Source organism: Micromonospora sp. CV4, from assembly GCF_003667455.1.
Taxonomy (GTDB): domain Bacteria; phylum Actinomycetota; class Actinomycetes; order Mycobacteriales; family Micromonosporaceae; genus Micromonospora.
In genome coordinates, this window is sequence record NZ_RCVI01000225.1 from 1 (window position 1) to 55,970 (window position 55,970).

53 protein-coding genes (1 of these 53 running past the window's edge) are annotated in these 55,970 nt (G+C 73.5%); 18 read left to right on the forward strand and 35 right to left on the reverse strand.

Features of this window, described 5'->3' with window-relative positions:
* The first annotated feature begins 243 nt into the window (after positions 1-243).
* Positions 244-1,506, forward strand: a complete 1,263-nt coding sequence (locus EAD98_RS09605) for a nucleotide sugar dehydrogenase (protein ID WP_121653703.1) — start codon at positions 244-246, stop codon at positions 1,504-1,506.
* Between the two features lie 79 nt (positions 1,507-1,585).
* Here EAD98_RS09605 and EAD98_RS09610 read toward each other — a convergent pair whose 3' ends face one another.
* The 5 genes from EAD98_RS09610 to EAD98_RS09630 all read right to left on the reverse strand — a co-directional run bounded on the left by EAD98_RS09610 (position 1,586) and on the right by EAD98_RS09630 (position 7,628).
* Positions 1,586-4,060: an ABC transporter permease gene (locus tag EAD98_RS09610; RefSeq protein WP_121653760.1), complete on the reverse strand. Its 2,475-nt coding sequence runs from the start codon at positions 4,058-4,060 to the stop codon at positions 1,586-1,588.
* 5 nt (positions 4,061-4,065) lie between these two features.
* Complete coding sequence (locus EAD98_RS09615; RefSeq protein WP_121653704.1) at positions 4,066-4,848, reverse strand: ABC transporter ATP-binding protein; 783 nt, start codon at positions 4,846-4,848, stop codon at positions 4,066-4,068.
* A gap of 146 nt (positions 4,849-4,994) precedes the next feature.
* Positions 4,995-5,660 (reverse strand): response regulator transcription factor, encoded by a 666-nt coding sequence (locus EAD98_RS09620; RefSeq protein ID WP_121653705.1) that lies wholly within the window; start codon positions 5,658-5,660, stop codon positions 4,995-4,997.
* A complete protein-coding gene (locus EAD98_RS09625; RefSeq protein WP_121653706.1) occupies positions 5,657-6,868 on the reverse strand; it encodes a sensor histidine kinase in 1,212 nt (403 codons plus the stop codon). Before EAD98_RS09625 ends, EAD98_RS09620 begins: the two co-directional genes overlap by 4 nt.
* A gap of 58 nt (positions 6,869-6,926) precedes the next feature.
* Positions 6,927-7,628 (reverse strand): DUF305 domain-containing protein, encoded by a 702-nt coding sequence (locus EAD98_RS09630; RefSeq protein ID WP_121653707.1) that lies wholly within the window; start codon positions 7,626-7,628, stop codon positions 6,927-6,929.
* A gap of 138 nt (positions 7,629-7,766) precedes the next feature.
* Here EAD98_RS09630 and EAD98_RS09635 point away from each other — a divergent pair, with 138 nt between their 5' ends.
* Positions 7,767-9,212, forward strand: a complete 1,446-nt coding sequence (locus EAD98_RS09635; RefSeq protein ID WP_121653708.1) for an LVIVD repeat-containing protein — start codon at positions 7,767-7,769, stop codon at positions 9,210-9,212.
* Positions 9,213-9,316: 104 nt separating this feature from the next.
* On the opposite strand, the gene EAD98_RS09640 is transcribed toward EAD98_RS09635, so the two are convergent.
* Positions 9,317-10,327, reverse strand: coding sequence for a linear amide C-N hydrolase (locus EAD98_RS09640; RefSeq protein ID WP_121653709.1), 1,011 nt, complete (start codon positions 10,325-10,327; stop codon positions 9,317-9,319).
* Positions 10,328-10,506: 179 nt separating this feature from the next.
* Here EAD98_RS09640 and EAD98_RS09645 point away from each other — a divergent pair, with 179 nt between their 5' ends.
* Positions 10,507-11,739, forward strand: a complete 1,233-nt coding sequence (locus EAD98_RS09645) for an SLC13 family permease (RefSeq protein ID WP_121653710.1) — start codon at positions 10,507-10,509, stop codon at positions 11,737-11,739.
* A 23-nt stretch (positions 11,740-11,762) separates the two neighbouring features.
* Here the strand turns inward: EAD98_RS09645 and EAD98_RS09650 are convergent, their stop codons facing one another.
* The 9 genes from EAD98_RS09650 to EAD98_RS09685 all read right to left on the reverse strand — a co-directional run bounded on the left by EAD98_RS09650 (position 11,763) and on the right by EAD98_RS09685 (position 19,073).
* Positions 11,763-12,239: a DUF1203 domain-containing protein gene (locus EAD98_RS09650; RefSeq protein WP_121653761.1), complete on the reverse strand. Its 477-nt coding sequence runs from the start codon at positions 12,237-12,239 to the stop codon at positions 11,763-11,765.
* 107 nt (positions 12,240-12,346) lie between these two features.
* On the reverse strand, positions 12,347-13,948 hold the full coding sequence (locus EAD98_RS09655; RefSeq protein ID WP_121653711.1) for an asparagine synthetase B: 1,602 nt from the start codon (positions 13,946-13,948) through the stop codon (positions 12,347-12,349).
* A gap of 4 nt (positions 13,949-13,952) precedes the next feature.
* On the reverse strand, positions 13,953-14,921 hold the full coding sequence (locus EAD98_RS09660) for a DUF5715 family protein (RefSeq protein ID WP_121653712.1): 969 nt from the start codon (positions 14,919-14,921) through the stop codon (positions 13,953-13,955).
* A 178-nt stretch (positions 14,922-15,099) separates the two neighbouring features.
* Positions 15,100-15,897 carry an isocitrate lyase/phosphoenolpyruvate mutase family protein gene (locus EAD98_RS09665; protein ID WP_121653713.1) on the reverse strand — a complete coding sequence of 266 codons (798 nt, stop codon included), beginning with the start codon at positions 15,895-15,897 and terminating at the stop codon, positions 15,100-15,102.
* Entirely contained in the window at positions 15,894-16,943 is a 1,050-nt protein-coding gene (locus tag EAD98_RS09670; protein WP_233583772.1) for a cytochrome P450, read from the reverse strand. The genes EAD98_RS09665 and EAD98_RS09670 overlap by 4 nt, the downstream gene beginning before the upstream one ends.
* 199 nt (positions 16,944-17,142) lie before the next feature.
* Positions 17,143-17,886, reverse strand: a complete 744-nt coding sequence (locus EAD98_RS09675; protein WP_121653714.1) for a helix-turn-helix transcriptional regulator — start codon at positions 17,884-17,886, stop codon at positions 17,143-17,145.
* Positions 17,887-18,012: 126 nt separating this feature from the next.
* Positions 18,013-18,315: a hypothetical protein gene (locus EAD98_RS09680; RefSeq protein WP_121653715.1), complete on the reverse strand. Its 303-nt coding sequence runs from the start codon at positions 18,313-18,315 to the stop codon at positions 18,013-18,015.
* A gap of 24 nt (positions 18,316-18,339) precedes the next feature.
* Entirely contained in the window at positions 18,340-18,543 is a 204-nt protein-coding gene (locus EAD98_RS31515) for a hypothetical protein (RefSeq protein ID WP_233583773.1), read from the reverse strand.
* Complete coding sequence (locus EAD98_RS09685; RefSeq protein WP_233583774.1) at positions 18,540-19,073, reverse strand: SDR family oxidoreductase; 534 nt, start codon at positions 19,071-19,073, stop codon at positions 18,540-18,542. Before EAD98_RS09685 ends, EAD98_RS31515 begins: the two co-directional genes overlap by 4 nt.
* A 222-nt stretch (positions 19,074-19,295) precedes the next feature.
* On the opposite strand from EAD98_RS09685, the gene EAD98_RS09690 reads away from it, so the two are divergent.
* Both EAD98_RS09690 and EAD98_RS09695 read left to right on the forward strand, forming a co-directional pair.
* Positions 19,296-20,120 (forward strand): helix-turn-helix domain-containing protein, encoded by an 825-nt coding sequence (locus EAD98_RS09690; RefSeq protein ID WP_121653716.1) that lies wholly within the window; start codon positions 19,296-19,298, stop codon positions 20,118-20,120.
* Between the two features lie 111 nt (positions 20,121-20,231).
* Positions 20,232-22,457: a family 43 glycosylhydrolase gene (locus EAD98_RS09695; RefSeq protein WP_121653717.1), complete on the forward strand. Its 2,226-nt coding sequence runs from the start codon at positions 20,232-20,234 to the stop codon at positions 22,455-22,457.
* 102 nt (positions 22,458-22,559) lie between these two features.
* On the opposite strand, the gene EAD98_RS09700 is transcribed toward EAD98_RS09695, so the two are convergent.
* The 4 genes from EAD98_RS09700 to EAD98_RS09715 form a co-directional block, all read right to left on the reverse strand.
* A complete protein-coding gene (locus EAD98_RS09700; RefSeq protein ID WP_121653718.1) occupies positions 22,560-22,907 on the reverse strand; it encodes a cupin domain-containing protein in 348 nt (115 codons plus the stop codon).
* A 19-nt stretch (positions 22,908-22,926) separates the two neighbouring features.
* Positions 22,927-23,463: a 2'-5' RNA ligase family protein gene (locus tag EAD98_RS09705; RefSeq protein ID WP_121653719.1), complete on the reverse strand. Its 537-nt coding sequence runs from the start codon at positions 23,461-23,463 to the stop codon at positions 22,927-22,929.
* 69 nt (positions 23,464-23,532) lie between these two features.
* A complete protein-coding gene (locus tag EAD98_RS09710) occupies positions 23,533-24,138 on the reverse strand; it encodes a DNA-binding response regulator (protein WP_121653720.1) in 606 nt (201 codons plus the stop codon).
* Entirely contained in the window at positions 24,135-25,289 is a 1,155-nt protein-coding gene (locus tag EAD98_RS09715; protein ID WP_121653721.1) for a sensor histidine kinase, read from the reverse strand. The genes EAD98_RS09710 and EAD98_RS09715 overlap by 4 nt, the downstream gene beginning before the upstream one ends.
* A gap of 132 nt (positions 25,290-25,421) precedes the next feature.
* Here EAD98_RS09715 and EAD98_RS09720 point away from each other — a divergent pair, with 132 nt between their 5' ends.
* Complete coding sequence (locus EAD98_RS09720) at positions 25,422-26,366, forward strand: hypothetical protein (protein WP_199723355.1); 945 nt, start codon at positions 25,422-25,424, stop codon at positions 26,364-26,366.
* 63 nt (positions 26,367-26,429) lie between these two features.
* Entirely contained in the window at positions 26,430-28,160 is a 1,731-nt protein-coding gene (locus EAD98_RS09725) for a DEAD/DEAH box helicase (protein ID WP_121653722.1), read from the forward strand.
* 48 nt (positions 28,161-28,208) lie between these two features.
* Here the strand turns inward: EAD98_RS09725 and EAD98_RS09730 are convergent, their stop codons facing one another.
* The 5 genes from EAD98_RS09730 to EAD98_RS30905 all read right to left on the reverse strand — a co-directional run bounded on the left by EAD98_RS09730 (position 28,209) and on the right by EAD98_RS30905 (position 33,107).
* A complete protein-coding gene (locus EAD98_RS09730; protein WP_121653723.1) occupies positions 28,209-28,613 on the reverse strand; it encodes a DoxX family protein in 405 nt (134 codons plus the stop codon).
* A 129-nt stretch (positions 28,614-28,742) separates the two neighbouring features.
* Entirely contained in the window at positions 28,743-31,073 is a 2,331-nt protein-coding gene (gene lon, locus EAD98_RS09735; protein WP_121653724.1) for an endopeptidase La, read from the reverse strand.
* A 38-nt stretch (positions 31,074-31,111) separates the two neighbouring features.
* On the reverse strand, positions 31,112-31,396 hold the full coding sequence (locus EAD98_RS09740) for a hypothetical protein (RefSeq protein WP_121653725.1): 285 nt from the start codon (positions 31,394-31,396) through the stop codon (positions 31,112-31,114).
* A 35-nt stretch (positions 31,397-31,431) separates the two neighbouring features.
* Positions 31,432-32,292, reverse strand: coding sequence for a manganese catalase family protein (locus tag EAD98_RS09745; protein ID WP_121653764.1), 861 nt, complete (start codon positions 32,290-32,292; stop codon positions 31,432-31,434).
* A gap of 83 nt (positions 32,293-32,375) precedes the next feature.
* A complete protein-coding gene (locus tag EAD98_RS30905; protein ID WP_121653726.1) occupies positions 32,376-33,107 on the reverse strand; it encodes a sensor histidine kinase KdpD in 732 nt (243 codons plus the stop codon).
* 98 nt (positions 33,108-33,205) lie between these two features.
* Between EAD98_RS30905 and EAD98_RS09755 the strand changes: the two genes are divergently transcribed.
* Both EAD98_RS09755 and EAD98_RS09760 read left to right on the forward strand, forming a co-directional pair.
* Positions 33,206-33,814, forward strand: coding sequence for a response regulator transcription factor (locus tag EAD98_RS09755; protein WP_233579043.1), 609 nt, complete (start codon positions 33,206-33,208; stop codon positions 33,812-33,814).
* A gap of 153 nt (positions 33,815-33,967) precedes the next feature.
* A complete protein-coding gene (locus tag EAD98_RS09760) occupies positions 33,968-34,315 on the forward strand; it encodes an Lsr2 family protein (RefSeq protein WP_074310340.1) in 348 nt (115 codons plus the stop codon).
* A 175-nt stretch (positions 34,316-34,490) separates the two neighbouring features.
* Here EAD98_RS09760 and EAD98_RS30670 read toward each other — a convergent pair whose 3' ends face one another.
* The 3 genes from EAD98_RS30670 to EAD98_RS09785 all read right to left on the reverse strand — a co-directional run bounded on the left by EAD98_RS30670 (position 34,491) and on the right by EAD98_RS09785 (position 37,929).
* Positions 34,491-35,783, reverse strand: coding sequence for a hypothetical protein (locus EAD98_RS30670; protein WP_147457359.1), 1,293 nt, complete (start codon positions 35,781-35,783; stop codon positions 34,491-34,493).
* A gap of 292 nt (positions 35,784-36,075) precedes the next feature.
* The gene (locus EAD98_RS09780; protein WP_121653729.1) at positions 36,076-36,948 is read right to left on the reverse strand and encodes a DUF2726 domain-containing protein; all 873 of its coding nucleotides are present in this window, start codon (positions 36,946-36,948) and stop codon (positions 36,076-36,078) included.
* Positions 36,949-37,056: 108 nt separating this feature from the next.
* Positions 37,057-37,929, reverse strand: a complete 873-nt coding sequence (locus tag EAD98_RS09785; protein WP_121653730.1) for a phytanoyl-CoA dioxygenase family protein — start codon at positions 37,927-37,929, stop codon at positions 37,057-37,059.
* Between the two features lie 178 nt (positions 37,930-38,107).
* Between EAD98_RS09785 and EAD98_RS09790 the strand changes: the two genes are divergently transcribed.
* The 4 genes from EAD98_RS09790 (at position 38,108) to EAD98_RS09805 (ending at position 40,595) form a co-directional block, all read left to right on the forward strand.
* On the forward strand, positions 38,108-38,719 hold the full coding sequence (locus EAD98_RS09790; protein WP_121653731.1) for an Asp23/Gls24 family envelope stress response protein: 612 nt from the start codon (positions 38,108-38,110) through the stop codon (positions 38,717-38,719).
* A gap of 1 nt (position 38,720) precedes the next feature.
* Positions 38,721-39,245, forward strand: a complete 525-nt coding sequence (locus tag EAD98_RS09795) for a DUF6286 domain-containing protein (protein ID WP_121653732.1) — start codon at positions 38,721-38,723, stop codon at positions 39,243-39,245.
* Positions 39,242-39,802: a hypothetical protein gene (locus tag EAD98_RS09800; RefSeq protein WP_121653733.1), complete on the forward strand. Its 561-nt coding sequence runs from the start codon at positions 39,242-39,244 to the stop codon at positions 39,800-39,802. Before EAD98_RS09795 ends, EAD98_RS09800 begins: the two co-directional genes overlap by 4 nt.
* Positions 39,803-39,869: 67 nt before the next feature.
* Positions 39,870-40,595, forward strand: coding sequence for a helical backbone metal receptor (locus EAD98_RS09805; RefSeq protein WP_121653765.1), 726 nt, complete (start codon positions 39,870-39,872; stop codon positions 40,593-40,595).
* 36 nt (positions 40,596-40,631) lie between these two features.
* Here EAD98_RS09805 and EAD98_RS09810 read toward each other — a convergent pair whose 3' ends face one another.
* Positions 40,632-41,564, reverse strand: coding sequence for a TerC/Alx family metal homeostasis membrane protein (locus EAD98_RS09810; RefSeq protein WP_121653734.1), 933 nt, complete (start codon positions 41,562-41,564; stop codon positions 40,632-40,634).
* A gap of 201 nt (positions 41,565-41,765) precedes the next feature.
* Positions 41,766-42,455 carry a CBS domain-containing protein gene (locus tag EAD98_RS09815; RefSeq protein ID WP_121653766.1) on the reverse strand — a complete coding sequence of 230 codons (690 nt, stop codon included), beginning with the start codon at positions 42,453-42,455 and terminating at the stop codon, positions 41,766-41,768.
* Between the two features lie 190 nt (positions 42,456-42,645).
* Here EAD98_RS09815 and EAD98_RS09820 point away from each other — a divergent pair, with 190 nt between their 5' ends.
* Positions 42,646-43,203, forward strand: a complete 558-nt coding sequence (locus tag EAD98_RS09820) for a hypothetical protein (protein WP_121653735.1) — start codon at positions 42,646-42,648, stop codon at positions 43,201-43,203.
* 211 nt (positions 43,204-43,414) lie between these two features.
* Positions 43,415-43,807 (forward strand): FKBP-type peptidyl-prolyl cis-trans isomerase, encoded by a 393-nt coding sequence (locus tag EAD98_RS09825; protein ID WP_074310352.1) that lies wholly within the window; start codon positions 43,415-43,417, stop codon positions 43,805-43,807.
* Positions 43,808-43,928: 121 nt separating this feature from the next.
* Here the strand turns inward: EAD98_RS09825 and EAD98_RS09830 are convergent, their stop codons facing one another.
* A complete protein-coding gene (locus EAD98_RS09830; protein ID WP_121653736.1) occupies positions 43,929-44,315 on the reverse strand; it encodes an STAS domain-containing protein in 387 nt (128 codons plus the stop codon).
* 257 nt (positions 44,316-44,572) lie between these two features.
* Between EAD98_RS09830 and EAD98_RS09835 the strand changes: the two genes are divergently transcribed.
* Positions 44,573-45,589, forward strand: a complete 1,017-nt coding sequence (locus EAD98_RS09835; RefSeq protein WP_121653737.1) for an SMP-30/gluconolactonase/LRE family protein — start codon at positions 44,573-44,575, stop codon at positions 45,587-45,589.
* A gap of 109 nt (positions 45,590-45,698) precedes the next feature.
* On the opposite strand, the gene EAD98_RS09840 is transcribed toward EAD98_RS09835, so the two are convergent.
* Positions 45,699-46,958, reverse strand: coding sequence for an Ig-like domain-containing protein (locus EAD98_RS09840; protein ID WP_121653738.1), 1,260 nt, complete (start codon positions 46,956-46,958; stop codon positions 45,699-45,701).
* A 663-nt stretch (positions 46,959-47,621) separates the two neighbouring features.
* On the opposite strand from EAD98_RS09840, the gene EAD98_RS09845 reads away from it, so the two are divergent.
* Both EAD98_RS09845 and EAD98_RS09850 read left to right on the forward strand, forming a co-directional pair.
* Positions 47,622-48,578, forward strand: coding sequence for a sugar phosphate isomerase/epimerase (locus EAD98_RS09845; RefSeq protein WP_121653739.1), 957 nt, complete (start codon positions 47,622-47,624; stop codon positions 48,576-48,578).
* A gap of 22 nt (positions 48,579-48,600) precedes the next feature.
* Positions 48,601-50,700, forward strand: coding sequence for a PQQ-dependent sugar dehydrogenase (locus EAD98_RS09850; RefSeq protein WP_121653740.1), 2,100 nt, complete (start codon positions 48,601-48,603; stop codon positions 50,698-50,700).
* 58 nt (positions 50,701-50,758) lie between these two features.
* Here the strand turns inward: EAD98_RS09850 and EAD98_RS09855 are convergent, their stop codons facing one another.
* From EAD98_RS09855 to pdhA, 4 genes are all read right to left on the reverse strand, one after another.
* Positions 50,759-52,438: a right-handed parallel beta-helix repeat-containing protein gene (locus tag EAD98_RS09855; RefSeq protein ID WP_121653741.1), complete on the reverse strand. Its 1,680-nt coding sequence runs from the start codon at positions 52,436-52,438 to the stop codon at positions 50,759-50,761.
* A 125-nt stretch (positions 52,439-52,563) separates the two neighbouring features.
* On the reverse strand, positions 52,564-53,925 hold the full coding sequence (locus tag EAD98_RS09860) for a dihydrolipoamide acetyltransferase family protein (RefSeq protein ID WP_121653742.1): 1,362 nt from the start codon (positions 53,923-53,925) through the stop codon (positions 52,564-52,566).
* The gene (locus EAD98_RS09865) at positions 53,910-54,914 is read right to left on the reverse strand and encodes an alpha-ketoacid dehydrogenase subunit beta (RefSeq protein ID WP_199723357.1); all 1,005 of its coding nucleotides are present in this window, start codon (positions 54,912-54,914) and stop codon (positions 53,910-53,912) included. Before EAD98_RS09865 ends, EAD98_RS09860 begins: the two co-directional genes overlap by 16 nt.
* A protein-coding gene (gene pdhA / locus EAD98_RS09870; RefSeq protein ID WP_121653744.1) for a pyruvate dehydrogenase (acetyl-transferring) E1 component subunit alpha crosses the window boundary here: on the reverse strand, positions 54,911-55,970 show its 3' portion. It continues 107 nt past the right edge of the window; 1,060 of the gene's 1,167 nt are visible here — the last part of the coding sequence; its start codon lies off the right edge, out of view — the gene reads right to left on this strand; it ends in the stop codon at positions 54,911-54,913. The genes EAD98_RS09865 and pdhA overlap by 4 nt, the downstream gene beginning before the upstream one ends.

Below are 55,970 nucleotides of genomic sequence, written 5' to 3' on the forward strand. Positions count from 1 at the left end.
CCCCCGAGCGACCCGCCGCCCACCACCACGAGCCCGCCGGCCGACCCCGAGGCGCTGCCGGCCGGCTGAGCCGGCCGGCGCCGCCCGCTGTTCACCACCGGCTTCGCCCCGGCCGAGGCGGCGAGCGGATCCACCTGGTGCGCTAGCCCCACCAGCACCGATTTCCCCAAAACGGACTTACGTCGCCGAAGACCTCTCTAGGCTCTCAGCAGGTCATTTCCACCATCTGCCGCGGGAGCCCGGGTGAGCGCTGAGAAGCTGGTCGTGATCGGCCAGGGGTACGTCGGACTGCCGTTGGCCATGCGCGCCGTCGAGGCGGGGTTGGACGTGGTCGGCCTCGACGTCGACGCAGACCGGGTGAAGCGGCTCGCCTCCGGCGAGTCGTTCGTCGAGGACATCCCGACCGACCGGCTGGGCCGGGCGCTGGGCAGCGGCCGGTACCACCCGAGCACCGAGTACACCGACGCCGAGGGCTTCGACATCTGCGTCATCACGGTGCCCACCCCGCTGCGCGACGGCACGCCCGACCTGAGCTTCGTCGAGCAGGCCGGCATCGGCATCGGCCCGTACGTGCGGCCGGGCAGCACCGTGATCCTGGAGTCCACCACCTACCCGGGCACCACCGAGGAGCTGCTGCGGCCCCTGCTGGAGTCGGCCAGCGGGTTGCACAGCCCCGGCGACTTCCACCTCGGCTACAGCCCCGAGCGGATCGACCCGGGCAACCCGACCTGGCGGCTGGAGAACACCCCGAAGGTGGTGTCCGGCGTGGACCCGGCGTCGCTGGCCCGGGTGGACGGGTTCTACCGGCGTCTCGTGGAGCGCACCGTACCGGTGGACTCCACCCGGGTCGCCGAGCTGACCAAGCTGATCGAGAACACGTTCCGGCAGGTCAACATCGCGCTGATCAACGAGCTGACGATGCTCTCGCACCACCTGGACATCGACGTCTGGCAGGCGATCGACGCGGCGGAGACCAAGCCCTTCGGCTTCCTGCCGTTCCGCCCCGGGCCGGGCGTCGGCGGGCACTGCCTGCCGATCGACCCGTGCTACCTGTCGTGGCAGGTCAAGCGACGCCTCGGCCGACAGTTCCGGTTCATCGAGCTGGCCAACGACGTCAACCACGAGATGCCCGAACACGTCGCGCAGCGGATCATGGCGGGGCTGAACCGGGGCGGCCGGTCGGTCAGCGGCGCCCGGCTGCTCCTGCTCGGGTTGGCGTACAAGAAGAACACCGGCGACATGCGGGACTCCCCCGCGGTCGACGTGGCCCGGCGGTTGCAGGCCCTCGGCGCCGAGGTCCACGCGGTCGAGCCGTACGCCGAGGCGCACCACATCCCCGCCGGGGTGACCGTGGTCGGGCTGACCGAGCGTGAGGTCCAGGCGGCGGACGCGGTGGTGGTGGTCACCGACCACGACAGCTTCGACTACGACCTGGTGGTCCGGCACGCCCGCTACGTCTTCGACACCCGCAACCGGTGCGCCGGCCCCGTGGTCGAGCGCCTGTAGACCCGGCACCGCTGGCCGGTCCCGCCGCCGGGGAAGACGGCGGGGCCGGCCGGCGGATGTCCGTCCGCGCCGGCGCCGGTCACTGGTCGTCGAGCGCCTCGACGACCGGTCGGGACAGTGCCCTGCGGGCCGGCAGCACCGAGGCGAGCAGGGCGGCCAGCACCGCGACGCCGAGGATCAGCCCGAGCTGACCGATCGGCAGCACCACGTGGAACTCGCCGCCGAGGCGGGCCAACAGGGCCATCGCGGACGCGCTGACCCCGGTGCCCAACCCGATCCCGAGCATGGCGCCGACCAACGTCATCAGCACCGCCTCCACGGCGAGCATGACCCACATCCGACCCCTGGTGAGCCCGACCGCCCGCAGCACCGCGTTCTCCCGGGTGCGCTCCACCACCGAGAGACTCAGCGTGTTCGCGACACCGACCAGGGCGATCACCACGGCCAGGCCGAGCAGCGCGGTGACGAAGGCCAGCAGCATGTCCACCGTGCTGGTGAGCATCTTCTTGTACGCGCCCTGGTCCAACAGGTTCACCGTCGGGTAGCGGCCCAGCACGTCCTCGATGGCGTCCCGGGCCCGCTCGGCGCCCACCCCGGCGGCGGGGTCGATCTCGGCCAGGAAGCCTCGCTGACCGGGAAAGAGCACGGCGAAGTCCGCGTCGGCCATGTCGATGACGTGTCCGGCGGGCACTCCCCTGGCGGGCGTGTCGTCGGTGACCACCGCGGCCACCCGGAACGGTCGCCCCCGGACGGTGACCGGGGAGCCGACCTGCCAGCCGCGCGCCTGGGCCAGCTCGCGCCGCACCAGCACCTGCCCCGGTCCGAGTCGGCCGACGTCGCCGGTGAGCACGCCGGTCAACGTCCGACCGACCAGCGCCGGGTGGGCGGCGCGGACCTCGACGCCGGCGGTCACCGTGCTGCGTTGCTCGTGCACGACGCCCAGCTCGGGGCGCGCCGCCAGCTCACCGGCGAGCGCGGCGGGCAGGTCCTGGCCGATGCCACTGACCACGAAGTCGGTCCCGATCTGGGCGTCCACGCTGCGCTCGATGCCGTCCTTGGTGCTGCGCGCGCCGACGACGAACGCCGACACGAGTCCGATCCCGATCACCAGAGCGGTGGCGGTGGCCGCGACCCTGCGCGGATTGCGGACCGCGTTGGCCACCGCCAGTCCCGCGGTCGCCCCGGCCAGGCGGCGTGCCGGCCAGCCGAGGATTCGCACCAGCGCCGGCACGAGCACCGGCCCGAACAGCACGATCCCGAAGAAGGCCAGTACCCCGCCGACGGCCACCAGCAGCAATTGACCGGCGCTGGCGGCGCCGGCGAGCGCGGCGACGCCGGCGGCCAGCACCACCGCGCCGAGGGCCAGCCGGAGCCGACCGGCGCCCCGGCTGGGCTGCACCGCGGCGTCGGTGAGCGCGGCCACCGGGGCGACCCGGGTGCCCCGCCAGGCCGGTAGCAGCGCGGCGCCGACGGTGAGCACGGTGCCCAGCAGCAGGCTGGTCAGCACGGTCGACCCGGCCACGGTCAACCCGCCGGAGACGGGCACGTCCAGCCGGGACAGCAGCAGCCGCATCCCGCCGGCGAGGGCCAACCCGAGCAGCACCCCCAGCGCGGAGGCCACCACCCCGACCACCGCCGACTCCAGCAGGGTGGACCGGAAGACCTGCCCCCGGGTGGCGCCGACCAGCCGGAGCAGCGCCGTTCGCCGGGTGCGTTGCGCCAGCACGATCGCGAAGGTGTTGGCGATCACGAAGCCGGCCACCACCACGGCGACACCCACGAAGATCATCAGCAACATGGTGAACTGGTCCAGGCCACGAACCGCGTCGTCGACGGCCTCGTCGAGGATCTGCGACCGGCTCTTCACGGTGGTGTCGCCTCCCGCGACGCTGCGCACCCGGTCGGCCACCGCCGTGGCGGAGGTCCCGGGCCAGGCCGCCACCATGATCCGGCCGTACCCGCGCTCGCCGGTGACCGCGAGCGCGTCCGGCCCGACCAGGCCGATGAACGGACCACCGATGTCGCGTGCGGTGTCGGCCACGTCGACGGTGCCGACCAGGGTGTACGGGCGGGCCGCGCCGCCGGTGCCGCCGATCCGGACCGGAGCGCCGAGGGTGAAGCCCTCCTCGGCGACCGTCGGCGCGTCGAGCACCACCTCACCGGCGCGGTCGGGCAGCCGGCCGGCGACCACGTCGTACGAGCGCAGGGCGTCCTCGGTGGGGATGGCGGCGAGCACCGCGAAGCCGAGGACCGGCCGGCCGTCGGTGCCGACGATCCCGCCGGTGCCCGTCAGTTCGCCGGCGGCGGCGGCCACCCCGTCGACGGCCCGGACCCGGTCGACCAGGCCGGCGGGCAGCGGACGGTCGCCGGTCGGGTAGACGCCCAGGTCGGTGTGCCGGTCGAAGGTGCCCGCCCGGTCGTACGCGCCGGAACGCATGCCGTCGACGAGGATCAGGGTGCCGGCGATGAACGCGACACCGAGCACGACGGCCAGCGCGGACAGCAGCATGCGCAGGGCTTCGGCGCGGAGTGAGCGCAGGGTCAGGCGGATCATCGCGGTCACCGCCCCCGCGCCGGCACGGGGCGGGCCGGGTCGAGAGCGGCCAGGGTGTCCAGCACCTGCTCGGCCGTGGGCGCGGCGAGGTCACCGACCAGCCGCCCGTCGGCCAGGAAGACCGCCCGATCGGCGTGCCCGGCGGCCAACGGGTCGTGGGTCACCATGATCACCGTCTGGTTCAGGGTGTCGACGGCCTCCCGCAGCAGCCGCAGCACCTCGGCCCCGGAGCGCGAGTCCAGGTTGCCGGTCGGCTCGTCGGCGAAGATTACCCACGGCTTGGTGATCAGGGCGCGGGCCACCGCGACCCGCTGCTGCTGACCGCCGGAGAGCTCGGCGGGCCGGTGCCGGAGCCGGTCGGCCAGCCCCACCGCCGCCACCACCTGACGCAGCCAGGCCGGGTCGGGCCGCCGGCCGGCGATGGCCAGCGGCAGCACGATGTTCTCCTCGGCGGTCAGGGCCGGCAGCAGGTTGAACTTCTGAAAGACGAAGCCGACCCGGTCGCGGCGCAGCAGGGTGAGCCGCCGGTCGTCGAGCTGGCCGAGGTCGGCCGCGCCGATCCCGACCGAGCCGGCGCTCGGCCGGTCCAGTCCGGCCAGGCAGTGCATCAGCGTCGACTTGCCGGAGCCGGACGGACCCATGATGGCGGTGAACCGGCCGGCGGCGACGTCCAGGTCGACCCCGTCGAGCGCGACGACCGCGGCGGGGCCACTGCCGTACCGTTTTTCCAGGCCACGGGCGGTGACCGCGACGCCGTTGCCGGCGTGGTCGGGAGGTGCGAGGGACATGTGGGCTCCCCGGTCAGGGTGCGGATCGGACCCTTTTGACGCTATGGCCGGCGCGGGTCAGTCGATCTCCACCTGCGCGCTCGACCTGGGTGCGTCCCGGGTCGCGGTGCGCCCGCCCGCCGGTACGACTCAGGTCGTACGCGGGGTCAGCCGCCGGGCGTTACCAGCCCGCTCTCGTACGCCAGCACCACCGCCTGGACCCGGTCGCGCAGCTGGAGCTTGGCCAGGATCCGCCCGACGTGGGTCTTGACCGTGGCTTCGGCCACGTGCACCCTGGCGGCGATCTCCGCGTTGGACAGCCCCTGCGCCACCAGCAGCAGCACCTCCCGCTCCCGCTCGGTGAGCTGCGCCAGCCGGGGGTCGGCGGTGGGGCCGGCGCCGAACTGGCCGGCGAACCGGTCCAGCAGCCGCCGGGTGATCGACGGGGCGACCACCGAGTCGCCCTCGGCGACCACCCGGATCGCGGCCAGCAACTCCTCCGGCGGGACGTTCTTGAGCAGGAAGCCGCTCGCCCCGGCCTGCAACGCGGCGAACGCGTCCGCCTCGGTGTCGAAGGTGGTCAGGACCAGCACCCGGGGAGGGCCGGCGGGCCGGTCGGCGCAGAGCCGCCGGGTCGCCTCCACCCCGTCCATGGTCGGCATCCGGATGTCCATCACCACCACGTCGGCCTCGGTGCGGGCGAGCACCCGCAGCGCGTCCGCGCCGTCGATGGCCTCCCCGACCACCTCCAGGTCGGGCTGGGAGTCCAGCACCATCCGGAACCCGGCGCGCACCAGCGCCTGGTCGTCCACGATCACCACCCGGACCGTCATGCCGCGATCACCTCCGTTGCGGGCTCCGACGGTAGCGGCAGCCGGACTTCGAGCTGCCAGCCCCCGGCCAGGCGGGCGCCGGCGGTGAGGCTGCCGTCGTACACCGTGACCCGCTCGCGCATGCCGAGCAGACCGTGACCGCCGGTCGGAGCCGGGCTGACCACCGGCCGGCCCTGGCCGTCGTCGACCACCCGGACCACGACGGCGTCCGTGGTGTACGCGACGGTCAGCTCGACCTCGGCGCCGACGCCGGCGTGCTTGAGGGCGTTGGTCAGCGCCTCCTGCACCACGCGGTAGATGGTCAACTCCAAACCGGGTGGGAGCGCCGGCGGCTCGCCGTCGACGGTGTGCCGGATGCGCAGCCCGGCGTCGCGGAACCGGGCCAGGAGGTCGGGCAGCTCGGCCAGGGCCAGCCGGCGGTGTTCCGGGTCGGCGCCCACCGCGGGCCCGCCCGCGCCGGTCGGGCCGGCGTCGCGCAGGACGCCGACCAGCCGGCGCATCTCCTCCAGCGCCTGCCGGCCGGTGTCGGCGACGACCTTGACGGCGGTACGCGCCTGCTCGGGGTCGCGGTCCAGCATGAACCGCGCGCCGTCGGCCTGGACGATCATCACCGCCATGCTGTGCGCCACCACGTCGTGCAGCTCGCGGGCGATCCGGGTGCGCTCCTCGGCGACGGCCGCCCGGGACTCGGCCTCCCGCTCGCGTTCCAGGGTGCTGGCCCGCTCCTCCAGGGTGAGCACGTAGAGGCGGCGGGTCCGCACGTTCAGCGCGACCAGCCAGACCGCGCCGGTGACCAGCGCGTACCACAGCGCCATCGCCCACCAGTTGACGACGTTCCGGGTCTGGACGGCGGCGAGCACCACGCCCACGGCCGCGACCGCACCGGCGAGTACGCCGTCGCGCAGCCGCTCGCCGTACTTCACCACGCTGTAGAGCGCGATCAGAACGGCGACGTCGTACGGGAGCGGCCCCCACTGGGCGGCCACCTGGACCAGGGCGAGCACCGCGACCACCACGGTCACCGCGCCCGGACGGGAGCGGCGGAACAGCACAGCCACCGCCATCCCCACGCCGACCAGGGTGGCGGCCCAGCCGCCCGGCTGGTTCGCCGCTCCGGCCACGCCGACGAGGAGTACCAGACCGGAGACGGCCACGTCGAAGGCGACGGCGCGCAGCGGGCGACCGAACATCGTGCGTCTCACGGTCACCCAGCGTACGTGTCGAGCGGCCTCATCTGTCGGGGCCGGAGCTGCCGGGCGGGCCGGCTCAGTTGCCGAGGACCTCGCGCATGCGGTCGATCTCGACGGTCTGCTCGGTGGCGACCGAGTTCGCGAACTCGCTGAGCGTCAGGTCGGAGCCGACCGTGAGCAGGTCGGTGGCCAACGCGATGGCGCCCTGGTGGTGCTCGGTCATCATCTGGACGAAGAGCTGGTCGAAGTCGGCGCCGCGCGCGGCGGCCAACTGCCGCATCTTCTCCGGTGACTGCATGCCCCGCATGGCGCTGTGGTCGTGCCCCTGGAGCTCGGCCGTGAGGCCGCGGGTCTGCAGCCAGCCGCGCATGAACCCCATCTCCGGGCCCTGGCTGGCCCGGATGCGGTCGGCGAGAGCGCGGATGTCCGCGTCGGTGGCCCGGTCGGGGGCGAGCTCCGCCATCTCCAGCGCCTGCGCGTGGTGCGGGATCATCATCCGCACGAACATGACGTCCAGCGAGTTGTGCGGGGCCGGGCCGGCGTCGCGGACCTCGTGGGCCGGGCGGGTGGCCGCCGACTCGCCCGGTCGGCCGGGCACGATGACGGTCAGGTCGGTGGGAACGGGGCTGGCCGCCGGTGTCGAGGTGGCGGGCGCGGAGACCGGCTGCGCGGCGCCCGTTTCGGGGTCCCCGCCCGCACGGGCCAGGATGAAGGCCATCAGCGGCAGCACGAGCGCCAGTGTGACGAGTGCCAGGGTCCGCGTGCGCCGACTGGTCATGGGCCACTCCCTGGGGTCGAGGTCATCGCGATGTTATCCATTGAGGAGAACGATTCGATGTGACCCAGATCACATCGATGCTCCTCATCGGGCGGTAAGGTGTCGACCATCGTCTCCCCCTTGCGAAGGGCCTCGCCGATGATCAGACTCCACATGCCACGGTTACGACAACTCCGGATCGTGGGCCTCGCCGCGACCGGGCTGCTCGTCGCCAGCGTCCTCGTCGCGCCGGCAAGCAACGCTCAGACCGTGCCGCAGTCGGCCCCGGTCACCGCCGCCGCGAACACCATCCCCGGCGTCGACGAGATCGTGAGCAGCCCCAACCTGCGCCAGATCGCCAACCTGCCCAAGGTGGCTCCCCTGGACTCGACCAACAGCGACATCGCCTTCCAGGGCAAGTACGCGTTCGCCGGCAACTACAACGGCTTCGTCATCTACGACATCTCGCGGCCCAGCGCGCCGAAGGTCGTGTCCCGGGTGCTCTGCCCGGGGTCGCAGAACGACATCTCCGTCCACGGTGACCTGCTCTTCCTCTCCACCGACTCGTCCCGCAGCGACGACTCCTGCAACAGCACGGCGCAGGGCGCGGATGTGAAGGGGTCCTGGGAGGGCATCAAGGTCTTCGACATCAAGAACAAGGCCAACCCGCGGTACGTCAAGTCCGTGGAGACGGCCTGCGGCTCGCACACCCACACCCTGGTGCCGGGCAAGAGCAGCAAGACGGTCTACCTGTACGTCTCGTCGTACAGCCCGCGGGCCGAGTTCCCGGACTGCCAGCCGCCGCACGACTCGATCTCGATCATCAAGGTGCCGGTGCAGAAGCCGACCGACGCCTCGGTGATCGCCGCCCCGAACCTGTTCCCGGACGGTGGTTTCCCGGGTAGCGGCACCGGTTCGGCGACCACCGGCTGCCACGACATCACCGTCTACCCGGCCAAGGACCTGGCCGCCGGCGCGTGCATGGGTGACGGCATCCTGCTCGACATCAAGAACCGGGAGGCGCCCCGGGTGATCAACCGAGTACGGGACACGGTCAACTTCGCGTTCTGGCACTCGGCCACGTTCAACAACAAGGGCACGAAGGTGATCTTCACCGACGAGCTGGGTGGTGGCGGCGCGGCGACCTGCAACGAGGCCATCGGCCCGAACCGGGGCGCGGACGCCATCTACGACATCGCCGGTCGCGGCGACGCTCGGACGATGCACTTCCGCAGCTACTACAAGATCCCCCGCAACAACGCGGACACCGAGAACTGCGTGGCGCACAACGGCTCGCTGATCCCGGTGCTCGGGCGGGACATCATGGTCCAGGCGTGGTACCAGGGCGGCATCTCGGTCTGGGACTTCACCGACTCGTCCAACCCGAAGGAGATCGCCTTCTGGGAGCGCGGTCCGCTCTCGGCCGACCAGATGGTCGGTGGCGGCACCTGGTCCGCGTACTACTACAACGGACACATCTACTCGAACGACATGGTGAAGGGCCTGGACGTCCTGGAGCTGAACGACTGGCGCACCTGGTCGGCCAAGCTGGTCAAGTACAAGGAGCTCAACGTGCAGACCCAGCCCAGCTACCTGAGCTGGTAGGCACCGAGCACTGAACTGACAGGCACCGAGCACGACGCCGGGCCCGGTCCCCGATCTCCGGGGGCCGGGCCCGGCCACGTCGCAGGGCGCGTACGCCGGGGACGTCAGCTCATCGGCAGCTGGTAGCGCCGCTCGCCGCCGCCGGTCGCGGTGACCAGCCGGACCTCGCCGCTGCGCAGGCCGTACGTCACCGACCAGCGGGTGTGCCCCTGGCGGACGGCAGCGAGCACCCGGTGGGCCGCCGGGGCGTCCAGCACTCCGCCGGCCTCGGTCAGCGCGCCGGCGATCTGCCCGTACCGGCGGTCCTCGCGCCGGCGCTGTTCGGGAACCCCGGCCACCGGCACGTTGGTCAGCGCCTGCCAACCGCCCGTGCCCCGCTCCACCCGCAGCTCACCGTCGACGAACTCGATCACGGCCGACGCGCCGGTCGCGTCGGCCAGCAGGTAGTGCAGTGCCGGCCCGCCGTCGAAGTCGAGGTTGTGCCGGGTGAACACGGCGATCGCCTCGTCGAGGGTGGCGGCCCGGTCCAGCACCAGCCGCAGGATCCGTACCGAGCCGACGGTGGGCTTGCCGGGGTCGGGGCGGGCCGTCGCGGCGTCGTCGGCGGCTAGCCCCACCGCGAGACCCCGCTCGTTCATCCCGTCGAAGGGCAGCAGCGGCGCGTTGAGCAGCCGCCGGTCGCCGGCCGGGTCCGCGCCGACCCCGAGGTAGGAGATGTCGACCAGCGAGATGGCCGCGTAGCCGTCCGGCGGATCGGTCCGCAGCACCAGCGCGGGGTTGGCGTCCCAGTCGAAGTTGCGGGCGAACAGGGGCCGGGCGGGATCGCCCGCGGCGACGAACAGCGAGCAGCCGAACGGGCTGGGCGGGGTCGCGTCGGTGCCCACCGTCGGGTCGTACGCCCCGACGTAGGTCATCTCGTACAGCGGCAGGTCGTCGACCCGGCGCAGGCTGGCCATGGTCTGCTCGGCCTGGGCGGCGTCCTGCCGGGACGCGGTCGGCGTGGCCCCAGCAACCGGCGGCGGCCCGGTGCGCGGTGGCCCTCCGGACCCCGGTGTGGTGCAGGAGGTGAGGGCGAGCAGCAGGGCCGTCGTGACGGCCGGCAGGGTCCTGCGCATACCCGTTGGACGCTATGGGACCGATCGACAGTTGTCCACCGCGCCGGTGCGGTCTGTCGGATTCCGTCCGCCTCTGATCTCAGCTGGCCCGCGTGGACGGCGTCGGTGCTGGTGGGACCGGTCACCATGGCGGCCGCAGCGGAGGCGGCCGGCCGGACCTTGTGTCAGCGTGATTCGACGTGACACTTGCCGTCGGCGCGCCGCCCGCCCCGCCCGCCCCGCCCGAGCCGACCACGCGCTGGCGTCCCCATCCGCTCGACCTGGTGGCGGTGTTCCTCGCCGTGGCCGGCGCGGTCTGCGCGCTGAGCGGGCTGCTGCCCCGCGCCGACACCACCGCCACCCTGCACCGGGTCCTGCCGCTGCTGCTCTTCCTCGGGACCGTGATCGTGCTGGCCGAGCTGACCGCCGTCGCCGGCGTCTTCGACGTGCTGGCGAGCCGGCTGGCCAGGGCCGCCCGGGGCAGTTGGGCGGCGCTGTTCCTGCTCTGCGGCGGCCTCGCCACGCTGACCACCCTCGTGCTCAACCTGGACACCACCGCCGTGCTGCTCACCCCGGTGCTGATCGCGCTGGCCCGCAGCCTGCGGGTCCCGGCCGGCCCGCTCGCGGTGACCACGGTCTGGTTGGCCAACACCGCGAGCCTGCTGCTGCCGGTGTCCAACCTGACCAACCTGCTGGCCGCCGACCGGGTCGGGCTGGCGCCGTTGGCCTACGCGGAGCGGATGGCGCTGCCGCAACTCGCTGCGGTGGCCCTCACCATGGCGCTGCTCTGGTTCGCGTGGTGGCGGCGGGACCGGCCGGCCGGCGGGCGCTTCCTTCCACCTGCCCCCCACGTGCCGCCCGATCCGGTGCTGCACCGGACCGCGCTCGCCGGTTGCCTGCTCTTCGTCGCCGGCATCCTCGCCGGCGTGGAGATCGCCCTCGCGTCCACGGTCGCGCTCGCGCTGGTGCTGCTCGGGTTCGTCGTCCGCTCCCGCTCGACGCTGCGCCCGGGGCTGGTGCCGCTGCGGCTGCTGCTCTTCGTCACCGGCCTGTTCCTGGTGGTGCAGACCCTCGGCCGGCACGGGCTGGACGACCTGGTCGCCGGTCTGCTCGGCGCCGACGGCGGGGCGGCGGGGGCGTTGCGCGCCGGTGGCACCGGGGCGCTGCTGGCCAACGCGGTGAACAACCTGCCGGCGTACCTGGCCGGCGAGTCGGTGCTGCGCACCGGTGACGGGACCCGCCTGCTGGCGCTGCTGATCGGCACCAACATCGGGCCGCTGGCCGCCCCCTGGGCCTCATTGGCAACCCTGCTGTGGTTCGAGCGGTGCCGGGCGGCGGGGGTGGCGGTGCCGGTGACCCGGTTCGTGGTGACCAGCGTCCTGCTCGCCGTCACCGGCACGCTCGCCGCGGTCGGCGCGCTGCTGGTGAGCTGAGCGCCGACGCCGGCCGGTCGGCGTCACCCGGCGGCCCGCTCCACGGCGAACATGAAGCACCCGTACACCACGTTGCGGCTGTGCAGCTGGTGCACGGCCGGGTCGGCGAACAGCTCGGCGATCACCGTCTCCGGGTCCGTGCCGTCGTGCAGCCGGCCGCCATGGATCCGGCCCCTCCGGTCGTACGCCCGCAGGACCTGGGGTCGCCCCCGCCAGGCCGGCGGGTGGCCGTCGGCCGGCTCCGGACCCCGGCAGGCGGCGGTGTGCGCGAAGATCGGGCCGACCTCCCGGTACGGGCCGGCGGCGCCCGGCGGCGCGTACCCGAAGAGCAGCAGGGACTCCCCGGCCTCGGCGTCGCGCAGGCAGCAACGCAGCGGTTCCCCGCCGCCCGCCACAAGCGCCTCGACGGGTCGGTCGGCGGCGTCCCGACCGGTGCGTCGGACGGTTTCGAGCGTCGCGGCCGGCAGGGCGCGGACGCGGAAGGTCGTGGTGGTCGTCATGCGTCCAGCCTCGCCCGACGACGGCACGGATGCTGGCGGCGATCGGACCTGGCGCTGGGCGCGCAACGGTCCGTCCCCGGTGCGGTTCGCCGTGGGGAGGCGAGCGGTCAGCCGACCGGCGACCGGCGGGGCGGCCGGGGCCCGACCAGCCGGCGCACCACCGGCGCGGCGTTCCACTTCGCCGCACCGACCAGGTCCCGGGCGTGCTCCAGGACCGTGTAGTCGGGTCGGCTCAGCCCGTCGGCGATGGCCCGGTCGAGGTCGTTGCCGCACCGGCTCAGCACCGTGTCGAAGTCGCGGCGGACCGGCTCCAGCAGGTCGTAGCCGAACGCGCGGTGCAGCCGGGCGAAGAGTGGCTTGTACAGCCGGACCCGCTCGTGCAGGCCGCTGGAGTACGACATCGGGTTCTTCGGCCGGCGGCGGATGTAGTCCGGCAGCACGTCCGCGAACGCTCTCCGGACGATCCACTTCTCCTGCCCGTCGCGCAGCTTCAAATCCAGCGGCAGGCGCATCGCCAGCTCCACCACGCTGAGGTCGAGGAACGGCACCCGGGCCTCGACACCGTGCCCCATGGCCGCCCGGTCGACCCGCTGCAACTCGGTCCGGCACAGGTTGCGGATCCGGTGCAGGAACAGCCGGCGCGACGCGACGGGGTCGACCTGCCGGTACATCGGGTACCCGCCGAACAGCTCGTCGGAGCCGTCGCCGGTGAGCACCACCTTGATGCCCAGCGCGCGCAGCCGCCGGAAGATCGGCACCGAGACCACCGCGTTGATGATGTCCCCGTACTCGGTCAGCTCGGAGATCCGGATCGCCTCGCGCACGTCGGTGAGCCGGAGGTCGCGCGGGCGCAGCTCGATCACCTCGTGCGGCACGCCCAGGTCGGCGGCGAACCGCCGCGCGTACGCCACGTCCGGGCTGTCCGGCACGCCGACCGTGACCGCCACGCAGTCCGGGTGCATGTCCCGCACCTGCCGCAGGGTCAACGAGCTGTCCAGCCCGCCGGAGAGCACCACCCCGACGGTGAGGTCGGTCTCCACCCGCATCCGGATCGCGTCGGTCAGCGCGGCACGGACGAGCAGGGCGGCCTCGTCCGGGTCGTCGATGACCGGCAGTCCGTCGCCGAGGGTGAGCAGGTCCACGTACGGGCGCAGCCGCACGTGGCCGTCCGAATCCGCCCAGCCGTGGTGCCCGGGCGGCACCTCGGCGATCGGGGCGCCGTGCCCGACCAGCGCCTTGACCTCCGAGGCGAGGTGCAGGCAACCGGGCCGCCGCGACCAGTACAGCGGCTTCACCCCGAGCGGGTCGCGGGCCAGGTACGCCCGGCCGGTGCCGCGCTCGACGACCGCGAAGGCGTACTCGCCGCGCAGCCGGGTCACCGCCGCCTCGCCCCACTGCTCGAACGCGGCGAGCAGCACCTCGGTGTCGCTCTCGGTGCGGAACACCTGCCCGAGCCGGGTCAGCTGCACGCGCAGCTCGCGATGGTTGAAGATCTCGCCGTTGAAGCAGAGCAGCCAGCGCTCGTCGGCCGAGGTCCACGGCTGCACCGCCCGGTCCCGGTCCACCACCCGCAGCCGGCGGGTGCCGGCCAGCAGCCCGTTCTCGGAGCGGGTCTCGGTGACCTCGCCGCGGGAGGCGAGGACGCTGAGCATCCGCCGGAAGGTCGCCGGGTCGGCCTCGGGGCCGATGCTCAACGCGATACCGCACATCGACTCAGGCCCCCATCTCGGTCTCGTACGCGCGGCGCAGCCGACGCCGGGCGGTCGGCGCCAGACAGAGATGCCAGGCCTGGCCCTCGTCGATAACGCTGACCTCGCCATTCTCCTGCCGGGCCAGCAGCAGCTCCGCCAGCGCCTCCCGCGCGCCGAAGCGCTCGTACCAGGCCAGCTCGACATCCATGGAGTAGCCGAGACAGTGCCCGCTGGGCAGCATCGCGGCGTAGCCCAGGCGGCGCAGCCGGTACTGGTGTTCGGTGCTGCGGACCAGACTCGTCACCCAGAGTGGCGGGGTGGCCGGTGGGGCGGCAGCGGCGAACTCCCGCCCGATGTCGTTCAGCAGCGCGACGACCTCCCGCCGGGCACGCCGGAACAGCAGCCCGGCGGTGCGCGGGGTGGCGTCCGGCCGCAGCCGGCGACGCAGTCCCCGCGCGGCCCGGCCCAGGATGGTGGCGGGCTGCTCCTGGTAGCGGAAGCTCAACAGGTCGCGCCGCCGCAGCCATTCGAGGTCGACCAGGTCGGCACTGCCGTTGACCTGGTCGTCGGTGACGAAGGTGGGGGCGTCCTGCCACCACAGCACGTCGATGCGGGAGAGCAGGTAGATCCGGACCAGCGCGGTGAGGTCACGCGCCGAGGTGCGCTCGTTCGGCTGGTAGCGCGCCATCTCCAGCAGCAGCGTCTCGCGCGCGCCGATCAGCCCCTGCGGGGTGGCGTCGAGCACCGCGGCGAGCGCCGGTTCACGCAGCCGCTCGTCGATGAGCACCTGGCGGGCCCGGGTGCTGGCCGCGTCGGCCAGGGCGCCCACCTCGACCAGCAGGTCGGCGACGGCCTCCCGGTAGGCGGCGAGATCCGGGGCGGTGGCGGGGAGGCGACGGGGCGCGGTGCCGGAGGGCCGCCGACGAGCCGGGGCGGTGGGCGACACGGACGGACGGGGTTGCTGTCCCGGACTACGGCTGGGCACTCGCATGACGGGGGTCCCTTCTCCGGTCACGACTGTTGGTAGTTCGCCCTGAACACACCGTAATCATCGGGACGGGAATGGACCGAACAATCCTCCTATCTGCCTCGAAGGGAGCGGCGGGGCCGAGGCGGCGGCAGGTGCGTCGCGGGGTGACGAACCCGCCGCCGGTGGCCGACGGCGACGATCAACCGCCGTCCGCCGGCACCAGGCCCTGCACCTCGGCGTACGACGGCAGCTCCGGCGGCGCCGTGGACCCGGCGGCGCGGACCGCGTCGGCGGCGGCCACGGCGGCGGCCAGCGCGGCCCGGAACAGCAGCGAGCCGGTGCTGACCCGGGCCACGCCGACCCGGCCCAGCTCGTCCGGCCCCGGCCCGCCCGGTTGGTACAGCGCGTTCAGCGGCGCGTCGATCCGTTCGGTCAGCATGCGCAGTGTCGGTAGATCGACGACGCCGGGCACGAAGATCCCGTCGGCGCCGGCGGCCCGGTAGGCACGGGCGCGGGCCAGGGTCTGCGGCAGCGGGTCGGTCACGCCGAGCCACCAGGTGTCCGTGCGGGCGTTGACGAACAGGTCCGGCACCGCCGCCTTCACCGCCGCGATCTTGTCGGCGGTGCACTCCGGATCGGCGAGGGTGCCGTCGGCGCGCCCGTCCTCCAGGTTGATCCCGACGGCGCCGAGCCCGGCCAGCTCCGCCACGTACCCGGCGACCGTTGCCGGATCGTCGGCGAACCCGGCCTCCACGTCGACGGTGAGCAGCACCGGAAGCCGGGCCAGCCGGCGGGCCAGGGCCAGCGTCTCCGCGCCGGTGGCCGCCGCTCCGTCGGGTCGGCCGGCGGCGGCGGCCACCCCGAGGCTGGTGGTGCCGATCGCCGGATGACCGCGCGCGGCGAGCGCCGCCGCCGAGGCGTGGTCCCAGGCGTTCGGCAGCAGCAGGGGACGGCCGGTGTGGTGCAGGGCGCGGAACGCCGCACGGCGGTCGGTCATCGGACGCTCACCTCCAGGGTCGCCGGAACTCGTAGGGTCGGGTGCGGCGCGTGGCGCAGCGCCGCGTCGGTGCGCAGGCACCGCTCGCGCAGCACGTCGAACACCCCGGTGGCGAGGGCCAGGGCGTGCCGGTCGCCGGGGCAGCCGCGCTCCCCCGCGCCGAAGGTGAGCAGCCCGGCGCCGGGCCGGCCGGGCCGGAACGCGGCCGGCTCGGCGAACGCCTCCGGGTCGCGGTTCGCGGCGTCGAACCGGAGCAGCACCGGGCTGCCCGGCGGCAGGTCCCGGCCGCCCAGCCGCGCCACGGCGACGGTGACCCGTCGGGTGGCCCGCACCGGCGGGTCGAGTCGCAACACCTCGGCCAGCAGGTCGGCGGTACCCACCCCGGCGAGCGGCGGGACGCCGGACGCGCGGCGGTCGGGCGTGGCGAGCAGGTGGTGAGCGGCGGCGCCGATCAGGCCGGCGGTCGCGTCGCACGCCTGGACCAGCAGGCCGATCAGGTTCGCCCGCACCTCCGGCCCGGCCGGCGGCGACAGGGCCAGGAGCGTCGCCACCGCACGGTCGGCCCGCCGGACCAGCGTCGCGTCAGCCCCCGGGTGGTACGCGGCGGCGACGGCCCCGACCGCCGTCCCGGCAGCGACCGGATCGGAGAAGCCGAGCCGCCCGGCCAGGATCCGCAGCGGCACCGGTCGGGCCAGGTCGCGCATGACGTCGAGGTGCTCACCGGCGCGATCCAGGGCGCCGGCCGTCCGGCGGGTCGCCTCCTGCCGCAGCTCGTCCGGGTCCAGCGCGGACAGCGCGGTCACCCCGATCACCCTGCGCTCGGTGTGCCGCTCGGGCGGGCTGAACCGGCTGACCGTGCCGCGCAGCCAGGCGAGGGTGCCGGGCGCTCCGGTGTCCACGGCCGGCACCCGGAAGGCCGGGTCGGTCAGCGCCGTCCGGACGTCGGCGTGCCGGGTGACCCACCACGCGCCGCCGATCTCGAACGTGGGTGGCCCGCAGGCCGGCACACCGGCTGCGGGCGGGACAACAGGCCAGGCATCAGTCACCGCCTGACCGTAGGACGCCGACCCTTCGCCCCTCACCGAACTGTTCCACCGCGCCGCACCCCGCCCCGCCGCACGCACGCCCCGCGCGCGCCCGCCACGCTGGGCGGCCATGATCACGCTCGATCATGGATGTCGTGGCCTCCACGCCGGGGGACGCCACGACATCCATGATGTTGCGTCTGACCCCGCGACCCAGGGATCAGGCGCGGCCGCCGGTGAGCTGCGGCGCCGGGGTGGGCGCGAGGACGTGTTCGGGAACGGCCAGGGTCTCGGCCAGGGCGGACCGGCCGGTCGGGGTGAGGCGGACGGCTCGACCGGTCGCCCGCGTGGTCCAGCCCAGCTCGGTGAAGCGACGGCAGAGCGCCGCGCCGAGCGCCCCGGCCAGGTGCGGCCGGCGCTCCGTCCAGTCCAGGCAGTCGCGGACCACCGGGCGGCGGGCGGTACGCAGCACGTCCACCGGCACGCCCAGCCCGGCCGCCCACGCCCACCCCTCGGGGGTCAGCGTCAGCCCGCTGGCCCGGTCCAGCCGCCCGTCGGCGAGCAGCGCGTCGTACATCAGCACGCCGAGGCGCCCGGCGAGGTGGTCGTAGCAGGTCCGGGCGTACGCCAGCGCGGCGCCGGCGGTGGTCGCCCGCAGCGACCCGGTCGGCGCGGGCGGGGCCGGCGCGTGCCCGGCCAGGCTCTCGATCAGCTGGGCCACCGCCGGCCCGGCCAGCCGCAGGTAGCGGTGCCGGCCCTGGCGCTCCTCGACGAGCAGCCCACCCCGCACGAGGCGGGTGAGGTGGTCGCTCGCGGTCGACGGAGCGACCCCGGCCCGCCGGGCCAGCTCCCCGGCGGTCCAGGCCCGGCCGTCGAGCAGCGCGAGGCAGATGCCGGCCCGGGTGCCGTCGGCCAGCAGAGCGGCCAGCTCGGCCATGCCCCGGCCCTCGGTGACAGCGTTCATCGCCCCATCATCGCCCCTTGGCATCCCCGGGCCGGGTCCGGGCGTCGGCGCGCCCGGTGGGCCGAACGGCACCGTCAGGGGCCGACGACCAGGCGTGCGGGGACGGGAGCGGCGCGAGGGACGTGGTCAGGTGACGTGTTGCAGCACCGGAACGATCCGGAAGTCGACGGTGGCCTGGTCGATGGTCGCGTGCACCGGGGAGTCCACCATCTCGGTCATGATCCCCGCGGCGCTGCGCCGGCCGTCGCTGGCGGAGTCCCACGCCACGATGTCGGTGATCAGGCCGTCGTCGTCCTCGGTGATGCGACGCCAGCGGAACCCGGGCTGACGCCGCAGGTAGGTGTTGATGTCCTCGTTGGCGGCGACGAAGTCGGCCCCGGTGAGGCCGGTGACGAGCCGGAACGTCGTCATTTCGAGCGCTTCGCTCATGGTCGTACCCCTTGTCGTGGTCGGTCAGGCCTGCGCGGTGGACCGCATGATGATCTCGTTGATGTCGACGGTGTCGGGTTGCGCGATCGCGGAGGCGATGGCGTCGGCGACCGCGGCGGCCGGCATGCCGAGTTCCTCGGACGCGGCGCGGGCTGCGGACTGGATCTGCGGGTCGCCGCCGTGTTCGGTGAGTTCCGAGTGCGTGTAGCCGGGGCTCACGAGCGTCACCCGTACGTCCTGCTCTCCTGGCGCAGTCCCTCGGTGAGCGCCCGGACCGCGTACTTGGTGGCGCAGTAGATCGCGGCGGTCGGGTCGACACGGTAGGCGGCGGAGGAGCCGATGTTGATGATGTGGCCCGTGCCGCGGGCCCGCATGAGCGGCAGGGCGGCCGCGACACCGTGCAGCGTGCCGCGCAGGTTCACGTCGATCATCTGCTCCCACTCGTCGGTCCGCAGCGCGTCGAGCGTGGACAGGGCCATCACGCCGGCGTTGTTGATCAGCACGTCGATGCGGCCGTACCGGTCGTGGGCGCCGGTGACGAAGGCGTTCACGCTGTCCCGGCTGGTCACGTCGAGTTGGTGGTACTCGGCCGTGCCGCCTGCGAGGCGCAGTTCGGCGACGAGTGCGGAGAGTCGGTCGACGCGCCGGGCGCCGAGCACGACGTGATGGCCGTCGGCGGCCAGTCGGCGGGCCGTGGCCGCACCGATGCCGCTGCTCGCGCCGGTGATAAGAACGATCTTGGAGTCCGGGCTGGTCATTGCTGCTCCTGGTCCGGTTGGTGCCTGGTGTGCCCAACCATCCTGCTGGCGTGGGGGCCCGGGAAGGGCGCGCTTTCCTGGTACCGGCGCACCCAGGTACGACGCGGTCCCGGCCCGCGCCGGTTGGCCAGCGCCCGCGGGACGCCGAGGGCACGGCAGCGGGCGACTGCCAGGGAGCACCGCACCCTGGCAGGCCCCGGAGCAGGGTTTTAGGCTGGTGGAATGCCCGCTACCGACAACCGTCTCGGCGCGTACCTGCGAGCCCAGCGCGCCCGAGTCGACCCTCGGGATGTCGGGCTGCGCGGCGGCGGCGACCGCCGGGTGGCGGGGTTGCGCCGCGAGGAGATCGCGGTGCTGGCCGGTGTGAGCGTCGACTACTACGCGCGCCTGGAACAGGGCCGGGAACGCAACCCGTCCCCACAGGTGCTCGACGCGATCGGGCGGGCCCTGCGTCTCACCCCGGACGCGCGCGGCCACCTCTTCCGTGTCGCCGGGCTCAACCCCGCACTGGGCCCGGGCAGCTCCCGCGCCTCGGTCCACCCCGAGCTGCTGCGGTTGCTGGACGCCTTCCCCACCTCCGCCGCCTACGTGCTCAGTCCGGCGTTCGACGTGCTGGCCACCAACGGTGTCGCGGCGGCGCTGCTGTCCCCGTTCGCGGGCACCGCCAACATGGTCCGGGTGCTGTTCCAGCACCCGGAGGCGCGCAGCGTGTTCCCGGACTGGCCGACCCTCACGGAGAATGTCGTGCACGCCATGCGGCTCAACGCCGGCCTGTTTCCGGACGACGAGCAGATCCGGGCGCTCGTGGCCGACCTGCGGCAGGCCTCACCCGAATTCCGCTCGCTCTGGGACGACCAGACGGTGGGCGGCCTGACCCGCATGTTCAAGGTCGTGCACCACCCGGACGCCGGGCGGATCGAGCTGACCTACCAGACCTTCGACGTCCGCGACGCGCCAGGTCAGCAACTGCTGGTCGGTACGCCGGCGCCGGGCGGTCGCAGCGCGGAGGCCCTCGCCTACCTGGCCGCCGTGCACGCCTCGGACTGAACCACTCTGCGGCACGGCCCGCTCTTTACAACGTTGTATCCATCGTTGTAGAAACGGGGGCACGCACCGAACCATGTCGACACACCGCCCACTCCCCCGAGGCAGGTCCACATGCGACACCTCCGCCGCGGCGGCGCGCTCGCCGCCGCGCTCGGTCTGATCCTGGCCGCGACCGCACCCGTACCCGCGGCCAGCGCCGACAGCCCGACCCGCTACCGCAATCCGATCTCCGCCGCCGTCGGCGACACCTTCGCCGACCCGGTGATCGTCCGCGGCGACGACGGCTTCTGGTACGCCTACGGCACCACGGACCCGCTGCGCGAGGGCGAGCACGAGTTCCACCGGGTGCCCACCGCCCGCTCGGCCGACCTGGTCGACTGGACGTACGTGGGTGACGCGTTCGGCCCCGACCAGCGCCCACCGTACGCAGCGGCCGGGGCGGCGTTCTGGGCCCCGGATGTGCGCCGTCTCGGCGACCGCTGGGTCATGTACGTGACGGTCACCGACACCACCGTCTCCACCGAGGGCAGTGACTACGCCATCGGCGCGGCCACCGCGCCCAGCCCGACGGGACCGTGGACCTTCGCCGCCGAGCCCGTCGTCGCCCCGCGTCCCGGCGGTGGTGGTGGCTACCTGTGGACCATCGACCCCAGCCAGTTCACCGACGTCGACGGTCGCAGCTACCTCTACCACGGCAGCTACTACGGCGGCATCTCGGTCACCGAGCTCAGCCCGGACGGGCTGACCGCGGTCGGCACACCGACCCTGGTGGCCATCGACAACAAGTTCGAGGGCAGCTACGTGCTGCGCCACGACGGCTGGTACTACCTCTTCGCCTCCACCGCGAACTGCTGCGCCGGCCCGGCCACCGGCTACTCCGTCCAGGTGGGACGCGCGCGCAGCCCGCGCGGCCCGTTCACCGACCGCGACGGCGTGGCGCTGACCGCGTCCCGGGCCGGCGGCACGCCGGTGCTCACCCAGAACGGCAACCGGTGGATCGGCACCGGACACAACGGCTTCCTCACCGACCTGTCCGGCCAGGACTGGATCGTCTACCACGCGATCGACCGCGCCGACCCGTACCTGGACGAGCCGTTCGGCATCAACGAACGCCCGATGCTGCTGGACCGGCTGGACTGGATCGACGGCTGGCCGACGGTGAACGCCGGCGCCGGCCCGTCCGAGGGCAACCGGCCCGCGCCGGTGACCACCGGCCGGATCGACGACCGGTTCGACACCGCCAGCCTGGCCGGTTGGCGACGTGCCGCCGGCGAATGGCGGGCCACCGAGGGCCAGCTCACCGGCAGCGGCGCGCTGACCAGCCGTACCACCATCGGCGGGGACGTCCGGGCGGAGGCCGACCTGCGGCTGACCGGCGCGACCACCGCCGGGATCACCCTCGGCGACCGGGTCGAGGTCCGGGTGGACGCGGCCGGCGGCCGGCTGGTGGCCCGTGACGGCGACCGGCGCGCGACCGCGCCGCTGCCCGCCGGGATCGACCTGGCCGACCGGCACAACCTGGCCATCGAGGTACGGGGGCGGCAGCTCGTCGCCGAGCTGAGCCCGGCCCGGCTCGGTGACCAGCTCGCCGTGGTGTCGCTGCGGCTGGACCGCCCGGTCGCCGGTCGACCGGGACTGGCCGCCAGCGGCGGCCCGGTCGTGTTCGACAACGTCAGCGTGGCCCGGCTGTACGAGCCGGCTCGACGGGCCGTGCCCGAGCCCCGGGTCGGCGCGCCGCTGCGGGCGTACTCCGACGAGTTCGCCGACGGGCTGGACGGCGACTGGCAGTGGGTGCGCGAGGACCCGGCGGCCACCGTCGGCGGCGGCGCGCTGCGCTGGCCGGTGCAGGCCGCCGACCTCACCGGCACCGGCAACACCGCCGGGGTGCTGCTGCGTGACGCGCCGCGCGGCGACTACGTGGTGGAGACGAAGGTGACGCTGAACCTGGGCGAGGAGACGGTCCGCAACTACCAGCAGGCCGGGCTGGTCGCGTACGTGGACGACGACCGGTTCGCCCGGCTGGCCCAGGTGGCGATCTGGAACACCCGGCAGGTGGAGTACGGCTACGAGCTGCCCTTCGCCGGCCAGCCGGTGTACGGCGGCAGCATCGTCGGCACCCCGGCCACCACCACCTGGCTGCGGCTGGCGCACCACGTCGACCCGGTCTCCGGTGAGCACGAGTTCCGGGCCGGTTCCAGCCGGGACGGGCGTACCTGGACGTGGGGTGCGGTGTGGACCTTCCCGGCCGACCCCACCCCGCGGATCGGGCTGGTCGCGCACGGCGGCGCAGAGCCTCCGGTCACCGCCGAGTTCGACTACCTGCGTTTCTACCGCTGACGCAGCTGTGTTCTGGACGGCCCGGTGTGCGGCACCCGGGCCGTCCAGCCCGGCGGCGCCGGCGCCGGCGTGCGACCCCGGCCGTCATCGGAGTCGTCGCGGTCAGCCGAGCGGCTCACCGCCGGGCGAGCGCGAGCCGTACGCCGGGCCGAACACCACCAGCAGGGCCAGGTCCTCGGTCACCTCGTCGAACCGGTGCTCCTCGCCCGCCGGCACGAAGATGACCGAACCGGGGCCGACCTCTGCCGCACCGTCCGGCGTCACGATCCGGGCCCGGCCTGCGGTGACCACGTAGATCTCATCCTCGGTGTGCGGGCTCTGATCGTCGACGCCACCGGCGGGAATGCAGTACGTCCCCACCGAGAGGTCCGGCACCCTCAGGTGCTCCACCCAGTCGTTGGCCGCCCCCGAGGGGGACGTCCACACCCCGGCGCCTTCGATGATCTGCATGGCGGGAGCCTAGTCAACGTCATGCGCGACGGGGGGAGCCGGAGCCAGCGGTCAGCGGTGTCACGGTGCGGTCCGTGCCGTCGTAGCTCCGTGCCTGCACGAACTCGCCGGTCGGTCGCTGACCACCGGCCACCGCACGGGCCAGCCGCAGGTCCGCGTCGCGGAACCGCAGCGCCAGACTCAGGTGCGGCACCCACGCGCCCGGGGCGTGCCAGGGCCGGTGCCCGTCCGCGTCGGCGAGGACGCCCCACACGGCGGCGTGCAGCGCGGTCAGCGCCGGCGCGGGTCGCACGAGCCAGACCAACGGGGCACTGCCGTCGAGGACGACGATGCGGTCGAGCGTGACCGGCGCCGGCAGTGCCGCGTCGAACAGCTCGATCAGGCGGTGCTCGGCCCCGGGCGGGAACTCATCCACCACGGCGAGGGTCAGGTGCGGCCGGTTGGTCGGGTGGGTGTTGCGGGCCAGGCTGGGCAGCCCCGCCGCGGCCAACCGGTCCCAGGCGGACCGGACCGCGCCGTCCAACCCGGCCGAGCAGACCAGTTCCACGGTACGCACCGACCCACGCTAGCAAGCTCCTACTGCCCGAATCGGTCGCCAACCTGATCACCCAGAGGGTCGGCCCGGTCAGAGCCAGCCGTTGTCGCGGGCGGTGCGCACGGCCTCGGCCCGGTCGGCGGCACCGAGCTTCTGCACGGCGGCGGACAGGTGGTTGCGGACGGTGCCGGTGGACAGGTGCACCCGGCGGGCGATCACCGCCACCGGGGCGCCGAACTCGGCCAGCCGCAGCGTCTCCAGTTCGCGAGGCGTCAACGGGCACGCGGGCAGGGTCAGCGCCTCGGCGGCCAGCGACGGGTCGACGTACCGGCCGCCGGCGTGCACCCGCCGGATCACGTCGGCGAGCGCGCCGCCCGGCGAGCCCTTGGGCACGAAGCCCCGCGCGCCGGCGGTCAACGCCTGGCGCAGGTGCCCCGGGCGGCCGTGCCCGGTCAGCACGACCACCGCGCACTCAGGACGGACACGGGTCAGTTCGGCGGCCACCGCGATGCCGTCCAGGCCGGGCATCTCCAGGTCCACCACGGCCACGTCCGGGCGGTGCGCGAGCGTCGCGGTGACCGCCGAGGGCCCGTCGGAGGCCTGGGCCACCACGTCGATGTCCGCTTCCAGGCCGAGCAGGGCGGCGACCGCCACCCGGATCAGATCCTCGTCGTCGGCGAGCAGGACGCGGATCACGACGGCACCGGCACGGTGACCTCAAGGGTGAACACCTCGTCCTGGCGGCGTACCCGCAGCTCTCCGCCGACCGCGGCGAGCCGGTCGGCCAGGCCACGCAGGCCGTGGCTGTGCTCGTCCGGGCCCCGGTCGTCGGCGCCGTCGTTGGCGACCGTCATCCTGATCGCGTTCCCCTCCCGCTCGATGCGGATCCGGCACCAGTCAGCCTGGCTGTGCCGCAACACGTTGGTGCCCGCCTCGCGCAACACCGCGGCCAGTTCGGTGGCGGCCGGCTGCGGCACCTCGGCTGGTGGCGTCGGCACCGAGCAGCGCACGCCGCAGGAGCGCAGCACCCCCGCCACGGCGGCCACCTGCTCACCGAGGTCGACCGCGCGGTAGCCGCGCACGGTCTCGCGGACCTCGGTCAGCGCGGACGCGGCGAGCCGCTGCACCTCGGCGGCCTCCCGGCCGGCCCGCTCCGCGTCGACCGGCGCCAGCCGGGCGGCGAGTTCGGCTTTCAACGCGATCACGGTGAGGCTGTGCCCCAGCACGTCGTGCACGTCGCGGGCGAACCGCAGCCGCTCCTCGGCAGCGGCCAGTTGAGCCTGGGCGGCCTGACCCTGCCGGGCCTCCACGAGCAGACCCCAGAACCAGACCTGCAACCAGTTGACCGCCGCCACGGCGGCACCGATCCCACCGGTCACCGCCAGGTACCGGCCCACCGAGCCGTCGGTCCACCACGCCACGCCCGCCGACACGAGCAGGGTGCCGACGGTGACCGCCACCGCAGCCGGGAGGCCGACCAGCAGCGGAGCCATCCCCATCAGGGCGGCGCCGATCCACGCCCAGGTCGGCCAGGCACCGGCCGCGACCGGGGCGACCAACGGCACGGTCAGGGCGGCCACGACGGCCAGACCGACCTGCGCGCGGCGTCGCCACCGTTGTGCGAGCCACGGGGTGACCGCGGCGTACAGCACGGCGGTCTGGGCGGCCGCGAAGGCGCAGATGCCGACCGCGCCGAGCGCGACGCGGCCGGTGTCCGCCTCCCGGGTCAGGCCCACCGCGGGCAGCAGCACGGTCGCCCACACACCGGTGGCCAGCGACAGCAGTGTCGCCTGCCGAGCCCGGCGCAGCCGGCGGTCCGCCCGGGGGATCACCGCCTCGCTCGCCACGCGTCGATCCTAGGACCGCCGGACGCACGGTCCACCCGTGCGAGTTGTCACGGTCGGACCGTGCGATCCGCACGGAATTCCGGTGACGGACGAGCCTGCCCACCGCGCCGGAACGCCGGCAGGGTCAACGGCATGAAGAAGACACCGATGTACGCGGACACCGCCGCCTCCGTACCGTCGCCCGGGCCACTGCCGACCGACCACCTGGCGCCCGCGGACGCCGCGTCGCCGGGGCCGGTGCTTGCGCCCGCAACGCGGCCCGACGCGACACCGACCGGCTCCACGCGCCGGCTGTTGTGGCACCTCGGCGAGATGGCGCTCGCGATGATCGCCGGGATGGTGCTGCTCGGGCCGCTGTGGGAGATGGCCGGTGCCCCGGTGGGGCTCGCCGGGGCGCTGGCCCGCCCGGACGTGGCCGCGCTGGTGATGGCCACGAACATGACCGTCGGGATGACGGTGTGGATGCGCTACCGGGCGCACCACTGGCGTGGGGTGGTCGAGATGGCCGCCGCGATGTACGTGCCGTTCCTGCTGCTGCTCGTACCGTTCTGGGCCGGTGTGCTGGGCGGGGACGCGCTGCTGCTCGGCGGTCATCTGCTGATGGTCCCGGCGATGGTGCTGGTGGCGGTGCGGCACCGGCACGAGTCACCGGCGGTGATCCGCCGGCATCCGGCCGTGGTGGCGCTCACCCGCCGCTGGCCGACGGCTTTGGCGCTGCTGCTGACCGTGGACATGTGGGTGGACCCGGGCGTACTCAGCCCGTGGACGATGCTGGTGCTGCCCGGCGGCTACCTGCTGATCGGCGCGCTCCGCGGGACGTTGCGCGGGCCGGGCGTGCTCGCCACCCAACTCGTCGGTCTGGTCATCTGGGTCGCCCTGACGCTGGTGGCGGTCGCGAGCGGTGGACGGACCGCCGCGTGGTTGGTGGCGCTCGGGTGGCTGGCGCACGCCGGCTGGGACGTGGCGCACCACCGCACCCGCCGGGTGGTGCCGCGCGGCTACGCCGAGTTCTGCGTAGTGCTCGACGTGGCCCTCGCCGCGGTGATGATCGTGGCGATCCTGAGCAGCGGCGACTGACCCGGGTGTGCTCTTGTGCCGGTCGCCGCAGCGGGCCGGACGGCGTGATGAAAGGCTTGGCACATGAGTTCCGCACCTGCACAGCACGACGCACCGACCGACACCACCCCCGACGGCACCGACGAGGCGCACGCCTTCACGGAACTCGGGCTGCGCGCCGAACTGCTGGGCGCCCTGGCCGCCCTCGGTTACGAGGAGCCGACCCCCATCCAGCGGGAGGCCATCCCGCCGCTGCTCGACGGCCGGGACCTGCTCGGTCAGGCCGCCACCGGCACGGGCAAGACGGCGGCGTTCGCGCTGCCGTTGCTGCACCGGATGGTGGCGCACCGCGACGGCGGAGACCCGGTGGCGCTGGTGCTGGTGCCGACGCGGGAGCTGGCGGTGCAGGTGTCCGAGGCGTTCCACCGCTACGGCAAGGACCTGGGCGCGCGGGTGCTGCCGATCTACGGTGGGCAGCCGATCGGGCGGCAGCTGCGGGCACTGGACAGCGGGGTGGACGTGGTGGTGGCCACCCCGGGGCGGGCCCTCGACCACATCGCCCGGGGGACGCTGCGGCTGGGCGGGCTGGCCACGGTGGTGCTCGACGAGGCGGACGAGATGCTCGACATGGGCTTCGCCGAGGACATCGAGGCGATCCTTGAGCACGCGCCGGCGCAGCGCCAGACGGTGCTCTTCTCGGCCACGATGCCGTCCCGGATCGACGGGATGGCCCGCCAGCACCTGCGTGAGCCGGTGCGGATCGAGATCGGCCGGGAGCAGCAGGTCGCCGGCGCGGCGCCCCGGGTGCGGCAGAGCGCGTACATCGTGACGCGGGCGCACAAGCCGGCCGCGCTGGGCCGCGTGCTGGACGTGGAGTCGCCCACCGCGGCGATCGTGTTCTGCCGGAGCCGGGAGGAGGTGGACCGGCTGACCGAGACGATGAACGGCCGGGGCTACCGCTCCGAGGCGCTGCACGGCGGGATGAGCCAGGAGCAGCGCGACCGGGTGATGGGGCGGCTGCGGGCCGGCACCGCGGACCTGCTGGTCGCCACCGACGTGGCGGCCCGCGGGCTGGACGTCGAGCAGCTCACCCACGTCGTCAACTACGACGTGCCGTCGGCGCCCGAGTCGTACGTGCACCGGATCGGCCGGGTGGGCCGGGCCGGGCGGGAGGGCGTGGCGATCACCCTCGCCGAGCCGCGTGAGCACCGGATGCTCAAGACCATCGAGCGGGTGACCGGCCAGCGGATCACCATCGACAAGATCCCCACCGTGGCCGACATGCGCACCCGCCGGCTGGAGCTGACCCAGGCGGCGCTGCGCGAGAGCCTGCTGGAGGACGACCTCGACCCGTACCGGGTCATCGTGGAGACGCTGACCGACGAGTTCGACCTGATGGAGGTCGCCCTCGCCGCCGTGAAGCTGGCCCACGAGGTGACCTCACCGGGCTCGGATGACGAGGAGGAGATCCCGCAGGCGCCGGTGCGCGGCCCGCGCGAGGGTCGACCGGAGTCCGGTGGCCGGGGCGGTGACCGGCGCGGCGGCGGTCGGCCACGGATGGGCGGCAACACCGTCCAGGTCTTCGTCGGGCTGGGCCGGCGCGCCGGGGTGCGCCCGCAGGACCTGGTCGGCGCGATCACCGGGGAGACCGGGATCCGTGGCCGGGACATCGGCTCGATCGAGATCGCCGACCGGTTCTCGCTGGTGGAGGTGCCGCAGGGCGTGGCCGACGAGGTGATTTCGGGGTTGCGCTCCAGCACGATCAAGGGCCGCAAGGCCACCGTGCGCCGCGACCGCGGCGGCGACGAGCGCTGAGCGCGCCCCCGGCGACCGCCGGGGTACGACGGTCGCCGGCGCGATGGATCAGAAGGAGTACGGACCGAAGCGGCCCCACGCCACCACGGCGGCGAGCACGAGCAGCACCGCGCAGGTGATCGCGCCCTGGATCTCCATGCGCCGCCGCTCCTGCGTGTCCTGCTGCCTCATGTCGCGCAGGTGCACGAGGATGCCGCCGATCATGACGATGACCAGCCCGACGGCGGCGAGGGGGGTGAGCACGGTGGCGATGCCGGTGAGCGGGGGCAGCACCAGCCCGATGGCGGCCAGCAGCTCGACGGCGCCGAGCAACTTGACCTGGGTCGGCGGGACCGGGTCCACCCACCGCATCAGCTCGCGCAGCTTGTCCTTGGGCTGGGTCAGCTTGGCCGCGCCGGCGCCGGCAAAGACGACAGCGAGCAGGATCTGGATGATCCAGAGCACCACGTTCACGGGGGTTCCTCCAGGGGACGCCTCGCGGCGGAGAGGTAGTTGAGGATTCAAGCGAGACAGTAGACCCTGGCGCGTACGCGAAGGACCCCCGCCGTCGGAGCGACGGCGGGGGTCCTTGCGGTTGGAGCGTCAGACGGTGAAGAGCGCCGGACCGTCCAGCGCCGGGACGTCGGCCGGGCGCAGCGCCAGGGCGAGCACGTCGGCCACGTCGGCCAGGGTGTGCACGGTCAGCGCCTCGCGCACCTCGGTCGGCAGGTCGTCCAGGTCCGGCTCGTTGCGCGCCGGGATGATCACCTCGGTGAGACCGGCCCGGTGCGCGGCGAGCAGCTTCTGCTTCACCCCGCCGATCGGCAGCACCCGACCGGAGAGCGTCACCTCACCGGTCATCCCGAACTCGGGACGCACCGGACGGCCGGTGACCAGCGACGCCAGGGCCGTGACCATGGTGATGCCGGCGCTCGGGCCGTCCTTGGGCACCGCGCCCGCCGGGAAGTGGACGTGGATCCGCCGTCCCGCCAGGGCGTTCGGGTCGATGCCGAACCGACGCCCGTTGGAGCGCAGGTAGGAGAGCGCGATGTGCGCCGACTCCTTCATCACGTCACCGAGCTGGCCGGTCAGGGTCAGCCCCGGCTCGCCCTCCATGCTGGTCGCCTCGATGAAGAGCACGTCCCCACCGGCGCCGGTGACGGCGAGGCCGGTCGCCACGCCGGGCACCGCGGTGCGCTCGGCCGACTCCGGGGTGAACTTCGGCCGCCCCAGGTAGCCGGCGAGGTTGTCGGTGTCGACGCGTACCGGCGACGGGTCGGTCGCCAAGGTCACCGCCACCTTGCGCAGGATCTTGGCCAGGCCGCGTTCGAGCTGCCGGACGCCGGCCTCCCGGGTGTACTCCCCGGCGATCAGCGCCAACGCCTCGTCGGCGATCTCCACCTCGTCGGCGGTCAGCCCGGCCCGCTCCCGCTGCCGGGGCAGCAGGTGGTCCCGGGCGATGGCGACCTTCTCGTCCTCGGTGTAGCCGTCCAGCATGACCAGCTCCATCCGGTCCAGCAGCGGGCCGGGGATGGACTCCACCACGTTGGCGGTGGCCAGGAAGAGCACGTCGGACAGGTCCAGGTCGACCTCCAGGTAGTGGTCCCGGAAGGTGTGGTTCTGCGCCGGGTCGAGCACCTCCAGCAGGGCGGCCGCCGGGTCGCCGGCGTAGCCCGCGGCCAGCTTGTCCACCTCGTCGAGGAGCACGACCGGGTTCATCGAGCCGGCCTCGCGCAGCGCGCGGACGATCCGGCCGGGCAGCGCGCCGACGTAGGTGCGCCGGTGACCGCGGATCTCCGCCTCGTCGCGGACGCCGCCGAGCGACACCCGCACGAAGTTGCGCCCGAGCGCCCGCGCCACGGACTCGCCGAGGCTGGTCTTGCCCACCCCGGGAGGACCGGCGAGGGCGAGCACCGCGCCGGAGCCGCGACCGCCGACCACACCGAGGTTGCGCTCGGCCCGCCGGTTGCGCACCGCCAGGTACTCCAGGATGCGGTCCTTCACGTCGGCCAGGCCGGCGTGGTCGGCGTCGAGCACCGCCCGCGCCGCGGCCAGGTCGGTGTTGTCCTGCGTACGCGTGCCCCACGGCATTTCGAGCACGGTGTCCAGCCAGGTGCGGATCCAACCCGCCTCCGGGGAGGCGTCGCTGGCCCGCTCCAGCTTGCCGACCTCGCGCAGGGCCGCCTCGCGGACCTTCTCCGGCAGCTCGGCGGACTCGACCCGGGACCGGTAGTCGGCCGAGCCGTCCGGCTCGTCCTCACCCAGCTCCTTGCGGATCGCGGCGAGCTGCTGGCGGAGCAGGAACTCCCGCTGGGACTTCTCCAGCCCCTCCCGGACGTCGGTGTTGATCTGCTCGGTGACCTCCTGCTCGGCCAGGTGTTCCTTCACCCAGCCGACCAGCAGCTCCAGCCGGGCGGTGACGTCCGGCGCGGCGAGCAGCTCGGTCTTCTGCTCCAGGCTCAGCCAGGAGACGTAGCCGGCCGAGTCGGCCAGCTCGGACAGGTCGGTCATCCGCTCGATGGCGTCGATGACCTGCCAGGCGCCACGCTGCTGGAGCACCGACGTCATCAGGGCGCGGTACTCGCGGGCGAGCTCGCGGGCCCGACCTGCGGGCGCGGGTTCGGGTAGTTCGGTCGCCTCGACCCAGAGCGCGGCGCCGGGGCCGGGCACGCCGGAGCCGATCCGGGCACGGGACAGGCCACGGACGACCGCGGCCGGTTCGCCGTCGGGCAGTCGGCCGACCTTCTCGATGGTGGCGACGGTGCCCACCGGGCCGTACTCGCCGTCGATGCGGGGCACGGCGAGCAGCTTGCGGTCGCCGGTCGCGCGGGCCGCGTCGACCGCGGCCTGGGTTGTCGGGTCGAGGGTCACCGGGATGACCATGCCGGGCAGCAGCACGGTGTCGGTCAGGGGAAGTACCGGAAGAGTTGCCATCGAACACCTGCTATCGCGTTGACTTGAGCGTGTCTCACTCAAGTAACAAAGCGTTCCCCTTGTTCCGGGCTGTGACCCAGACCACTGCCCGGCTCCGGGCGACGAACGGGAAACAGCAGCTCCCGCGCCAGCCGGCGGCCACCGGCCACCGCCACGGCGAGCGGAATCGCCAGGCTGATCACGCCCAGGGCGACCACGACCCGGCCGGGCAGCCCGGCGGCCGCGGCCAGCAGGGTCAGCCCGGCGAAGACCACCAGCTTCACCCGGGTACGGACCACGGAGACCAACCCGGCCTCGCGGGTGGGTGCGGCGACGGACGACATCGTTACTCCTTGGGGTACGGGCGGGCGGGTCGGCGTCAGGTGGCGTCGTCGTCGCGCAGGTCGTCGGCCAGGTCCGGGTTGGTGCCGTAGAGGCGGGGGTCGCCGGGTGCGAGCACCGGTTCGGGGGCGTGGGCTCGGGGGCTGTGGTCGTAGGTGAATTCGCCCTTGCCGTCCGGCGTGGGGCCGGAGGCCCAGCGGCCTTCGGCGGCGTCCTGGCCGGGGGAGAAGTCGAGGTAGGTGTAGCTGAACTCCTTGGTGAACTCCTTGGAGTCGGTGAAGGCGTCGGGCACCGGCATGTCTTCCAGGCCGTCCTGTTTGAGTTGTTCGATGGCGGCGAGCCACATGTTCTGGTGCATGGTGTCGCGGGCCAGCAGGAAGCGCAGCATCTGTTTGACGCCGGGGTCGTCGGTCATGTTGAACAGTCGGGCGACCTGGAGGCGGCCTTGTGCTTCGGCGGTGGCGTTGAGGTGGAAGTCGGCCATGAGGTTGCCGCTGGCGGTGATGAAGGCGGCGTTCCAGGGCACGCCGTTGCTGTCGGTGGGTAGGGCGCCGCCGCCGCCGTGGATGAAGTGTGCGGGGTTGGAGCCGCCGTAGACGGCGGCGACCATGGGGTTGTCGTCGGCGGCTTCCTGCAGGGACAGGGGGGCGTTCTCCAGCAGGCGGGTGATCATGGTGGCGATCATTTCGACGTGGCCCATCTCCTCGGTGCCGACGTCCAGGAGCAGGTCCTTGTACTTGCCGGGCAGTCGGCAGTTCCAGCCCTGGTAGAGGTACTGGTTGGCGACGGTCATCTCGCCCCACTTGCCGCCCAGGATCTCCTGCAACCGGCGGGCGAACGCCGCGTCCGGGCCGTCCGGCTTCGCCTCGAACTGCAGGTCCTTGATGTGGCCGAACATGGGTCCTCCTCCGTGCCGGGAGCTGGCACGAGGACGATTCCCGCCCCGGTGACCCGGCCGGGCCAACCCGTGTCCCGGTGGGGTCAGCGCACCACGCGGACCACGGGCAGCAGCACCTCCAGCGCCACCCCGCGCGGCCGCAACCGGTGCACCCGCAGCGCTCCCCCGTCCGCCGCCAGCAGCTGTCGCACGATCCAGAGACCGAGGCCGGACATCCCGGCCACCGGCGCCGTGCGGCGCATCGCGGCCAGCAGCGCGTCGTCCACCCGCCCCTCGTCGGTGACCAGGATGCTCAGGCCGGGGCGGCGCAGCGCGGCGTAGAGCCCGACCTGTCCCTGCGCCGGCCCGTGCCGCAGCGCGTTCTCCACGAGATTCACCAGCACCTGCCGGGTCCGACCGGAGGGCACCGGGCAGGCGCAGGCCCACCGGGTGGCCCGGACCCGGCGCCGGTTCGCCGGCACCAGCGCGGCGGCCTCGCGCAGCATCCCGGCCAGCGGCACGGCCGGCTCCGGCTGGGCGGTCGACGCCAGGGCGCCGGTGCCGGCGGCCGCGCCCCGCAGCAGGCTCTGCAGGTGCGCGGCCTGGTCGCGGGCCAGCTCGGTGATCGCCCGCCGGTCCGCGCCGGTCAGCTCCCGGCGCTCGTCGGCCAGCGCACGGGTCAGCGAGGTCAGGGTGCTCACCGGAGTACGGAACTCGTGGCACAGCACGCGCAGCAGCAGCTCCGAGTCGGCGGGCGGAGGCCCCTGGTCGCCGAGTCCGACCTCGGTCCGGCGCAACCCTCGCAACAGGCCCTGCAAACCGTGGCGTGCGCGCATCCACCCGACTCCCCTCGTTCGGTGCGTACCCGCATGATCGGTACCCGCTGGGGAACGGCGCAGACATGCCGGACGGCCCCAGCATCAGACTCGCGGTCGTGGACGACCACCCCCTCTTCGTCCGTGGCCTGGAGCTGCTGCTTCCACTGACCAGTGACGGCCGCGCCGAGGTGGTCGGCTCGACCGGCGACGCCGCCGCGGCGGCCGCCCTGGTCAGCCGTTGCCACCCCGACCTGGCGCTGGTGGACCTGCACATGCCGCCTCCCGGTGGCATCCGGGCGGTGGCCGCGATCCGGCGGACCACCCCGCGGGTCCGGGTGGTCGCGATGTCCGGCTCGACCGACCCGGCACCCGCGCTGGAGGCGCTCCGGGCGGGCGCGGAGGGGTTCCTGCCGAAGACCAGCGAGCCGGAGGAGCTGCTGCCTCCGCTGCTGGCCATCCTCGACGGCTGGGCGGTGCTGCCGGCCGAGCTGCTGCGCGCCGTGCTGCGGCCCTCGCGCGCGGCGCCGGTCGACCTGGACGGCGAGGAGCGCCGTCTGCTGCGGGCGATCGCCGCCGGCCGCAACACCGTCGACATCGCCGAGGAACTGCACGTCTCGGAGCGGACGGTGAAACGCATGACCGCCGCGCTGCTGCGCAAGCTTCGGGTGTCCAACCGGGCGGAGGCCGCCGCCGTCGCCGGACACGCCGGCCTGCTCGGCGAATGAGGCCGGGCCCTTCCGCGATTCAGCTCCCGTTCGCGGTTTTGCGGCACCGGAATCGCGACGCGCCGAAATGAATGGGGCGCATATTGTTGCGGTTTCCCGGGGTGATAGGTCAGACTTTGGACACATCCCGCCACACACAGGGAGTAATCGGCAATGGCGAGAAAAGTAATCACGGTGCTGACCGACGACCTCGACGGTGGGAAGGCCGACCGGACGGTCGAGTTCAGTCTCGACGGCGTGGCCTACACGATCGATGTCTCGGACGAGAATGCGGGCGTCCTGCGCAAGGCGCTGGATCCTTACATCAATGCGGGTCGGCGGATTGGCCGGGGCCCGGTGGAGAACACCCGGACAGTTCGGCGGCCGGGGCGCCCCAGCGGCGCCGGAATGGACCGGGAGCAGAACCGGGCCATCCGGGAATGGGCCGTCAAGAACGGCTACAAGATTTCCGAGCGGGGCCGGATCCCGGTCGAGGTCGTCGAGGCGTACAAGAACCGCTGAACGTACGACACGAGGACGGGGTCTCGCCGGAAACGGCGCGACCCCGTCGATTCTTGTCGGCCCTCTCCCCCGCCGCCGCCTCCAACAGCGCGCCGGGGTGATGTGCCGCGGCCGGTCACCCGGGCTGTCCGCCCCGGTGACCGGCCGCCGTTCACTCGGCTCGATCTGTTCCGACTCAGTTGACCTCGATACGCACGGCGTCGAACGCCGGGGTCTGGTTGGCCCGTTCCATCATCGGCAGACGGTGCGAGCCGTCACCGGCCCATACCGCGCACTGGGCGGTGCCCGACTCGGGCAGACCCGGAATCTGGATGGTCACCTCGTCCGGCTGGGCACTACCGCGTCCGTCCTCGGTGGCGACGAAGAAGGCGGGCACCTCCTGCGGCTCCGGCGGGGCGGTCAGGCTGTCCAGCATCCGGCAGGCGGTGTGGAAGTGTCCGCGGACCAGACCCTGGTCGTTGAGCAGCGAGCTCTCCACGTAGTACCCGCCCTGACCGGCGGCCAGGAAGCGGTCCCGGATCAGGTTGCGGGTGCTGACCCGCAGGGTGAAGGCCTGGTTCTGGCCGACCTGATCGGGGAACTGGGTGATCAGCAGCGAGGGGTTGTTGGCGGCCGCGCCGACCTCGCCGAACTCGGTGCTCACGCAGCGGTTGCCGGTCTGGAAGCCGTCGTGCGGCTGGAGCTGGCTCTCGTCGCAGTTGTTGGCCAGCACGCCGAGGCCGGCACCCGGAGCGTTGCCGCCACCGTTGTTGCCGCCACCGTTGTTACCGCCACCGTTGTCGCCACCGCCGCTATTACCACCGCCGTTGTCGCCACCGCCGCTGTTACCACCGCCGCTGTCGCCACCGCCGCTGTTGCCGGTCGGCTGCACCTGACACTCGGCGAGCTGCGCGAGACCCTGCGGCCGTGGTCCGGCCCGGTCGATGGCGGTCGTGATCCGGTTCAGCACCGCGCGCCGCTTGGCCGCCAGCGGTTGCAGGATCGAGTTGCGGATGAAGGCTTCGCCCTTGTTGCCCTCGGCGGCCAGCCGGCGGTCGGCCTCGGCGATCTGGGTCTGCAACTGGGCGAGGTTGCGGTCCACCTCGGCGCGGGCCCGGGCCGGCACCTCCGGAAGCTTGGCCGTCACGTCCGGGCAGGCGATGGCCGAGCCGCTGCCGACCGTGCCGTCCTTGCCGTCCTCGCACTCGGGGACCGACTGCTGCCCGTCACCCCAGTGGTTGCGCACCCAGCGACCGTTCTGCCACGTCCGGGTGGTTGAGTCGCCACCATTCGGCGCGGTCGCGCCCGGGCTCGGCTGCACACACTGTCCAGAGGCCGGCCGGGGACTGTTCGGCCGCCGGTCCTGGGCCGACGAAATCTGGGTCACGGCGACTACTCCGCCGAAGACCACGAGCGTGCCGACAACGGCCAGCAGACGCTTGCTCCGCGCGTTGCCGGATGACCGGCGCGCCCGTGTGGACCTGCGCATCGAATTGCTCTCCTTCTCGATCCGGTAGTGGATTCCTGCCCTCGGCGGACCGACGGATGTGAGATGGCACGCCACGGCGGCGACCACCGCGACCTACCCGGTGACGTGTCGATGGCCGACGATGCCCTTTCCGCACCGTCTCCCGCGTCCCGTCGACGCGGATGGGGAGATCCTCTTCATTCGCGCAGGAGTACGGGACGGCGAGCGGGAAGGTTCAACCAACGCACAGGAAATTGCCGCGGTCCGGCGCGAGCCGCGTTGGGAGGGTCGGCTGAGTGCAGCCGGTAACGGATCAGTCGACGCAGAGGTGGTCGAACGCGAAACCGCCGACGAGCTCGTTCCGCCGCCGGCTCAGCGCGACGATCTCGGCGGTGAGCTCGGCGCGCGGCAGCAGCTCCGGGTCGACCGGTTCCGTGACGCGCAGTCGTTCCCCGACGGCGACCGTGGCGAGGTCCTCGGCCAGCCGGGCCGGGTCGATGCCGCAGGAGAAGCGGTGCTCGGTCACCGACACCCGCTCGACCAGACACGCGTCGGGGCGCACCTGCACCCAGCTCCAGCCCTGCGCCGGGCCGTCCGCCCAGCGCACGTGCAGCCCCCGGACGATCGGGTCGGCCAGCCGCCGGGCGACGTACGCCTCGACCGCGGCCGCCCGGGCCAGCGCGCCAAGGTCGTTGACGGGGCCGGTGCGGCCGTCCGGCAGGCGGCCGAGAATGTCCCGGTAGCTGACCGGGGTCGACTCGTCCCCGGCGCCGCCCGCCGCGTAGTCCCGCGCGTCGATCACGTACTCCACGAGGCGCCTGCCGTGCTCGGCCGGCCGCAGGGTTGGCGACCCGATCCGCAGCACGGGCAGCCCGACCGCCGCGCTCACCGCGTCCTTGAGCCGCTCGGCCCGCTGCTGCGCGGAGCCGGCCGGCGAGACCGGGCCGATCTCCACGGCGACGATCGGTCGACCGGTGTCGGCGGCGCAGATCACGAAGTCGAAGGCGGCCCGGCTGGCCGAGGTCCACTGACTGCCGGTCACACCGGGCGGACGCCCCTGGACCAGCTCGCTGAGCCGGCGCGCCGGGTACACGCGGTGACCGGCGCGGGTGAGCAGGGTGTCCCGCGCACCGTCGGCGGGCAACGCCCGCAGCCAGCCACGGTCGTCGCTGACGGTGCTCGTCATCTGCCTGATCCATCCGCCGGTCGGTCGCGCCGGGCCGAGTCTAGGCGGTCGATCATGGTGTGCGCCTCGGCGGTGCGGCCGGGACGGTCCGACCGGCCGGACCGGCGGTTACTCGGCGGCGCCCATCACCAGACCCTCGATCGTGTGCTTCTGCCGGATCGGCTCCAGCCGGTCCACCACCGGGCAGGGCAGGTGCGCCCGGACCGTCTCCGGCAGCCCGTCCCAGTAGCCCTGGGTGACGGCCATGTCGTGGTGTGCGGCGTTGCCCGCGCCGGGGGCGTCCACGCCGAGGACCAGGACCGGGCGGGCCGACTGGGAGACGTTCGGGGTGCCGCGGTGAATGGTCAGCGCCGACCGGGCGGAAATGTCGCCGCGCTGCGGGTACTTGCGTACCGCCCGCTGCTGGTAGCGGGGATAGCGCTCGCGGGGCGGGAACATCCCGTGGTCGAAGTCGACGCCGTCGTCCCACTGGGTGCCCGGGGCGATCTCGAACGGGCCCATCTCCTCCACCGTGTCCACGGTGGTCAGGTTGAACGCCAATGAGGTGAGCCGCCGCTGCCGCCGGGTCTCCTCCGGCATGGGGAAATCCCGGTGCCAGGGCTGCATCGCCGCGCCGGGAAAGGGGATGTCGAAACCGAGTTCGACGATCTCGTACTCCGGGCCGAGCACCGCCCGGCAGACCGACGCCACCCACGGGTGGGTGACCAACTCGACGAATCCGCTCAACTGCTCCGGGTGGATCTCCACGTACCAGCGTTGCGGTCCACGACCGACCGCGCCGTCGGGGCGGGAGCGCGCCTCCTCGAACGCGACGGCCACATCGTTGCCGACCTGCTCCACCCAGGCCGGGTCGAAGGCGCCCCGGCAGGCGGTGATGCCGTCGCGGTACAGGTCGCCGAGCGCCTCGACCGGTACCTCGTCGTCGCCGCTGGGCACGGGGTGGGCGGCGGGTGCCGGAGACGGGGCCGGGGGAACACGCATGAGGTCTCCTCGGGAGGAAGCAAGCGTTACAACGTTGTAGAAGCGTGTCAAGGACCTCCGGAGCGCGCCAGCGCCCAGGCGAGTGCTGTGAGCCAGATCACAGGCGGGTCGGGTTCCAGGGGTCACCACAGGGTGTATCCAGCGGGGTCGCCGGTAGCGGACCGGCCGGGAGGTCAGCATGTCGCGACAGCAGTTCGACGTCCTCACCGGTAGCGGTGCGGGTGCTCGCCGACGCCAGGGTGACCGCGCCGGCCGTGCCGGACCGTCCCGGCTGGCCGGTGACCCCACCCTCCTTCGGCGACCTCGCGCTGCCCAGGCAGGACGCCACCATCGGCTCGCCGCGCCGCCCAGCATCCGCCGGCCCGCCCCGACCACCGGGTCGGACCCGAGCGGCGGCGCCGACACGACCGCCCGCCGGAATCCGAGCCCCGGGATCGCTCCGAACACCGGGATCGGCCCCAACGCCGGCGCGGGCCGCCGGAAACGCGGCGTCGTCGGGTCGGCGGACGTCGCGCGCATCGCAGCCGACGCGGCCGGCGGCGTCCCGGGCGTGTCCGACGTCCGCCCCGCCACCGTCCGCATGGACGGCCGGTCCGTGGGACTCGACCTGCGTCTGGTCACCTGGTACGGGCACAGCGTGCCCGCCGTCGCCGAGGCCGTCCGGGTGGCGGTCGCCGACCGGATGGCAGCCGACACCGGGCTCAGCGTGGCGGCGGTGACCGTCACGGTGGACGACCTGCTCGTCCCCGGCGTCGACGTCCCGCGGACCGGGCGGACGGCGGGAGGCTGACATGCGGACCGCGAACCGGGTCGCCTCGCTGGTGCTGGCCGCGGCGCTGCTGGCTGGCGGCGTGCTGCTGGCCGTGCAGGCGCTGCTGGTCACCCTGGACCGCCCAACGCCCCTGCTCACCCGGACCGACTGGTACGACACGCTGACCAGCACCGGATGGCGTGACCCGGGTGTCCGCGCGGTGGCCGGCGGGGCCGTGCTGCTCGGCCTGGCCGTCCTGGCCGCCCAGCTGCGGCGCTGGACTCCGGTCCGTCTGCGCGTCGACGAGCGGGACGGCTGGCACCTGCACCGCCGCTGTGTGGAGCGCCGGCTGGCCGACGCGGTCGGCACCGTGCCGGGCGTACGCCGGGCCCGTGTCCGGGTCCGCCGGCGCGGCGCCGAGTGGCGGCCCCGGGTGCGCGCCACCGGCGACCCGGCGGCCCGCGCCGAGGTGGAGTTCGCGGTGCACCAGGAGCTGCACCGCCTCGCCGCGCCCCGCACCGGCCGGATCGAGGTCCGGCTGCTTCCCCGCGGCTGGTCGGTATGACGGACGCCGCACACCGACTGCTGTGGACCATCATCGCGCTGCTGCTGGTGGCCGGCGGCGCGGCGGCGCTGGCGGCCAGCTACGGCGTGCTGCCCGGCGGCGACCCCGGCGCGACGCTGCTGAGCGCCCGCCTCCTGCACCAGTGGCGGCTGGCCACGCCGTGGACCACCCTGGCCGCGGCGGTCGCCGGGGCGCTGCTCGCCCTGAGCGGGCACCACCTGCTGCGCGCGGAGCTGCGTCGGCCCCGCTCCGCGGTGCGCGGCACGCTGAGTCACCCCGGGCGCCGCCCGGGTCGTACCCGAGTGGCCGCCGACGTCCTCGTCCACGCGCTGGAGCGGGACCTGACCGGCGCCCCCGGGGTACGCCGCGCCCGCGTGGTGCTCACCGGAGCGCCGCCGCGACCCGACGTGTGGATCCGGGTGGACCTGGCGGCCGACACCCCGACCGCCCGGGTACGCGAGCACGTCCGCGCGGCGGTCCGCCGGTTCGCGACGACCGCCGGCTGCCAACCGGCGCACCTCGACGTGACCGCCCGGATCGAGCCCGGACGACCCTGACCCGCGCCGCACCGACCCGACCGGCATGATCGGTGCCGGAGCCCCGATGGCGGACGGAGGTGCGCGGGTGCGGGTGGTGTCGCTGGTGCCGTCACTGACCGAGGCGGTGGCGCTGACCCTGCCGGGCGTGCTGGTCGGGGCCACCGACTGGTGCACCCACCCGGCCGGCCTGGACGTCGCCCGGGTCGGCGGCACCAAGTACCCGGACCTGGACCGGGTCCGCGCGCTGCGGCCGGACCTGGTGCTGCTGAACGTGGAGGAGAACCGCCGGGAGGACGCGGAGGCGCTGCGGGCCGCCGGCCTGCCGGTGCGGGTCACCTATCCCCGTACCGTCGCGGGCGCGTTGACCGAGCTGGCCGAGCTGCTGGCCGAGCTGGGCGCGCCGGCGGAGCCGGACTGGCTGCGGGCGGCCCGGCGGGCGTGGACCGAGCCACCCCGCCTGACGCCGGCCCGCCGGGCGGTGGTGCCGGTCTGGCGCCGACCGTGGGTGGTGCTCGGCGGCGACACGTTCGCCGGCGACGTGCTGCACCGGCTCGGCGTGGTCAACGCGTACGACCAGCACGCCGAGCGCTACCCCCGCCCGAGTCTGGCCGAACTACGTGACCAGCGGCCGGAACTGGTGGTGCTGCCCGACGAGCCGTACCGGTTCAACGCCGACGACGGGCCGGAGGCCTTTCCCGGCGTACCGTGCGCCCTGCTCTCCGGGCGACACCTCACCTGGTACGGCCCGTCCCTCGCCGAGGCGCCCGCGCTGCTGGCCGACCAGCTGTCCCGTCCGGTGCTGGCCGGCTGACGCCGAGCCGGTCAGCCGGTGGCGCGGCCGCGCCGGTCAGCCGGTGGAGCGGCCGCGCCGGGCGGCCACGACGCTGGCCACGACGGAGACCGCGAGGGTCAGCACCACCACCGTGAGGGTCAGCCATACCGGGAGCTTGCCCACCGGCGTCTCGGCCAGGATCAGCTTCAGCCCCGCGAAGGCGAGCAGCAGGGCCAGCCCGTAGCGCAGGTAGCCGAAGTGGCGCAGCAGGCCGGCGAGGCAGAAGTAGAGGCTGCGCAGCCCGAGCACGGCGAAGGCGGTGGCCGTCCAGACCAGGAACGTGTTCGTGGTGATCGCGAGGATCGCCGCCACCGAGTCGATGGCGAAGACCACGTCGGTGGCCTCGATGGCGACGAGCGTCACCAGCAGCACGGTGGCCTTCCGCCGGCCGTCGACCCGGGCGGTGAACCGGTCGCCGTGGTACCGGGCGTCGGTGGGGACCACCCGCCGGAACAGCCGGACCACCGGGTTGCGCTCCGGGTCGACGTCCGGCTCCCCCCGCACCGCCAGCCGCCAACCGGTCCAGATCAGAAAGGCGCCCAGCACGAACCCGGCCCAGGCGAGCCGGTCCAGCAGCTCAGCCCCAGCGAAGATGAAGACCAGCCGAAACGCGAGCGCGCCGACGACGCCCCAGAACAGCACCTTGTGCTGGTAGCCCGGCGGCACCCGGAAGTAGCCGAAGAGCAGGGCGAAGACGAAGACGTTGTCCACCGAGAGCGCCTTCTCCAGCAGGTAGCCGGAGTAGTACGCGATCGCCGGGTCGCCGCCCAGGCCGAACCAGACGACCAACCCGAACAGCAGGCCCGCGACGATCCAGACGCCGCTCCAGATCAGCGCCTCGCGCAGCTCGATGACGTGGCTGTCCCGGTGCATGAGGACGTCGACCCCGAGCATCACGGCGATCACCGCGCCGACCGCCGCCCAGGCCCACAGCGGCACCGCGACCATCGCCTCAGCCACCCGGCGCCCCCCGCATCGACCACCGCGCACCGCCCGCGCACCCCGTCGGACGGCCGCTCCCGAGCCTAGGCGAGCGGCCGATCCGACGACGGCGCTCCGGCGAAGTCGAGGCGGGCCCCGCCACCCGGGGCGGCGGTGGCGCTCCGGCGACGTCGGCGCGGGCCCGGCCAGCCGGGCCGGCGGTGGCGCTCAGGCGACCGGCGTCACCCGCGCCGGGTCGAAGGCGGTGTCGTCCGCCTCGTAGCCGATCGTGTTGGTCACCTGAACCACGCCGCTCACCTGTGCGGCGAGCCGCCCGGCGAGGTCGACGGCGGAGCGCCGGTCCAGCCGGCCGGCCAGGGTGACCTCGCCGTGGCGGACCTCGACGGTGACCAGGCCGTCCCGCACGGCGAGCACCCGGCGGAGCACCTCCTGCACCACGTCCTCGCGGATCTCGGCGTCCGAGCGCAGGTGCACCCGCAGCAGGTCGGTGCGACTGACGATGCCGACCAGCCGGCCGAGGTCGTCCAGCACCGGCAGCCGCTTGACCTGCTCACGATCGAGCAGTCGGGCGGCGGCGGGCAGCGATGCCTGCGGACACGTGGTGACCGCGGGCGCGGTCATCAGATCGCCGGCCAGCAGCGCCTCGCTCTTGTCCCGCGCGTCACGTCGGCGGCGGCTCTCGAAGACCCGCCGCTGCGCCGGCTCGCCGGCGCGTTCGATCCGGTGCAGCAGGTCGGCCTCGGACACCACACCCAGCACCCGGCGGAAGCCGTCGACCACCGGCACCGCGCTGACCTCGCGACGCACCAACACGTCCACGATCTCCCGGTACGGGGTCTCGGCCAGCACGGTCGCGACCTCCCGGGTCATCACGTCACCCACCTGCCAGGTCCTCATCACGGCCTCCCTCTCGTCGTCCACCTCGGACGGTACGGCCGGACGCCCGGCGTGGTCAGGGCCTCCCGGTCCGCGTCGCGGGGGTCGAAGGTCCCGGGCGGTTGCGGTCCGTCGGCCCTGCCGTCGACGGGGCCACCGGCGTCCACTGGAGATGCCACCGGGGAAGCGCGGTGCGAAGCAGAGAAGGGACGTGGAGACCATGGCCGCGACGATCGAGCGGATCAGCGCCGAGACCACCGCTCCGACGACGGGCACCCCCCGCGAGAGGGCCGTCCGGTACATCCTGGCCGGCATCCGGCTGGCGCTCGGCTGGATCTTCCTCTGGGCGTTCATCGACAAGCTGTTCGGCCTCGGGCTGGCCACCGAGTCGAAGAACGCCTGGATCAACGGGGGCAGCCCGACCAAGGGTTTCCTCACCTTCGGGGTCGCCGGTCCCTTCAAGGACGTCTACGCCGGGATCGCCGGCGCCGCCTGGGCTGACCTGCTGTTCATGGCCGGCCTCGCCGGGATCGGCGTCGCCCTGCTGCTCGGCATCGGCATGCGGGCCGCCGCCGTTGCCGGAGGGCTGCTCCTGGTGCTGATGTGGACCGCCGTCCTGCCTCCGGAGAACAACCCCTTCATGGACGACCACCTGATCTACGCCGCGGTGCTGGCGGTGCTGGCGCTGGTCGACGCCGGCGACACCTGGGGCCTCGGCCGGGTCTGGGCGCGGCTGCCGATCGTCCAGCGGATGCGCTGGCTCCGCTGACCCACACACGCACCACCCCTCGGGCGGGCGTCACCACCGGTGGCGCCCGCCGAGTCGTGTGGCCCTCTCCCCGCCTTGAACATCCCGGTGAGGTCGTGGACCCGCCGGGGTGTCACCGCGCCGGTAGCGGGACCGCCGCACATCGGTGGGGTGCGATCCGGCAGGATCGACGGTGACCGGACACATCACCCAAATGGCAGGAGTTCCCCGCATGAACCAGGCAGCAGGCGCCCGATCGGGCAAGCCCGAGGTGGGTCCGATCGAGGGTGCGCCGCCGGCCGACCTCGTGATCGAGGACATCACCGTGGGCGAGGGCCCGCAGGCCCAGCCGGGCCAGCTGGCCAGCGTGCACTACGTCGGCGTGTCCCACTCCACCGGCAGCGAGTTCGACTCGTCCTGGAACCGGGGCGAGGCGTTCGAGTTCCCGCTCGGCGGCGGCCAGGTCATCGCCGGCTGGGACCAGGGCGTTGTCGGCATGCGCGTCGGCGGCCGGCGCCGCCTCACCATCCCGCCCCACCTGGGGTACGGCGACCGCGGCGCGGCCGGCGTCATCAAGCCGGGCGAGACGCTGGTCTTCGTCGTCGACCTGCTCGGCGTGCGCTGATTTCGATCCTCGACGGGGTCGCCGGTGCGAGCCGGCGGCCCCGCCGCTCGGCGGATCGGCCCAGTGGCGGGCCGGATCAGGCGGAGACCAAAGCTCTGGTCAGGCGGAGACGGGGCCGTGGTCAGGCGGCCAGCAGCAGCTGCGCGGGTGCGACCGCCGGGCGGCGCGCGGCCTCGACCGCTCGGGCCGGCTCCAGGATCGGCAACACCCGGTGCAGGCCGGTGACACGCAGCACCCGGGCCACCACCGGCGTCGGATCGACCAGGACGAGCTCGCCGCCACGGGCCCGGACCCGTAGATGCGCGGCGAGCAGCGCGCGCACCCCGGCGGCGGAGAGCAGTCGCAGCTCGGACAGATCCAGCTGGAGCACCGGGCGAGCGGGCGCGGCCCACAGCGCGGAGCGGAACGCGGCCACCGTGGCGATGTCGACCTCGCCGGCCACCCGCATCAGGACCACCTGATCACCCACGCTGACCTGCACGTCGAACCGGTCGCTGCGCTCTCCCATGCCGAGAAATCTAGCCGCCACCTGCGACAGTTTCGCCCCTCCGCGGGGTGATTCCGGGTACGTCCAGGGTCAGACCCCGAGGCCACCCGGATCCCCCTTACGGTGGAGGCCAGGGTCCCCCCGGGTCCCGCGCCGCGGCACGGGGATCAGCGGGGCATCCGCCGGCCGCAGCTGCCGACGTCCTCTGCTCGACGGCCGGCGCGCCACCCCGCGACGGTGATCCGGCCGCGCGGGCATCGGCGGTGGAGAATGGACAGATGCTGATCCCCCGGCCCCGACCGCCCCGGCTCATCCGGCCCGTCCGCGAGCAGGCCACGGTCCCTCCTCCGCTCACCGGGGCGTGGGCGCCCACCGATCGCCGGCTCGACCAGGTCGACCTGCTGCCACTGCCCGACGGCGCGGTCGGTCCCGAGGACGTGCTGGTCGACCCGACCGGCCGGGTGATCAGCGGCGACGAGGAGGGCCGACTCTGGTGGTGGCCCGCCGACGCGCCCGCCGGCACCCGGCCCCACCTGCTGGCCGAGACCGGCGGCCGGCCGCTCGGCATCGAGGTGGACCAGTCCGGGGCGGGGCTGATCGTCTGCGACGCGTACCGGGGGTTGCTGCGGGTCACACCGGACGGGGCGGTGCGCGAGCTGACCGGCACGGCGCCTCCGGTGCACCTGGCCAACAACGCGACGGTGGCCCGCGACGGCACCATCTTCTTCACCGACTCCTCCGACCGGTTCCCGGTCTCGCACTGGAAACGGGACCTGCTGGAGCACCGCCCCAACGGCCGGGTGCTCGCGCACCACCCGGGCAGCGGGCGCACCGAGGTGGTCACCGACGGGCTGTACTTCCCCAACGGGATCGCGCTGACCCCTGACGAGTCGGCGCTGATGCTGGTGGAGACCACCACCCACCGCCTGCTCCGTGTCGAGCTGAGCGGCGGGGTGCGGGTGCTCGCCGACCTGCCCGCGTATCCGGACAATCTCTCCGCGGTGGGCGACGGCACATACTGGATCGCTCTGCCCAGCCCGCGGGTGCCGGTCGCCGAGCGGCTGCTCCCGCACCCGCGACTGCGCCAGCTCGCCGCGTTGCTACCCGACGCGATGCAGCCGCAGCCGCGCCGCTACGGGCTGGTCGCGCTGGTCGACGGAGCGGGCACGGTCCGCCGGACGCTGCACGGCCCGGCTGGGCACTACTGGATGATCACCGGGGTACGCCAGCACGGCGACCAGCTCTGGCTGGGCAGCCTGATCGGGCCCGGGGTGGCCCGGGTCCCACTGGGCTGAGCGCCGGGCCGGGGATCGCGGGCGACGCCGGTCACCCGGGGTCCGGAGACCGGACGCGGGGCCGGCCCGCCGCGGTGGCGGGCCGTCCCCGAGGGCCGTTGGCGGTGTCTCAGCGGCCGCTGACCGAGGGCGCCGGTGCGGGCGATCCGCCGGCCACCGCGCCCGGGTGCGCCGGGGCGACCGGGGCGGGCCGCAGCCCGGGCGGCACCGGCAGGGCGCTGCCCTTGACGAACTCGTCCCAGCTCACGTTCCACGCGGTCCAGCCGTTGCCGGCCCCCAGTTGCACCTCGGTGCCCTTGACGGTGACCAGGTCACCGACCTGGGTCACCCCCATCAACCAGTCCGCAGCGGTGGCGGCGACGTTCGTGCACCCGTGCGAGACGTTGGTGCTGCCCTGGTCGCCCTCCGACCAGGGGGCGGAGTGGATGAACTCGCCACCCCAGGTGAGTCGCTGGGCGTCGTCGACGTCGACCACGTACCCGCCGTCCGGCTCACCACGGGTGTCGAACGTGGTCCGCTCGTGCTTCTCCATGATCACCATCTTGCCGCTCGACGTGGGCGTACTCGGCTTGCCCAGGCTGACCGGGATCCGGCGTACCTGCTTGCCGTCGCGCAGCACGGTCATCTGCTTGGTGGCGTTGTCGATCTCCAACGCGACCTGCTTTCCGATCTTGGAGGTGGCGGTCCGCTCGGCGTCACCTACCCGGTCCTTGCCGATCGGCAGTCCCTCCAGGCCGGCTCGGACGCTGATCGTCGTCCCCGGACGCCAGAAATCGGGTGCCCGGTAATAGACCTGAGTGCCGTCCTCCAGCCACGACCAGGCACCCGGCTGCGGCGGATTCGTCTTTACGAACAACCGACGCTGGACGTCCGCCCTGGCCTCTTTCGGAATTCCCGGGTCGAACGCCACGGTTACCGGCATGGCCGTGCCGTACGTCCGGTTGCCGACGAAATAGAGCGTGCTGGTGATCTGCGGTTTGGTCGATTTGGCCATCGTGGTGAACGTCGTGGTGCGGGTCGCCGTGGCGCCCGAGTCGCCGGTCGCGGTCACCTCGGCGGTGTAGGTCCGCTTCGGCTGCAACGGCGTGCTCGGCACCCAGCCCGAGCCGTCCTCACGAGCCTCCGCCGCGATCTGCTTGCCCTTGTCGTCCGTGAGCCGCACGCCGGTGACCCGCCCGCCCTTGACCACGGTGCCCACCTCGGCGCTGACCGGCACCTCTCGGGCCTTGTCCCCCGGTGTCACCATGATCTCCGGCGGAGCGGCGTGCTTCTTGCCCGCCGTGTCCCGGTCGGCGGTGCACCCTCCCACAACCAGCGGTGCGGCTGCGATGGTTACCGCCAACAGCGTCAATCGCCGCCTCAACGTCATGTTCAGTCCCCCCGTTTTCGGCTTCCCTCTGCCACATTCTCGCCGCCCCGATCGGCGTGCCCATCCCATTCGGAAATAATCGGTGGCGCATTTATCGGCGCATTTTCCGGCGGTGCACCCATTGGCGAGACAAAGGCGTTACCGGCCCAGGCTGGGCGGCACCGACCCACTCCGACCGGCCGCGCCCCACCCGACCCGCAACGTCCCGTCCGACCCCGAGCACGGCGATCTTGCACGTTCTGCCACCGTTGGCGGCTTTCACCCCGCCACGGTCGGCAGGAATCCCACGATCCGGCCGTGCGGTGTCGACCGCGCCGAGGGACGTAGGGCGCGGGAAAGCGGGAGGTCAGGGCGCGGGGCGCAGCACGAGGGCGGACTTTTGTCGGCAGGAGCGAAACTTCTGCTGATCGCGACGAAGCTTTGCCTTCGTCCGGAGGCAAGGGTAAGGTCGCGATTCAGATAGAAGGTTGCCCATTCGTCGATCACCTTGCCGCCATCCCCGCCGGGTCGCCGTGTTCCGCTCCCGACAGATCCGGGCCGCACCCGCGCGCCGTCCGCCATCGTCCCGCCGGATCCCGAATCCGGCCGGTTCGGCGCGCCCGGCGGCGGCAGCCGGTCGACCGCCGCCGACGGCCTGCCAGCCGTCAGGAAGGGACCACCACCATGGATCAACAGACCAACGGACCGGAGACGGCACCGGCGTCCGAGCCGGTCAGCCGGCGCCGCGTGCTCCGCGCCGCGACCGTCTCCGCCGCCGCCCTCGGCACCGCCGGCCTGCTCGCCGGCCCGGCCGCCGCCACGCCGGCCGGACAGTCCTACGGCCGACGCCGGGTGCCGGTGGACCGGATCAGCATCCAGCTCTACACGGTGCGCGACCAGCTCGCCGCCGACCTGCCCGGCACCCTGGACGCACTGCGGAGGATCGGCTACCGGCGGGTGGAGCACGCCGGCTTCGTCGGGCGCACCGCGGCGCAGTTCCGGGCCGCGCTGGACGCGGCAGGCTTGCGGTCCACCTCCGGGCACACCGGCATCCCGCAGCCGTTCGACGCCGCCACCTGGGAACGCGCTCTCGCCGACGCGAACGTGGTGGGCTGCAAGAAGATCGTCCACCCGTACTTCGGTCGGGACGCCGAGGGCCGTCCCATCCGGGACCCTGCCGTCTACCGCGCCCTGGCCCGGGACCTGAACCAGGCCGGCCGGCTCGCCGAGCGCGCCGGGCTGGACTTCGGCTACCACAACCACCAACTGGAGTTCGTGCCACTGACCGACGGGTCGACCGGCTTCGACATCCTCACCCGGCAGACCGACCCACGACTGGTCCACTTCGAACTCGACCTCTACTGGACCTGGCGGGGCGCCCACGACCCCGTCGACGTGATCCGGGCCAACCGCGGCCGGATCCGCCAGGTGCACGTCAAGGACCTCGACGTCGAGGGTGGCTTCGCCGACCTCGGCGACGGCGTCATCGACTTCGGTCGGATCTTCGCCCACGAACGGGAGGCGGGCATCGAGGAGTACATCGTGGAGCGCGACGACGCAGGCACCCCGCCGCGCGCCCCCGCCGACGCCCTGGACACCGCCCGCGTCGGCTTCGACTATCTCGCCTCACTCCGGTACTGAAACCACCTCGGGGGACGACCTGATGAACAGGACCGCATTCGTGTCCGCGCTGCTGCTGGTGACGGCCGGCCTGGCCGTGCCACCGGCGGCCGCGGCCGCCGCGCCGGCCGCGCCACCGGACAGCAGCTTCCAGAAAGTGACACTGAACGACTTCCCCGGCGAGCCGATGAGCCTCGCCGTCCTGCCCGACCTGCGGGTGCTGCACACCTCCCGCACGGGCGAGGTGCGCATCCACGACCCGCGCACCGGGCTGAACACCCTCGCCGCCGACATCCCGGTGTACGAGCACGACGAGGAGGGCCTGCAGGGGGTCGCCATCGACCCCAACTTCGCCCAGAACAAGTGGGTCTACCTCTACTACTCGCCGCCGATGAACACCCCGGTGGACGACCCGGCCACCCCCGGGGTCAACGAGGGGGACGCGCCGGAGACCGGCACCGAGGCCGACTGGCAGCGGTTCAAGGGCGCGCTGCGGCTGTCCCGGTTCAAGCTCGACGGGCAGAGGCTGAACCTCGCCAGCGAGCAGCAGATCATCGACGTGGCCACCGACCGGGGCATCTGCTGCCACGTCGGCGGGCAGATCGACTTCGACAGCAAGGGCAACCTGTACCTGTCGACCGGTGACGACACCAACCCGTTCGCCTCCGACGGCTACATCCCGATCGACGAGCGGGCCGACCGGAACCCGGCGTACGACGCCCAGCGCACCTCGGCCAACACCAACGACCTGCGCGGCAAGCTGCTGCGTATCAAGGTGAAGCCCGGTGGTGGTTACACGGTGCCGGCCGGCAACCTGTTCAAGCCCGGCACGGCGCAGACCCGCCCCGAGATCTACGCGATGGGGCTGCGCAACGCGTTCCGGTTCGCCGTCGACCGGCGTACCGACGACGTGTACCTGGGCGACTACTCCCCGGACGCCTCCAACCCGAACCCGGAGCGCGGGCCGGCCGGGCACGGCCGCTGGATGCGCATCGACAAGCCGGCGAACTACGGCTGGCCGTACTGCGTGACGCCGACGATCGCCTACCGCGACTACGACTTCGCCACCGGCGAGTCCGGCGCCAAGTTCAACTGCAAGCGCCCGGTCAACGACTCGCCGCACAACACGGGCAAGCGGCAGCTGCCGCCGGTCGAGCAGCCGGAGGTCTGGTACCCGTCCGCGGCGTCCGGTGAGTTCCCGCAGTTGGGCACCGGCGGCATCGGGCCGATGGGCGGCCCGGCGTACGACTACGACGGGAACAGCACCTCGCGGACCCGCTGGCCGGCGTACTACGACGGGGTTCCGCTGTTCTACGAGTGGACCCGGGACTACATCAAGGAGTTCCGCCTCGATGAGGACGGCGACGTCGAGGACATCCGTCCGGTGGTGCCGTCCCTGGTGGTGGACAACCCGATGGACATGGAGTTCGGCCCGGACGGCGCGCTCTACGTCCTGGAGTACGGCGACGGCTACTTCGCCGAGAACCCGGACGCGCAGCTGTCCCGGATCGACTTCGTGCGGGGCAACCGGACGCCGATCCCGAAGATCAGCGCCACCCCGACCGTCGGGCAGGCCCCGCTGACCGTCGCGTTCTCCAGCGCCGGCACCACCGACCCGGATGGTGACAAGCTGAGCTACGCGTGGGACTTCAACGCGGACGGTTCGGTGGACAGCACCGACCCGAACCCGACGTGGACGTTCCAGGAGAACGGGTCGTACACGCCGACGGTGAAGGTGACCGACCGTACCGGACGGTCCGCCTCGGCGACCCTGCCGCTGGTGGTCGGGCCGACCGCGCCGCTCATCGAGTTCGTCGCCCCGGTGGCCGGGCAGCCCTTCCAGTTCGGGCAGACGGTCGCGTACGAGGTGAAGGTCACCGACGACCTGCCGGTGGACTGCTCCCGGGTGAAGGTCACCTACGTGCTCGGGCACGACGAGCACGGGCACCCGCTCTCCACGTCGACGGGTTGCAGCGGGACCATCCCGACCTTCATCGACGGTGGGCACAGCGGAGCGGACAACCTGACGGCGGTCTTCGTCGCGGAGTACACCGACGCGCCGACCGAGCCGGGTGTGCCGCCGCAGTCCGCCTCGGCGACGGTGGTGCTGGACCCGACCCCGGTGGCCGGCCTGGCCGGCTGACCAGTTCCACGGTGACAGCGGCGGCGGTCGGAGCATTCCGGCCGCCGCCGCCCGTCGGTCAGCCCCAGTCGCTGTCGACGTGGTTGTCGCGCCAGCGCCCGCCCACCGGCGGGGTGTCCAGCCGCATCCCGTCCTCGGCGTTGCCGGCGAGGTCGTTGTCCTCGACCCGGCAGTCCACGCAGCTGCCCCGCTCGGTGATCCACAGCCCGTGGGTCTGGGTCCCGGTTTCGTGGTTGTCCCAGATCCGGTTGCCGCGGATGGTGGCCGAGTCGAACGGCGCGTCGATGGTGATGCCGGCCCGCCGCCCGGGTGCGGGGGCCAGCTCGTAGGCGCAGCCCGGCGGCGGCACGTCCCCGCTCCACGCGGTGAACGCGTCCGGACGGACCGGGGCCAGGCTGAGTTCGTTGCCGCTGTTGGAGGCCACCGTGGCCACGGAACGGCCGACCCGCAGGACCTTGCCCCGGTGCCCGTCGTGCGGCCAGTCGGCCGTCCGATCCACCAGGCTTCGCTCGCTGTAGCGGACGGCGTCGCCCGTACCGCCGGCGGCTCTGGCGTACTGCCGACCGTTGTTGCGGATCCGGTTGTTGAGCAGCACCGTGTCGGTCATCTGGTGGTCGATGCGGACGGCGTCCAGCCCGTTGCCCCAGAACTCGTTGCTCTCGATGACCACGTCCCGGATCGGGCCCTGGTAGCCGCGCCCGAGGTCGTGCGCGTGGTAGCCGTGCCGGCCGTTGCCGCTGATCCGGTTGCCCCGGACGATGTACGGGCCGGGGCTGTTGCCGATGCTGACCCCGTCGCGCAGGTTGCCGTCGATGACGCAGTCGGTGACGAGTCCACCCCGCCCGGCCACGGACGAGGTGCCCTGCGCCGACACGTCGAAGCCGGCCTCCAGGTTGCCGGACATCGTGCAGGCGGAGACGATCAGGCCGTCGGTGCCCCAGTCGGAGATGCCGAACCGGTTGCCCTGGCTGTGGCAGCCGATGATGCGGTAGCCGCGGGGCGGCTCCCAGTAGTCCTTCTGCAACTCCAGGAAGATCCCGTTGGTGCCGTTGGCCAGGGCGGTGCAGTTGGCGATGGTCAGCCGCTCCACCGGGCCCCACCCGCCGACGCCGACACCGATGCCGGCCCCACCCATCTGCTCGCCGTTGTCCAGTCGACCGCAGCCGACCACCACCACGCCGTCGATCAGCGAGTCCTGGAGGAAGTCGCAGCCCAGTCCGCTGGCCGCGGTGTGGTGGATGTAGAGGTTCCGGAACACGCCCCGCACCATGTACTGCAGGCCGAGGCCCTTGGCCAGGTAGTTGTACTCGGCCATCGCCACGCCCGAGCCGTCGATCTGGAAGTCGGCGAAGGTGCAGTCGGCGATGTGCCGGTCCCGGTCGGCGCCGTGCTGGAGGGTCGTCCAGAAGGCCAACGGAGTGGGGTCGGCCCGGTTGCCCTCATTGCTGAGCATGAACCGGGTCGCCGCCGGGCCGGCCCCGACCAGCGACACCCCACTGCGCCACACGGTGCCGGCGTCGCGGATCGAGTAGACGCCCGGTGGGCAGTAGATGACCCGGGCCCGCCCGTCCGAGGCGTACCCGGCGCCGAGCCGGTCCACGAGGGCGGCCAGCGCCGGCTGGTCGTTGGTCGCGCCGTCACCGGTCAACCCGTACTCCAGGGCGTCGCAGTAGAGCGGCGCGCCGGCTGCGGCGGGCCGCCGTACCCGGACCGAGTTGAGTATCGCCTCGTACGCCACGGGCCGGCTCCCTTCGACGCGGGTGGTGCGCGCCGACTTCCCGGTGACGTGTGCGGGAAACCCGTGGATGCGGGCCGGCCCCGACGCCGCGTGGGCAGCGTCGGGGCCGGGGTACGCCGGGTCGGTCAGACGGCGGCGATCAGTAGCGCCGGGCGTTCCACGCAGTCGGCGACGTGCCGCAGGAAGCCGCCGGCGACCCCGCCGTCGCACACCCGGTGGTCGAAGGTGAGGCTGAGCTGGGTCACCTTGCGGACCGCGAGCTGCCCGTCGACGACCCACGGCTTGTCCACGATCCGCCCGACCCCGAGCAGTGCCGCCTCCGGGTGGTTGATGATCGGCGTGGAACCGTCGACGCCGAACACGCCGTAGTTGTTCAGCGTGAACGTGCCGCCGGTCAGCCGGGCCGGCGGCAGACTGCCCGCCCGCGCCGCGGCGGTGGTCGCCGCCAGCTCGGCGGCCAGCTCGGCGGTGGTGAGCCGCTGGGCGTCACGCAGCACCGGCACCAGCAGGCCCCGGTCGGTCTGCGCGGCGATGCCCAGGTGCACCCCGGCGGACTGGACGATCCGCTGCGCGTCGGTGTCGACGCGGGAGTTGAGCTGGGGGAACCGGCGCAGACCGCTGAGGCAGATCCGGGCCAGCAGGGCCAGGATGCTCACCGGGGCGTCGGGCGTCGCCGCGTTGATCGCCGCCCGGGTCTCCAGCAGCCCGGTGGCGTCCACGTCCACCCAGATGGTGACCTCGGGGATCTCCCGACGGCTGCGGGACAGCTTGTCGGCGATCACCTTGCGCACGCCGGTGAGCGGGACGATGACGTCGTCGTCGCCGGCCGGGGCGAGCGCCACGTGCGGGTCCGGCACGGCGGCGAGCCGGGCGGCGGGCACGGTCAGCGCCGCCTCCACGTCGGCGCGACGGATCACCCCGCCGGGCCCGCTGCCGCGCAGCGTGGCCAGGTCGACGCCGTGTTCACGGGCCAGCCGCCGGACGATCGGCGAGATGACCAGGGCGCTCGACGAGCGCGCCGAAGCGGTGGGCGGGTCGTCCGCGCCCGGGCCAGCATCGGTGCGGCCGGCGTCGACCGGTTCGGGGGCGAGCGCCAGCCGGGGGCGACGCCGACGCCGGGTGGCGCCGCCGTGGCCCGTGCCGTACCCGATCAGCACGTTGCCGGAGCCGGCCCGCTCCTCCTCGCGGTAGGTGGCGTGCCCGGCCGGCTCGTCGCCGCCGTCCAGCGGCGCGATCGTGATCAGGGGTTGGCCGACCGGGCGTACCTCACCCGCCGCGCCGTGCAGGGTGACGACCCGGCCGGCGTACGGGCAGGGCACGTCGACGACCGCCTTGGCGGTCTCCACCTCGACCACGCTCTGGTCGACCGTGACGATGTCGCCCACGGCGACCCGCCACTCGACGATCTCGGCCTCGCTCAGCCCTTCGCCCAGGTCGGGTAGGAGGAAGACCTGCGTCCGCTCGACGGTGGTCATGCCGCCGCCCAACGCGCGTCCGGCTGGTCGTCCCACTGCAACCGGGCCACCGCGTCGAGGACCCGGTCCACGCCGGGCAGGTGGGTGTGCTCCAGCATCGGCGCCGGGTACGGGATGTCCAGCCCGGCGACGCGCAGCACCGGGGCGTGCAGCGCGTGGAAGCAGCGCTCCTGCACCCGGGCGGCGATCTCCGCGCCGACGCCCGCGAAGCCGGGCGCCTCCTGGATCACCACGCACCGGCCGGTGCGCCGGACCGAGGCGGTGATGGTGGCGTCGTCGAACGGCACGATGGTGCGTACGTCCACCACCTCCAGGTCCCAGCCCTCCTCGCGGGCGGCCTCGGCGGCCTCCAGCGCGACCGGCACCGCCGGCCCGTACGCCACCAGGGTGGCGTCGCGACCGGGCCGACGCACGACGGCCCGGCCGAACGGCTCGGTACGCGCCGGCAGTTCCGCGTCGGCGCTGGCGAAGTAGAGCTTCTTGGGCTCCATGAAGACCACCGGGTCCGGGTCCTCGATCGCCTCGCGCAGCAGCGAGTACGCGTCGGCCACCGTCGCCGGGGTGACCACCTTCAAGCCGGGGGTGTGCGCGTAGTAGGCCTCGGACGAGTCGCAGTGGTGCTCCACCCCGCCGATCCCGCCGGCGTACGGCACCCGGATGACGATGGGCACACTCAGCGCGCCCCTGGTGCGGTTGCGCAGCTTCGCCACGTGCGAGGCGATCTGCTCGAACGCCGGGTACGCGAACGCGTCGAACTGCATCTCGACCACCGGCCGCAGCCCGGACATCGCCAGGCCGACGGCGAAGCCGACGATGCCGGCCTCGGCCAGGGGGGTGTCGAAGCAGCGGGTGTCGCCGAACCGGGCCTGCAGGCCGTCGGTGATCCGGAAGACGCCGCCGAGTTGGCCGACGTCCTCGCCGAAGACGACGACCCGCTCGTCGGCGGCGAGGGCGTCGGCGAGCGCGGTGTTGAGGGCCTTCGCCATGGTGGTGGCCATCAGGCGTCACCCTCCTCGTCGTGGGCGGCGGCCAGCTCGGCGCGGACCTGCTCGCGCTGCTCGACCAGCTGCGGGGTGGGCTCGGCGTACACGTGGTCGAAGAGGCTCAGCGGGTCGACGCTGGGCTGCTCGTTCATCCGGGTCCGCAGGTCCGCCGCGTACGTCTCGGCCTGCTCGGCGATGTCGGCGACCGCCGCGTCGTCGAGCACGCCGCGGGCGCGCAGGTAGGTCTCCAGGCGGGCGAGCGGGTCGCGGTCGCGCCAGGCGTCGACCTCGGCGCCGTCGCGGTAGCGGGTGGCGTCGTCGGCGTTGGTGTGCGGCTCCATCCGGTAGGTGTGCGCCTCCACCAGGAACGGCCCGTTGCCGGCCCGCGCGTGGGCGACCGCTCGGGTCAGCACGGCGAGCACCGCGACCGGGTCGTTGCCGTCGACCTGCTCGCTGGGCACCCCGTAGCCGACGCCCTTGTACGCCAGCGACGGCGCGGCGGTCTGCCGGGACAGCGGGACGCTGATCGCGTACCGGTTGTTCTGCACGAAGTAGACCACCGGCGCCTTGAACACGGCGGCGAAGTTGATCCCCTCGTGGAAGTCGCCCTCGCTGGTCGCGCCGTCGCCGATGAAGGCCAGCGCCACCGTGTCACGACCCTGGTACGCCTCGCCGTGCGCGAGCCCGGCGGCGTGCACGCACTGGGTGGCGAGCGGGGTGCACTGCGGCGCGGTGCGTACCTCGGTCGGGTCGTAGCCGCAGTGCCAGTCGCCGCGCAGCAGGGTGAGCACCTCGACCGGGTCGATGCCCCGGGCAACCAGAGCCATCGACTCACGGTAGGTGGGGAACACCCAGTCGGTGTCCCGGACCGCGAGCACCGCGCCGACCTGGCACGCCTCCTGCCCCCGTGAGGACGGGTAGACGGCGAGCCGACCCTGCTTGGTCAGCGCGGTCGCCTGGGTGTCGAACCGGCGGCCGAGCACCATCCGGCGGTACAGCTCCCGCAGCGCCTCGACGGGCGGCTCCGGGTAGTCGGTGCGGGCGGGCAACGGCGTGCCGCTCTCGTCGAGCAGG

What these genes read in the sequence shown, in the direction of transcription:
- EAD98_RS09695 (WP_121653717.1), top strand. Translation starts at nt 20,232, where the DNA reads ATGCGACACCTCCGCCGCGGCGGCGCGCTCGCCGCCGCGCTCGGTCTG.
- EAD98_RS09720 (WP_199723355.1), top strand. Translation starts at nt 25,422, where the DNA reads ATGAAGAAGACACCGATGTACGCGGACACCGCCGCCTCCGTACCGTCG.
- EAD98_RS09635 (WP_121653708.1), top strand. Translation starts at nt 7,767, where the DNA reads ATGATCAGACTCCACATGCCACGGTTACGACAACTCCGGATCGTGGGC.
- EAD98_RS09835 (WP_121653737.1), top strand. Translation starts at nt 44,573, where the DNA reads ATGCTGATCCCCCGGCCCCGACCGCCCCGGCTCATCCGGCCCGTCCGC.
- EAD98_RS09690 (WP_121653716.1), top strand. Translation starts at nt 19,296, where the DNA reads ATGCCCGCTACCGACAACCGTCTCGGCGCGTACCTGCGAGCCCAGCGC.
- EAD98_RS09780 (WP_121653729.1), bottom strand. Translation starts at nt 36,948, where the DNA reads ATGACGAGCACCGTCAGCGACGACCGTGGCTGGCTGCGGGCGTTGCCC.
- EAD98_RS09665 (WP_121653713.1), bottom strand. Translation starts at nt 15,897, where the DNA reads ATGACCGACCGCCGTGCGGCGTTCCGCGCCCTGCACCACACCGGCCGT.
- EAD98_RS09685 (WP_233583774.1), bottom strand. Translation starts at nt 19,073, where the DNA reads ATGACCAGCCCGGACTCCAAGATCGTTCTTATCACCGGCGCGAGCAGC.
- EAD98_RS09675 (WP_121653714.1), bottom strand. Translation starts at nt 17,886, where the DNA reads ATGAACGCTGTCACCGAGGGCCGGGGCATGGCCGAGCTGGCCGCTCTG.
- EAD98_RS09845 (WP_121653739.1), top strand. Translation starts at nt 47,622, where the DNA reads ATGGATCAACAGACCAACGGACCGGAGACGGCACCGGCGTCCGAGCCG.
- EAD98_RS09745 (WP_121653764.1), bottom strand. Translation starts at nt 32,292, where the DNA reads ATGTTCGGCCACATCAAGGACCTGCAGTTCGAGGCGAAGCCGGACGGC.
- EAD98_RS09725 (WP_121653722.1), top strand. Translation starts at nt 26,430, where the DNA reads ATGAGTTCCGCACCTGCACAGCACGACGCACCGACCGACACCACCCCC.
- EAD98_RS09825 (WP_074310352.1), top strand. Translation starts at nt 43,415, where the DNA reads ATGAACCAGGCAGCAGGCGCCCGATCGGGCAAGCCCGAGGTGGGTCCG.
- EAD98_RS09630 (WP_121653707.1), bottom strand. Translation starts at nt 7,628, where the DNA reads ATGACCAGTCGGCGCACGCGGACCCTGGCACTCGTCACACTGGCGCTC.
- EAD98_RS09850 (WP_121653740.1), top strand. Translation starts at nt 48,601, where the DNA reads ATGAACAGGACCGCATTCGTGTCCGCGCTGCTGCTGGTGACGGCCGGC.
- EAD98_RS09610 (WP_121653760.1), bottom strand. Translation starts at nt 4,060, where the DNA reads ATGATCCGCCTGACCCTGCGCTCACTCCGCGCCGAAGCCCTGCGCATG.
- EAD98_RS09660 (WP_121653712.1), bottom strand. Translation starts at nt 14,921, where the DNA reads ATGCGAGTGCCCAGCCGTAGTCCGGGACAGCAACCCCGTCCGTCCGTG.
- EAD98_RS09840 (WP_121653738.1), bottom strand. Translation starts at nt 46,958, where the DNA reads ATGACGTTGAGGCGGCGATTGACGCTGTTGGCGGTAACCATCGCAGCC.
- EAD98_RS09785 (WP_121653730.1), bottom strand. Translation starts at nt 37,929, where the DNA reads ATGCGTGTTCCCCCGGCCCCGTCTCCGGCACCCGCCGCCCACCCCGTG.
- EAD98_RS09700 (WP_121653718.1), bottom strand. Translation starts at nt 22,907, where the DNA reads ATGCAGATCATCGAAGGCGCCGGGGTGTGGACGTCCCCCTCGGGGGCG.
- EAD98_RS30670 (WP_147457359.1), bottom strand. Translation starts at nt 35,783, where the DNA reads ATGCGCAGGTCCACACGGGCGCGCCGGTCATCCGGCAACGCGCGGAGC.
- EAD98_RS09655 (WP_121653711.1), bottom strand. Translation starts at nt 13,948, where the DNA reads ATGTGCGGTATCGCGTTGAGCATCGGCCCCGAGGCCGACCCGGCGACC.
- EAD98_RS09680 (WP_121653715.1), bottom strand. Translation starts at nt 18,315, where the DNA reads ATGAGCGAAGCGCTCGAAATGACGACGTTCCGGCTCGTCACCGGCCTC.
- EAD98_RS09760 (WP_074310340.1), top strand. Translation starts at nt 33,968, where the DNA reads ATGGCGAGAAAAGTAATCACGGTGCTGACCGACGACCTCGACGGTGGG.
- EAD98_RS30905 (WP_121653726.1), bottom strand. Translation starts at nt 33,107, where the DNA reads ATGCGCGCACGCCACGGTTTGCAGGGCCTGTTGCGAGGGTTGCGCCGG.
- EAD98_RS09615 (WP_121653704.1), bottom strand. Translation starts at nt 4,848, where the DNA reads ATGTCCCTCGCACCTCCCGACCACGCCGGCAACGGCGTCGCGGTCACC.
- EAD98_RS09810 (WP_121653734.1), bottom strand. Translation starts at nt 41,564, where the DNA reads ATGGTCGCGGTGCCGCTGTGGGCCTGGGCGGCGGTCGGCGCGGTGATC.
- EAD98_RS09815 (WP_121653766.1), bottom strand. Translation starts at nt 42,455, where the DNA reads ATGAGGACCTGGCAGGTGGGTGACGTGATGACCCGGGAGGTCGCGACC.
- EAD98_RS09620 (WP_121653705.1), bottom strand. Translation starts at nt 5,660, where the DNA reads ATGACGGTCCGGGTGGTGATCGTGGACGACCAGGCGCTGGTGCGCGCC.
- EAD98_RS09650 (WP_121653761.1), bottom strand. Translation starts at nt 12,239, where the DNA reads ATGACGACCACCACGACCTTCCGCGTCCGCGCCCTGCCGGCCGCGACG.
- EAD98_RS09800 (WP_121653733.1), top strand. Translation starts at nt 39,242, where the DNA reads ATGACGGACGCCGCACACCGACTGCTGTGGACCATCATCGCGCTGCTG.
- EAD98_RS09790 (WP_121653731.1), top strand. Translation starts at nt 38,108, where the DNA reads ATGTCGCGACAGCAGTTCGACGTCCTCACCGGTAGCGGTGCGGGTGCT.
- lon (WP_121653724.1), bottom strand. Translation starts at nt 31,073, where the DNA reads ATGGCAACTCTTCCGGTACTTCCCCTGACCGACACCGTGCTGCTGCCC.
- EAD98_RS09740 (WP_121653725.1), bottom strand. Translation starts at nt 31,396, where the DNA reads ATGTCGTCCGTCGCCGCACCCACCCGCGAGGCCGGGTTGGTCTCCGTG.
- EAD98_RS09795 (WP_121653732.1), top strand. Translation starts at nt 38,721, where the DNA reads ATGCGGACCGCGAACCGGGTCGCCTCGCTGGTGCTGGCCGCGGCGCTG.
- EAD98_RS09830 (WP_121653736.1), bottom strand. Translation starts at nt 44,315, where the DNA reads ATGGGAGAGCGCAGCGACCGGTTCGACGTGCAGGTCAGCGTGGGTGAT.
- EAD98_RS09640 (WP_121653709.1), bottom strand. Translation starts at nt 10,327, where the DNA reads ATGCGCAGGACCCTGCCGGCCGTCACGACGGCCCTGCTGCTCGCCCTC.